Source organism: Pseudomonas sp. REST10 (assembly GCF_029542605.1).
Classification (GTDB): domain Bacteria; phylum Pseudomonadota; class Gammaproteobacteria; order Pseudomonadales; family Pseudomonadaceae; genus Aquipseudomonas; species Aquipseudomonas khazarica.
The window spans coordinates 3,726,032-3,782,012 of sequence record NZ_CP035677.1 but is presented as its reverse complement, the minus strand read 5'-3'; the positions used below and the strand labels follow the sequence as shown (position 1 = coordinate 3,782,012).

Here is a 55,981-nt window from a genome sequence, read left to right as displayed (position 1 = left end):
CGGCAGATACGAAAAACCCGGCCATCGAGGCCGGGTTCTTCGGATTACGGGGCTTGAACTCAGGCCGCGTAGTTCTGGGCAACGAAGTCCCAGTTGACCAGGTTCCAGAACGCCTCGACGTACTTCGGACGCAGGTTGCGGTAGTCGATGTAGTAGGCGTGTTCCCAGACGTCGCAGGTCAGCAGCGGGGTGTCGCCGCTGGTCAGCGGGCAGCCGGCGCCGATGGTGCTGGCCAGGGCCAGGGAGCCGTCGGCCTTCTTCACCAGCCAGCCCCAGCCGGAGCCGAAGGTGCCGATGGAGACCTTGCTGAATTCTTCCTTGAACTTGTCGAAGGAACCGAAGGCGGCGTTGATGGCATCAGCCAGGGCGCCGGTCGGCTGACCACCGCCGTTCGGCGACAGGCAGTTCCAGTAGAAGGTGTGGTTCCAGATCTGCGCGGCGTTGTTGAAGATGCCGCCCGAGGAGGTCTTGACGATTTCTTCCAGGCTCTTGCCTTCGAACTCGGTGCCCGGCACCAGGTTGTTCAGGTTAACCACGTAGGTGTTGTGGTGCTTGCCGTGGTGGAATTCCAGGGTCTCGGCGGAAATGTGCGGCTCGAGAGCATTCTTTTCGTAAGGCAGCGGCGGCAATTCAAAAGCCATGGTCTATCTCCTACTCAGGTCGTGTGCGGTATGCGCAAGGCCGATCACGGGCGGCCCGTAAGCGGCGTGGAGTCTGTACTCCTTGCGCCGCAGACTCGCGATGATAGCACCCGGTCTCGGCCATAACCACGCAACATCTGTGTGGGAAAGCCGATGCCAGGGCCTTTGCGTCAGCGCGTTGGACCGTCCCGGGCGACTAAAGTGCGCCGGCTTTCTTCCAGGCCAGGTAGCTGCTGACCAGCTCCGGACCCAGTTCTCCCGGACGGGCGTCGAGCACCGGCACGTCGTGCGCGGCGAGGCGCTCGTGCAGATCGGCGCGGGCGTTGAGGTAGTCCAGCGTGCCGCAGTAGGCGATGGCCTGGTCGAACTGCTCCACCGGCGTCTGGCGCAGGCGGTCCAGCGCTTCCTCGCGCAGGCTGGCGATCAGCACCCGGTGCTGGCGCGACAGGCGACGCACGGCGGCGAGCAGTTCGTGGTCGTCTTCGTCGCGCAGGTTGGTCACCACCACCACCAGCGAGCGACGACGCTGGCGGGCCAGCAGCAGGTCGGCCGCCGCGCTGAAGTCGGCCGGCAACTGGCTGGTTTCCAGGTCGTAGACGGCGTTGAGCAGCACGTTCAGCTGCGCCGGTCCCTTGACCGGGGCCAGGTAGCGCGGCTGCTGGCTGGCGAAGGTCGCCAGGCCCACGGCGTCACCCTGGCGCAGGGCCACGTAGCTCAGCAGCAGGCAGGCATTGAGGGCATGGTCGAAGTGCGACAGCTCGTCGTCCTGGCTGCGCATGCGGCGGCCGCAGTCGAGTAGGAAGACGATCTGCTGATCACGTTCGTCCTGATACTCGCGGGCGATGGGGGTGCGCTTGCGTGCGGTGGCCTTCCAGTCGATCTGGCGCAGGGTGTCGCCGTCGCGAAACTCGCGCAGCTGATGGAACTCCAGGCCCAGGCCGCGACGGGGACGCTGGCGCACGCCGAGCTGGCTGAGCCAGTCGTCCACCGCCTTGAGTTGCGCGCCGTAGAGGCGGGCGAAGTCGGGGTAGACGCGGCTTTCCCCCTCGAGTTGCAGCACGCGCCTGGCCTGCCACAGGCGCAGCGGGCTGGGCAGCAGCAGCTCGCAGCGGGCGAAGTGGAAGTGACCGCGTACCAGCGGCTTGAGGCGGTAGCTGACGCGCGTCTGCTGGCCGGGATGCAGGCTGATGCGCTGCGGCAGGTGCTCGAATGCCATGCCCTCGGGGACGTGATCGAACACCTCGATCTCCAGCGCCTGGGTGAAGTCGTGGTGAGCAGTCAGCTGCACCTCGCTCCAGCGGCCGAGCGGCAGGTTGCCTGGCAGTTCGCGCTGCAGTCGCGGCGAGGGGCGCTGACGCAGCCAGAAGCCGTCGATGATCGCGATCGCCGACAGCGCCAGCGCCAGGCCCCAGGCCATGGGGAGCAGGCTCTGCGCGAGGTCGACGCCGAGCAGGGGCAAGGCCCCGAGGAGCACCGCGGCGGCGAACAGGCCGGCGAGTAGCCCGAGGAGCAGGCGCGAGGGTTTCATAGGCGAGGAGCCGGCACCTGATCGAGCAGTTGTTGCAGCACCTGGTCCACCGACAGCCCCTCGATGTCCAGCTCCGGGGCCAGGCGCACGCGATGGCGCAGCACGGCCAGCGCACAGCCCTTGATGTCATCGGGCAGGACGAAGTCGCCGCCACGCAGCAGGGCACGGGCGCGGGCGCCGCGTACCAGGGCGATCGACGCGCGTGGTCCGGCGCCCATGGCCAGGCCGGGCCAGCTGCGGGTGGCCCGCGCCAGGCGCACGGCGTAGTCGAGGACCTGATCGTCGAGTGGCAGGTCGCTGGCGATCTTCTGCAGGGCCTGCACGTCCTTGGCCTGCAGCAGCGTACGCAGCGGGCTGACCTCGAGCATGTCGGCCTTGGCCGAGCGGGTCACCTGGCGCACCATGTTCAGCTCTTCGTCCTGCTCCGGATAGTCCATGCGCAGCTTGAGCATGAAGCGGTCGAGCTCGGCTTCCGGCAGCGGGTAGGTGCCTTCCTGCTCGATCGGGTTCATGGTCGCCAGCACCATGAACGGCAGCTGCACGGGCAGGGCGCGCCCTTCGAGGGTCACCTGGCGCTCCTGCATCACTTCGAGCAGGGCGGCCTGGGTCTTGGCCGGTGCCCGGTTGATCTCGTCGGCCAGCAGCAGGTTGGTGAACACCGGGCCCTTGCGCAGCTTGAACTGCTCGCTCTGCATGTCATACACGGCGTGGCCGGTGACGTCGCTGGGCATCAGGTCCGGGGTGAACTGGATGCGCGCGAACTCGCCACCGAAGCAGCGGGCCAGGGCCCGCACCAGCAGGGTCTTGCCCAGGCCGGGGACGCCTTCGACCAGCACGTGACCGCCCGCGATCAGCGCCGTGAGCACGTCATCGATCACCGCGCTCTGGCCGATCACCGCCTTGCGCAACTCGGCGCGCAGGGCCTGGGCCAGCTGGCTGGCACGCTGGCGCTGCTGCACCTGCGGGTTGCCTGGTGCGGCGGCCGGTGCGGCGGGAGCGGCGGCCTGCGGCGGAAGGTTGTCGGTATCGGGCGTCTGTTCACTCATAGGGCATTCCTGAGGGTTTGCAGGTGGGCGACCTGGCGGGTGAAGTCGCTGGCGGAAAGGCGTTGTGGTGGCAGCGGGCGCATGGCCTGGCTGATTTCCCTGGCGGGCAGCCGGGTCAGGCGACCGAGCACCTGCCACTGTTCGGCGACGGCGAGTTTCTCGAAGCCGGGATAGCGGCGTCGGGCTCGGCGATTGATGTCCTGTTGCAGGTGCTTGAGCAGGCTCTGCTGGCCGCCGTGGCGCAGGAGGAAGTCGGCGCTGCCGCGCAGGTGCTCTTCGAGCTGGCGCCGCGCGCGGCTGGCAGGTGCCTGCAGCGGCCCGTGGCGCATGCCCACGTGCCAGAGCCCGGCTGCGATCAGCAGGGCGAGCAGGACCAGGGCCAGGGGGAAGTGGCGCAGCAGGAGCCTGGCCAGGCCGTCGCTGTCGGCGTGGTAGACCAGGGTTACCGCGCTGTCCTGGCTGAGGTACCAGAGCAGCCAGGCGTGGTCGTATTCGTCGATGTTGCGGTTCTGCCAGATCCACGGATCACTGAGCACGGTGATCAGGCCGTCGCCGTGATACAGCTGCAGCAGGTGCGTGGCCGCGTCGCTGTTGGCCCAGGCGTGGGCGCGGTTCTGTGCGTCGTACAGGTGGTAGTCGGTGTCGAAGGCGATGTAGGCCGGCGCCTCTTCGTTCTCCAGGTAGAGCTTGGTCAGCTCGGGATAGGCATCGCTGTCGTCGTGTTCCTCGTCCGCATCGCCGGCTTCTTCCTCTTCCTCGTCCAGCTCGTCGCTCATGTATTGCTGGATGCCGAGCAGGTCGAGCAGCAGGTCGCCGCTCTTGCCTTCCTCTTCGTCCCACAGCTGTTCGGCGATGAACAGCAGGTGACCGCCGTTGGCCGTCCACTGCAGCAGATGCTCGACCTGGCGTGGCGTCATGTCGTTGCGGTCGGTCAGCAGCATCAGGGTCTGGCCTTCGCTGGGCAGTCCGTTGAGCACGTCCAGGCCGTCGGCGCGCACGACCGCGATGCCCCGCCGGCGCAGGAAGTGTTCCGCTGCGAGGTAGGGGCTGCTGGCCACTTCCGGCGCTGGCCCGTGCTCGACCACTTCCTCGTAGGATTCCAGCTTGCCCAGCAGGTAGATGGCCAGCAGGCCGACCACCAGCAGCAGGCTCGCGCCGAGGGCGAAACCGACGCGCCGGCTCATGCGGGTTGCTCCGTGCCGAACAGGTCGCGCCAGCCCTGGCAGAGGTTCGGTCGCAGCGCCTCGGCAGGCGTGCGATGGCCGTAGGCCAGCGCCTGCCAGTGCAGGGTCAGCAGGCGGCTGTAGGCTTCCAGTTCCTGCTGCTGGAGCGCGACGACCAGTTGCAGCACTTCACCCTCGGTATGCGACTGCTTCAAGGGCAGGCGGTGTTGATGCAGCAGGCGGCTGAGCAGGGCGCGGTAGAGCAGGCCGAGGGCAGCTCGTGGCTGCTCGGCCCAGAGGCGTTCGGCCTCGCTGGCGACGTCGTCGGGCAGGCTCTCCGGGGCCAGTTCCAGGCCGAACAGCTGCCTCGGCACCTCCACCTTGCGACGGCTGGGCAGGCCCAGGCGTTCACCGAAGGCCTGCAGCCATTCGCGGTAACGCCACAGGATGTAGGCCAGCAGGCCCGCCAGGGCCGCCCACAGCAGCACTTCGAATACCTGCGCGACGATATCCAGGCTCTTCCACCATTCGCTCAGCTTGAACAGGTTCTCGATCATCTGCAGCAGGGCTTTCGCGTCTTCCGGGTCGGCCTCCTCGGCGGACTTCTCCTCACCCAGGCGCCAGCGGGTGACGGTCTCGCGATGCTGGAACGGCGGTTCGTCGAGCAGCGCTTCGATGTCGTCGCGAGCCGCCTGGCTGGTCAGCGGCTGGTGCAGCAGGCGTGGCGCGTCGGGGCCCTGGGCATCGACCGTTTCGCTGGCGGCGGGCGGCGTGTCGGCCCAGGCGTTGCCCGGCAGTTGCGTCAGCAGCAGCGCGCAACCCAGCAACACGGCATAGGCGCTGCCGGTCAGGCGCTGGCGCAGGCGGCGGAAGGTCAGTTCGATGTCCCAGGCTTCCAGTGCCGTACGGCGATTGAGGTAGAGGGTGAAGCCACAGGCCACGTACACCGGCTCCCAGACGATCAGCAGCAGGACATAGAGCAGGTTGGAAAGGTGTTCGAGCCACAGCCACTCACCGCTGCTGGCGGCGATGACGCTTTCCCAGCTCCAGTTCAGCTCCACCTGCTGCGGCAGCATCATGTAGAACAGCACGATCAGCCCCATCCACAGGGCAAGCTCCAGGTGCATGCCGACCAGGGTCAGCCAGGTGGCCGCGGCGCTGTCGCGCTGGCCAAGAACCACCAGGCGCTGGCCGCGCGCCTTGCCGGACAGCCCTTCGAGTTGCAGTACCGGCAGGTCGAAGCTGCGCGTCGGGCTCAGCCGGCGCCAGGTCAGACTGGCCAGCAGTTGCGGGCGCAGCAGTCCGGGCAGGGCGCGCAGGGCCTGTTTCAGCGAGGGGGTGTTGCCGAACAGGGCGTGCGAGAGGATGTACAGCGGCAGGCGCTCGTAGGCGGGCTTGAGCCACCAGAACAGGAATACCGCCCAGCCCGGGTACTGCCACAGCACGGCGCAGAGCAGGGCGAACAGGGGCAGGGTGACCAGCGCCCAGCTGGCCATCAGCAGGCCGGCGTGGCGACGCGCGAGCAGCACGCCGAGGTCCATGGCCTCCCAGGCGCTGCGTGGGCGAATGGCGACGCTGGCTTCAGTCAGGCGCATGCTGTCTCCGTCCGCCCAGCAGCAGGTAACTCAGCACCAGCAGCCACAGGCCGCTGCCGACGGCGTACTTGATGTCGGGGCTGGCGAAGGTGGTGGACGACCAGAAGGCCTCGATGAAGGCGGCCACCAGGAGAAACAGGATCACCCCGCAGACCAGCTGTATCGCCTTGCCGGCCGCCAGGCGAAGTGCCTCGCCACGGGGCAGGCGCCCGGGGGCCAGCAGGGCCCAGCCGAGCTTGAGGCCGGCGGCTCCGGCCAGGGCGATGGCGGTCAGCTCGAACGCGCCGTGGCCGATGACGAACGACCAGAACGGCTCGCCGTAGCCGATACGGGTCAGATGGCCGGCCACGCCGCCGATCATCAGGCCGTTGAAGAGCAGGAAGAACAGGCTGCCCAGGCCAAGCAGCAGGCCGCTGGCGAAGGTCTGAAAGGCGATGCCGATGTTGTTCATGATGTAGAAGCCGAACATCATCCAGTCGTCGCCGGAGCCTCGCTCGCTGAAGCGGCCGAGGCGACGTGCATCGGGATCGTACATGTGTTCCATGTTGCTGACCTGGTCGGGACTGACCAGGCTGTAGATCAGCTCCGGGTAGAGGTAGGTCAGCAGCCCCATCAGCCCCAGGCTGCCGAAGAACAGCAGGCTGGCCACGCACACGCTGCGCCATTCGCTGCGTACCAGGCGCGGAAAGCCGCCGAACAGGAAGCGGATGATCTGCGCGCCCAGGTGGCTGCGGTGGCGATAGAACTGCTGGTGGCCGCGCATGGCCAGTTGCTGCAACTGATCGATCAGGTGGCTGCTGTAGCCACGCGCCTGGGCCAGGGCCAGGTGCTGGCAGAGCTGCCGGTAGTCGGCGGCGAAGCGGGTGCAGGCCTGGGCGTCGGCCTTGCCACGCTCGAGCGCGTCGAGCTGGCCGGCGAAAGCCTCCCAGTCGCTCTGGTGGCGGTTCTCGAACAGGCTCTGTTTCATGGCGCGCTCCCCAGCAAGCCACGGGCGATGCCATTCAATTGCGGCTCCGCCTGCTCGGCGGGCACCTGCAACGGTTCGGCCAGCAGCGTCGCGAGTTCGGCCCGGCGCGCCGCGGACAACTGCTCACCACGCTCGGCAAAGCCGAGCAGTGCACGTTGCTCGTTGAGCGTCAGCGGGAACGGTGCCGGCAGCGGCTCCACCTCGGGCAGCTGCGGCTTGCTCAGCGGCGCGTCACGGTAGACCACCAGGGTGCCGGCGGCGATGTCGCCGAGACGCTTGAAGGCCGGGTGATTCAGGCAGCTGAGAATGCCCAGGGTGTAGCCGAACGGCAGCAGGTCGACGAAGCGCAGCAGGTTGCGGGTCAGCGAGGCGGCCCAGCCGATCGGCGTGCCGTCATCGTGTACCACGCGCAGACCGAACATCTGCTTGCCGGGCGAGCGGCCCTGGTTGAGCACCTCGAACAGCACCATGTACCACCAGGTGACGAGGAACAGCAGGATGGTGCCCAGGCCCATGCCGAACTGGCCGAGCAGCCCCAGCACGATGAACGTCACGCCCAGGATCAGGCCGCGGATGGCCAGGTCGATGGCGAATGCCAGGGCGCGAGGCACCAGCCCGGCCGGACGCAGATGCAGATCGATGCCTTCCGGCGTTTCGACCTGATAGCGGGTGTCCAGGGGAGGCTGGTCAGTCGGAAGGCTTGCGCTTGAGCGTAAGGGCATCGGCGGAGGGTATCAGGGAAAGCCCGATGCTAGCGAGCAGCGGGCCACGAACGCAACCGGACCCGCGTGGCGGGTCCGGGGCATCGATTTACTGGGCGGCAGGCAGCACGCCGAAAATGGTGCGGTACAGCACGCCCATGGCGACCACCATCAGCGGGATGCTCCAGATCAGGCCGATGCCCAGCGGGATGGCGCTGACCATGACGATCAGGCCGAGCACGAAGAACAGGCCGAAGACCTTGAACCAGTGTTGCGTGATGGCCTTGCGCGAGGTTTCCAGCGCTTGCCACGGGGACAGGCCACGCTCGACCACCAGTGGGATCGCCAGCAGGTAGGCCACCGCCAGGTAGATGCCCGGGATCAGCAGCAGGAACATGCCGAGGTAGACCATCAGCATCATCACCACGGCGGTGATGATCAGCGGCACGGTGCGGCCGAAGTGGCTGAAGATTTCGTTGAAGCTCAGCGGCTGGTCGGCGGCGCGGCGGATGCCGACCATGTTGATGCCGGCCATGAACGGATAGGCCAGCGCCGAGGCCAGCAGCGAGATGAGGATTTCGCCGACGATCAGCACCAGCATGTTCTCGCTCAGGGCGGTGAAGATGCCGACCACGCCACCGAGGATGAAGGTCGCTGCCAGCAGGACCACGTAGAACACCACGAAGCCGCCGATGATGATGCCCTTGGTGCCTTTGACCCGGTTCCAGGATTCGCTCAGCAGGTCGCCGATGCTGAAGTCGTAACCGCGCGCCAGGGCCTCTTCGATGCTTGGCGTACCACCCTGGGTGGATGGCTGCAGGTCACTGGCCGGAGCGGCATAGGGATTGGGGGTGGTTGCTTCACTCATGTCAGCATCCTTGTCGTTGAGTGGGAAGGGGGGCGGTAATCCTAGTGGCAAGGGCGCGCGCCTTACAAGAGGGAGGCGCACGCGGATGCGATGGCTGTGCGCTGGTTCATGCTTCGCCCGGCTCGGTGCGCCCGGACGCGAATGGTAGACTCCCGACACATTTGCCTCGGAGGGAAGCCGCCCATGACTGCCAGCATCTTCTGGTACGACTACGAAACCACCGGGATCAATCCGCGTTGCGACCGCCCGTTGCAGGTGGCGGGCATTCGTACCGATGAAGCGCTCAACGAGATCGGCGAACCGCTGAACATCTACTGTCGGCCCAGCGATGACATCCTGCCGCATCCGGCGGCCTGTCTGGTCACCGGTATCGATCCGCAACGTCTGCAGCAGCTGGGGCTCGACGAGGGCGAGTTCATGACGCGGGTGCATGCCGCACTCGCGGCTCCGGGCACCTGTGGCGCCGGCTACAACAGCCTGCGCTTCGACGACGAGGTGACGCGCTACAGCCTCTACCGCAACTTCTTCGACCCCTATGCGCGGGAGTGGCAGGGAGGCAACAGCCGCTGGGACCTGATCGATCTGGTGCGTACCGCCTATGCGCTGCGCCCCGAGGGGATCGAGTGGCCGGAGGAGGCCGGGCGCGTATCGCTCAAGCTGGAGAGGCTGACCCAGGCCAACGGCATCGACCATGGCCAGGCCCACGACGCGCTCTCCGACGTGCGCGCGACCATCGGCCTGGCGCGTCTGCTGCGCGAGCGCCAGCCACGGCTGTATGACTTCCTGTACCAGTTGCGCAGCAAGCAGCGGGTGCTGGATCAGGTGCGCCTGTTGCAGCCGCTGGTGCATGTCTCCGGGCGTTTTTCCGCCGCGCGTCACTACCTGGCGCCGGTGCTGCCGCTGGCCTGGCACCCGCGCAACCGCAACGCGCTGATCGTCTGCGACCTGCAGGCCGACCCAGCACCCTTGCTCGAGCTGGACGCCGATACGCTGCGCGAGCGCCTGTACACGCGCCGTGAGGACCTGGCAGAGGGTGAGGCGCCGGTGCCCTTGAAGTTGTTGCACATCAACCGCTGTCCGGTGGTGGCGCCACTGTCGGTACTGCGTGAGTCGGACCGGCAGCGGCTGCAGCTGGACTGGTCCGCCTGCGAGCGTAACGTGCAGACATTGAAGGACGCACAGGCTTCCTGGCAGGCGAAACTTGCCGATGTCTATCGCGAAGAAGCCTTTGCCGGCAGTTCCGATCCTGAACAACAGCTGTACGATGGCTTCATTGGCGACCGTGATCGTCGTTTGTGCGAACAGGTGCGTAATGCAGCGCCCGAGGCACTGGCCAGCGATAAATGGCCATTCGACGATATACGCCTGCCGGAACTGCTGTTTCGTTATCGCGCGCGCAACTTCCCCGGCAGCCTGAGTTCCGCCGAACAGCAGCGTTGGCTGGAGTTCTGCAGGCAGCGTCTGAACGATCCACAATTCGGTGCCCCCAATACCCTGGCGCAGTTTTACGCCGCGCTCGAACAGCTGAGTCAAGATTGCAATGCGCAGCAACTGCAACTTCTGCAGCAGTGGCAGGCTCATGCGCAGGCGGTGCAGGCGCGCCTGGCGTGAGGCCATGCAAGTGCCTGAGAGCTGTTGAACCGGGGCGCCAGTTATCGGCTGGCAGCGGGGCGGTTTATTGCGCGGCGGTATACGCGGTGGCTGTGCCGGCGCTCATGTTGCGGGAACTTTTCGCCGGCCGGCGATAATTGCCTAAAGCTGTTTGCCCGGTCAGTTTCTACAAACAGGCGGCAATAAAAAACGCCAGCATGGCTGGCGTTTTGCGCTGCGGGAAAGCATCAACCCAGCAGGGTGGCCCAACCTTCCACGACGTCAGCGCCCCACTTGGCTTTCCACTCTTTCAGGGTCTTGTGGTTGCCGCCTTTGGTTTCGATCACTTCGCCGCTGTGCGGGTTCTTGTACTGCTTGACCTTGCGCGCACGCTTGGTGGCTACAGGTTTGGCCGCACGCGTGCTCTTGCCAACTTTGGCTTCCGGGTCGAGCAGGGCAATGATGTCGCGCAGCGACTTCTGGTATTCGCCCATCAGGGTGCGCAGCTTGCCTTCGAACTCCAGCTCTTTCTTCAGCTTGTCGTCTTGCGACATGTTCTTCAGGCGTTCTTGCAGCTCTTTGATGTTTTCTTCGATGTTGCGGTATTCGTTGATCAGCGACATGGGCATTACCTTGGCGTGAATTATCTGTAAGGGTCAACAGTGAGTGAATAATAGGCGTGCACTTATAGCAAGTAAACAGCGGGGGGTGAAATAACCGAGTTGTGCTGAAACTCCCCGTGTCGTCGCGCTTAGTTCAGTTTGCCTATTTCCGGAGTTTTCCAAGTTTCCCGCTCGGCAGTGCGCCGATTCTTGCGCGCTTGCAGCGCCTGTATTCAATGCGCCGTCAGCCGCGCCGCTACTGCAGTTTTTCAGGCTTGCCGTTAGAATGGCCGCCTTTTGCGCCGTCCTTGGGGTTTTAGTTATGCGTACCTTCAGATTGATCATTTCCTGCCCTGACCGCGTCGGCATCGTTGCCAAAGTCAGTAATTTCCTCGCGACCTACAACGGCTGGATTACCGAAGCGAGCCATCACTCCGATACGCAGAGTGGCTGGTTCTTCATGCGCCACGAGATTCGTGCCGACTCCCTGCCGTTCGACCTGGAGGGTTTCAAGCAGGCCTTCGCGCCCATCGCACGCGAGTTCTCCATGGAGTGGCGTGTCACCGATTCGGCGCAGAAGAAGCGCGTGGTGCTGATGGCCAGCCGCGAATCGCATTGCCTGGCCGACTTGCTGCACCGTTGGCACAGCAACGAACTGGATTGCGACATCCCCTGCGTGATCGCCAACCATGACGACCTGCGCAGCATGGTCGAGTGGCACGGTATTCCCTATTTCCATGTGCCGGTCGATGCCAAGGACAAGGCGCCGGCCTTCGCCGAGGTGGAGCGTCTGGTCAAGGAACATCAGGCCGACGTCATCGTCCTGGCGCGCTACATGCAGATCCTGCCGCCGGCACTGTGCACCGAGTACGCGCAGCGCGTGATCAACATCCACCACAGCTTCCTGCCGTCCTTCGTCGGCGCCAAGCCCTACCACCAGGCCTCGCTGCGTGGCGTGAAGCTGATCGGCGCGACGTCCCACTACGTGACCGAAGAACTGGATGCCGGGCCGATCATCGAGCAGGACGTCGTGCGCGTCAGCCACCGCGACGATATCGAGGAAATGGTGCGTCTGGGCAAGGACGTGGAGAAGATGGTGCTGTCGCGTGGGCTACGCTATCACTTGGAAGACCGAGTGCTGGTTCACGACAACAAGACGGTGGTTTTCGACTGATCTTGTCGCATGGGCCGGCCCGGTGCATGTCAGAGGAGAACGGCCATGCTCAAGTCCATCAAGGTTCGTGACTATATGACTCGGCGGCTGGTGACCTTCAGGTCGGATACCGATCTGTTCACCGCCATCAACCGGCTGCTGGAGCACCGTATTTCCGGGGCGCCGGTGGTCGATTCGCAAGGGCACCTGATCGGGCTGTTGTCGGAGAGCGACTGCCTGCGTGGCATCCTCTCCGGCGCCTATTACGAAGCCATCGGCGGCACCGTCAGCTCGTACATGACCACCCAGGTCGAGACGGTGACCCCCGAGGCGGACATCATCGAGTTGTCGGAGCGTTTCCTGCGCGGGCGGCGTCGGCGCATGCCGGTGATCGAGGACGGTCGCCTGGTCGGACAGATCAGCCGGCACGATGTGCTCAGGGCGGTCAAGGAATTCGCCCAGCATGAACGCGGTGCCGGCGAGGGGAGTGGCAATGAGCGATCCGTTGGATAAGGCCACGTCCAAGGCGCCGCCGACGCTCGGTGAAGGCTGCGTGCGGCGCTACGACCCGGATGCACTCGGCGACGAGGATGGCACCGATTTCCCCGACGCTGCGGAGCTCTGGCGGCAGCTGCAGGAGCAGCAGGAACGAACCCCCGGGCAGGAATGAAGAAAGGGCGCCACGGCGCCCTTTCTCATGAGCCGGATGTGCCTCAGATGCGGAAGCTGTCGACCAGGTGCTTGAGGCGCACAGCCTGCTGCTCCAGGTCGCCGCAGGCACGCAGGGTGGCCTGGAGGTTCTCCACGCCCTCCTGGTTGAGGGTGTTGATTTCGATGATGTCCATGTTCAGCGACTCTATCACCGAGGTCTGTTCTTCCGTGGCGGTGGCCACCGACTGGTTCATGCCATCGATCTCGCCGATGCGCGCGGTGACCGTGCCCAGCCGTTCGCCGGCCTGGTTGGCGATTTCCACGCTGTCTTCGCTGTAGCGCTGGCTCTCGGTCATGGTGGTGACCGATTCGCGTGAGCCGACCTGCAGCTCTTCGATCATCTTCTCGATCTCCTGCGCCGACTCCTGGGTGCGGTGCGCCAGGTTGCGCACCTCGTCCGCCACCACCGCGAAGCCGCGACCGGCCTCGCCTGCGCGCGCGGCCTCGATCGCCGCGTTGAGGGCGAGCAGGTTGGTCTGCTGGGAAATGCTCTTGATCACCTCGAGAATCTGGCCGATGTCCACGGTCTTGCTGTTGAGCATCTCGATCTTGGCGCAGGCATCGCTGATCTTGTCCGACAGCTCGCTCATCGAGCGGATCGCCTGTTGCACCACCTTGCCGCCGTCCTCGGCCTGGTGACGGGCATCGGACGCCTGGTTGGAGGCGTCCGCGGCGTTGCGCGCGATCTCCTGGGCGGCGGCGCCGAGCTGGTTGATCGCCGCCGCGACGCTGTTGGTGCGGCTGGCCTGTTCATCGGAGTTGGCCATCGACGAGTTGGAGGCATTGACCACCAGCTTGGCCACTTCGTTGACCTGCACGGTGGCCGACGACACCTCGCGGATCGACGAATGGATACGTTCGACGAAGCGGTTGAAGGAACTGGCCAGGGCACCGAATTCATCACCGGACTCGATGTCGAGGCGCTTGGTCAGGTCACCCTCGCCCTGGGCGATGTCCTCCATGGCCTTGCCCATGGTGATCAGCGGTCGCATCAGCACGCGAATGAGCAGGCCCAGCAGGCCGATGATCAGCACCACGGCGATGACCGTGACGATGATCGCCGAGGCACGGAACTCGGTGAGCATCGAGTAGGCCTTGGCCTTGTCCACGGACAGGCCGATGTGCCAGCTGACCGAGGGCAGCCCCTTGACCGGCGTGAAGGTCAGGATGCGCTCGCTGCCGTCCAGCGTGGCTTCGCTGAAGGCGTTGCTGATCACGGGGGTGTTCTGTGGATAGACGTCCTTGAGGTTCTTCATCACCAGGCTCTTGTCCGGGTGCACGAGAATCTCGCCGTCGGAGCTGACCAGGAAGGCATAGCCGATGCCGTCGAAGTCCAGCGCGTTGATGATGTCGACCAGGGTCTGCAGGCTCAGGTCGCCGCCCACCACGCCTGCCGACTGCGCTGGCGTGGCGATGGTGATGATCAGCTCGCTGGTCGCGGCATCGACGTAGGGCTCGGTCAGGGTGGTGCCGCCAGCGGCCTTGGCGTCCTTGTACCAGGGGCGCACGCGAGGGTCGTAGTCGGCGGGCATTTCCTCGTCGGGGCGCATGGTGAACTCGCCGTTCTCGGTGCCGAGGTAGGTGAAGGCGAAGGACGAGGTCAGGGCCTTCTGCTCCAGCAGCTTGGTCACGCGCTCGGGCGAGCTGTCGTTGCTGATCGACTGCGCGGCACTTTCCACCAGCAGGATGCGCCCGGACAGCCAGTTCTGGATGTTGCTGGCCGTGACGTCGCCCATCTCATGCAGGTAGTTTTCCAGGTCGTCGCGAATGGCGTTGCGCTGCAGGTAGTCGTTGTAGAGGGTGAACAGGGAAAAGGCGACGATCACCACCAACGACGCGGCGAGCAGGATCTTGTGGCTGAACTGCAGGTTTTTAGTCATATCGTCTTGCTTCCGGAGGCCTCTGGAACCAGTCTTGTATTCCACTGCGGCACAATGCGCTGCGCCGCGTAGCTGCCGTGGCACGTGCGCGCCGCTGTTGCTTTCAAGCCTGTATCGTCATAGTTGCAGTAAAGCTTTAACCCAGGGGATGGCAAGATGCCTTTGAATTCGCAGTTCGTATTGGGGGCGGGTAGCGACGGTCAGGCCGTCGGCCAGCCGTTGCGTCTGGCCAACCGTCACGGCCTGATTGCCGGGGCGACCGGTACCGGCAAGACCGTGACCTTGCAACGCTTGATCGAGACCTTCAGTGATGCCGGGGTGGCGGTGTTCGCCGCGGACGTCAAGGGTGACCTCTGCGGTCTCGGCGCCGCTGGCACGCCGCAGGGCAAGGTCGCCGAACGCATCGCCAGCATGCCGTGGCTGAATCACCAGCCGCAGGCGTACCCCGTGACCCTGTGGGATGTGCATGGTCGCAGCGGTCACCCGTTGCGCACCACGCTCAGCGAGATGGGCCCGCTGTTGCTGAGCGCCCTGCTGGAGCTGACCGACAGTCAGCAGGCCGCCCTGTATGCGGCGTTCAAGGTGGCGGATCGCGAAGGCCTGCTGCTGCTCGACATGAAGGACCTGAAGGCGCTGCTCGGCCATCTCAAGGACAACCCGGCGGTGCTCGGCGAGGATGCCGCGCTGTTCACCAGCACCTCGGCGCAGGCGCTGTTGCGCCGCCTGGCAAGCCTGGAACAGCAGGGCGCCGAAGCCCTGTTCGGCGAGCCGGCGCTGCAACTGGAGGATCTCCTGCATCCGGATCGTGACGGCCGTGGCCGCATCCATCTGCTCGATGCCAGCCGCCTGGTGCACGAGGCGCCGAAGGTCTACGCGACCTTCCTGCTCTGGCTGCTGGCCGAGCTGTTCGAGCAGTTGCCGGAACGGGGCGACGCCGACAAGCCGGTACTGGCGCTGTTCTTCGACGAAGCGCATCTGCTCTTCGAGGGCACGCCGAAGGCGTTGCAGGAGCGTCTGGAGCAGGTGGTGCGACTGATCCGCTCTAAAGGCGTCGGGGTGTATTTCGTCACCCAGTCGCCCAGCGACCTGCCCGATGACGTGCTGGCCCAGCTCGGCCTGCGTATCCAGCATGGTCTGCGGGCGTTCACCACCAAGGAACAGAAGGCGCTGCGCGCGGTTGCCGACGGCTTTCGCCCCAATCCGGCGTTCGACAGCCTGAGCGTGCTCACCGAACTGGGGATCGGCGAGGCGCTGGTCGGCACGCTGGAGGACAAGGGCACTCCGGCCATGGTGCAACGCGTGGCCATCGCGCCGCCGCAGTCACGCATCGGGCCGCTGAGCGAGGCCGAGCGCGCGGCGCTGGTGCGCCAGTCGCCGTTGGCAGGGCGCTACGACAAGCCCATCGACCGCGAGTCGGCCTACGAGCTGCTGACCGCCCGTGCCGAAGCGCGTCAGGAGGCGCCGGCCAAGACCGCGCAGAAGCCGCAGAAGGCCGAGCCCGGACTGGGCGACATGGCCGGCGAGCTGATTGGCAGTGCGATGAAGAGCGCGCTGCGCCAGGCCGCCAACCAGATTGGCCGGCAGCTGGTGCGTGGACTCATGGGGTCGCTGCTCGGCAGCAAGAAGCGCTGAGCGGAAGGGCGCTAGCCGGCGGCTTCGTCGGCGGCGTCCTGCTTGTCCTGGCGTTCCTTCTCGATCTTCTCGATTTCTTTGTCGAAGGCCTGGTCGAGCAGGCTGGGTTTCTTGCGCCAGGGTTTGCGGTCGGGGTCCGGTTGAGCGGCGTAGGTGATGACCTCACCGCCGTATACATCCTTGTAACGCTGCGCCTGGCGCTCTAGTTCTGCGCGCAGTTCGTCTTTCGTCACGGGGTTTACCTGTAGGTTCCTGATCGATCCAGATGACACGCGCAATACCAGGGCGATCAGTTTCGGCCTGGCGTGCATGGAAAGTTCGCGTCGACTGGCGGGGGAGCGTGCAATGCGGCATGACATGCCGGCATCGTTCTCCTGTCTCGGTTGTTACGAGTATCTGTAACTATTCGTCGAGAAAAGTTGCGTGGTGCAACGGAGGCGTATTATCGCCGACGTCCGATGAATGTCCAGTGATCAGTTGGTCAGCGCCTGGTAGTGCAGGGTGACAGTCAACCGGCAAGTTTGCCCGGGTTGCAGCAAGTGCAGCCCCGGACGCCCCGGCAGATGGTGGGCGTTGACCGGGTGGCTGACCGGCTCGAAACAGAAGAAGGGCTGGTCCTGCGGGCAGAACAATAGAAATACTTCCGTGCCCTGTGTTTCGCAGAGAAGTTGGTAGCCGCCATCGTGTTGAATGATTCGCGCGTGACCGGGCCACCCGCTGAAGGCATGGTCGACAACTTGCGCCGGTAATGCAGCGGGGGCGTCGAAGTTCCAGACTTCGGGCAACTCGATCCAGCGACTGGACAACTTGTTTTCATCACTTAACCAGACACCGCTGGCTTGCACCTGCAACTGTGTGTGGGCGTTGCGTGGCAGGTAGGGATGCAGGCCGAGGCCATACCAGGTGGGCTGGCTCCCCGCATGAGTGGCTTGCAGGCTCAGCTGCAGGCGCCCCGCATCGAGCCGCACCTGCAGGTCCGCGTGGTAGGGGAAGGGATGCTGGCTGTGCAGCTGCAGCCGGGCGCTGTCCGATGTCACGTTGACCACCTGCCAGGGCTGCTGCCAGGCACTGCCGTGTATGGGCAGTGCCTCATGCTCGGTATTGGCCACGAGCGCCTGCCAGCCAGCCGGGGTGTCGAAGCCACCGCCGCCGATGCGGTTGGACCATGGCAGCAACGGGTAGCAGGCCAGGCGTCTGGGATTGCCGGCGGCCAGCGCGAGGTCGTCGCTGTGGCGCAGCAGTGGGCGGCCATCGCTGCGCCGACTCCAGTTGACCAGGCTGGCGCCCAGCTCCGGGGCCAGGGTCAGCTGGGTGAGATCGTCGCCTAACGTCAGCAAGGTCGTCGCCATGTGCCGCCCCTGAGCCTGGATTTGTCGGGAATTCATAGTGTCATCGTACAACCGCTGGGCTATCATTGCCGCACAGTATCAAGTCGAGAGCTCATCCATCATGGAAATGCAGAACGCTCAACCTCGTGCTCGTCGCAAGCACCGCAGCCTGGCCCAGGAGCTGGTGGCGGAGCTGTCGCAGCGCATTCGTGACGGCCAGATCAAGCGTGGTGAGAAGTTGCCCACCGAGTCGGCCATCATGGAAGAACAGGGTGTCAGCCGTACCGTGGTACGCGAGGCCCTGTCGCGTCTGCAGGCCGCCGGGCTGGTGGAGACGCGCCACGGGATCGGCACCTTCGTGCTCGATACCCCCAGCGCCAGTGGTTTTCGTATCGACCCGGCGACCATCGTCACGCTGCGTGACGTGCTGGCCATTCTCGAGCTGCGCATCAGCCTCGAAGTGGAGTCCGCCGGGATGGCGGCGCAGCGGCGCAGCGATGCCCAGCTGAAAGCCATTCGCGAGGCGCTGGATGCCATCAACGAGAGCGTGGCACATGCCAGTGACGCGGTCTCCTCGGATTTCCAGTTCCACCTGAGCATCGCCGAGGCCACGGGCAACCGTTACTTCACCGATATCCTCAGCCACCTGGGGACCAGCATCATCCCGCGTACCCGGGTCAATTCCGCCAGCCTGGCGCGTGACGATCAGACCCACTACATGGCGCGCCTGGAGCGGGAGCACGAGCAGATCTTCGAGGCCATCGCCCGCCAGGATGCCGAGGCCGCGCGGGCGGCGATGCGCCTGCACCTGACCAACAGCCGTGAGCGCCTGCGGCAGGCGCACGAGGCGGCCGAGGCCGAAGCGCTGCACGGCTGATTCGGCGGCGATGCGCGTGCTGTCCATGCGCGTCGCCTAGCGGCGGTAGGCCAGGGCGATGATGCCGCCGACCACGATCAGGCCACCGAGCACCTGCAGGGCGCCGAGCAGCTGGCCGAGGATCAGCCAGCCGAACAGCATGCCGGCGACCGGCTCCATGTTCATCACCGGTGCATTACGCGCGATATCCAGGCGCGGCATGAGGATGAACAGCAGCGAGAACGCCGTTCCGTAGAGCGTCACCAGCACGCCCAGGGCGATCCAGCCGGCGAGTGCGTTGGGCAGGCCCACGCCACCGGGCAGGGCGCCGCTGGCGCCGACCATGGCCGAGAGGCTGAACACCACCGCCATGGTCAGCATGCTGCGGACCCGGCCGGGCATGGCCGAGAGGCGGTGCTCGGTGACCCACAGTGCCACGGCGAAGACGCCGGCGGCAGTCAGGCTGAACAGCACACCCTCGACCCAGCGCTCGTCGATGGCCCCCTGGCTGGCCAGGCGCGCCGGTACATCCAGCACCAGCATCAGGCCGATCAGGATCACGCCCATGATCACCGCGGCCCGGCGGGTTGGTGCCGGGCCGCCGAGTATCCAGGTCAGCAGGGCGAGCAGGATCGGCGACAGGTTGACCACCAGCAGGGCCAGGCCGACCGGAATGCGCGCCACCGCCGAATAGATGCAGAAGCTCTGCACCGCAATCAGCGTGCCCAGCAGCAGTTGCCAGCCCCAGGTCTCGCGCTTCAGGCGCAGCGAGTCGCGTTGCCAGAGCACCAGCGCACTGAGCACCAGCAGGGTCACCCCGGAGCGGCAGAGGATCGCCAGCAGCAGGCCGGCTTCATGGTCGAAGGCGATGCGTGCGGCGATGTGGTTGCCGGCGAACGAGCAGGCCAGCGTCGCGAGAATCAGGGCGGCGATGTGCCGGGGGAAGAGGGCGGCAGACATGGCGGAGCGAAATGTCCTCATACAGCAAGGAGCCGCCCGGAAGGCGGCTCGGGATGGATCGACGACCTGCGGCCGATGACTTACAGCACCACGCTGGGCAGCCAGAGGGAGATGGCAGGGATGTAGGTCACGGCCATCAGTACCGCGAACAGCGCGATGTAGAACGGCAGCAGGGCCTTCACGGTGTTCTCGATGCTGACCTTGCCGATGGCGGCACCGACGAAGAGTACCGCACCTACCGGTGGTGTGATCAGGCCGATCCCCAGATTGACCAGCATGATCATGCCGAAGTGCACCGGGTCGACGCCGAACGAGGTGACCACTGGCAGCAGGATCGGGGTGAGGATCAGGATCAGCGGGGCCATGTCCATCAGGGTGCCGAGCACCAGCAGCATGAAGTTCACGCACATCAGGATCACGTAGCGGTTGTCCGACAGGGTCAGGAACGCGGTGGTGATCTTCGACGGAATCTGCATCAGCGTCATGATGTAGCCGAAGCTGGCGGCGAAGGCGATGAGGATCATCACGATCGACAGCGTACGCACCGTGCGGTGCAGCATCTTCGGCAGCTCGCTCCACTTGTAGTCGCGGTAGATGAACATGGTCACGAAGAAGGCCCAGACCACCGCCACGGCTGCTGACTCGGTGGCGGTGAACACGCCGCTGAGAATGCCGCCGAGGATGATTACCATGGTCATCAGGCCCCACAGCGCTTCCACGCAGATCTGCAGCGCCTGGCGCAGCGGAATCACTTCGCCCTTGGGGTAATTGCGCTTTCTGGCGAACAGCAGGCAGAGCGTGGCCATGGTGGCGCTGAGCAGCAGGCCAGGGCCGATGCCGGCGACGAACAGCGCGGCGATCGACACCGTGCCACCGGCGGCCAGCGAGTAGATCACCGAGTTGTGGCTGGGCGGGGTCAGCAGCGCCTGCACCGAACCGGAGACGGTGACGGCGGTGGAGAACTCGCGCGGGTAGCCTTTCTTCTCCATTTCCGGGATCAGCACCGAACCGACCGAGGCGGTATCGGCGAGCGACGAGCCGGAGATGGCGCCGAAGAAAGTCGAGGCGGTGATGTTGACCAGCGACAGGCCGCCGCGGACGAAGCCCACCAGCACCCCGGCGAACGCCACCAGGCGCCGCGCCATGCCGCCTTCGGCCATGATCGCGCCGGCCAGGACGAAGAAGGGGATGGCCAGCAGGGAGAATTTGTTCACGCCGCCGGCGATCTGGATCATCACGGCGTGCAGCGGAATCTCGATCCACCAGGCGCCGATCAGGGTCGCCAGGCCAAGGGCGTAGGCGACCGGGACGCGCAGCAGGATCAGGGCGATGAAGCTGCCCAGCAGGATGGCTGCATCCATTACACGGACTCCTTGGAATCTTCGCAGTTCTCGTAATCGACGACGCGGCGCTTGTGCTGATCGCCGTAGAGCAGTTGTTCGATGACGAACAGCAGGGTGACGAAGCCGCCCAGCGGAATCGGCGCGTAGCTGATGCCGACGCGCATCCAGGTCAGCGTGCTGAGGTACTGATTCCAGGTGGCGACGCACAACTTGTAGCCCCAGATCAGCATGAACAGGCTGATGGCGCCCATGGCCAGGCGCACGAACAGGGTGAGAAAGGGTTGCGCCATGTCCGGCAGGCGATCGCTCAGCACCTGCACCGCCATGTGTGCGCCGGCACGGTAGCTGGCGGCGGCGCCGATGAAGGTGAACAACACCATCAGCAGGATGGCGACAGGCTCGGGCCAGCCGAGGCCCTGGCCGAGTGCGTAGCGGCTGAACACGCCCCAGGGGATGATCAGGGCCATGATCACGATCGCCAGTCCGGCGGTCGCGATACAGGCGCGGTAGATGGCGTCGTTGACGCCCAGAACCAGGTTTTTCATGAGACTTCACCGGTGACGCGACGTGGCCGGGGCGCACGTCGCGTGCTGCGCGTGGATTACTGAACGGCTTCGATGCGCTTGATCAGGTCGGCGAACTGCGCGCCGTACTTCTCACGGACCGGGGCGGTGGCGTCGTAGAACGGCTTGGTGTCGACCTCGATGTACTCGACGCCCTCGGCCTTGAGCTTCTCGTCGCTGGCCTTTTCCTTGGCGACCCACAGCTCGCGCTCTTCCAGCTGCGCTTCCTTGGCCAGCTTCTTGACCAGCGCCTGCTGCTCCGGTGTCAGCTTGTTCCAGGTGGTCTTGGACATCAGCAGCGGCTCGGGGAGGATCAGGTGGTGGGTCTGGGTGTAGTACTTGGCCGCGCGGAAGTGGTTGTGTTCGAGCAGAGTCGGCGAGTTGTTCTCGGCACCGTCGATCACGCCGCTCTGCAGGGCGCTGAAGATTTCCCCGGTGTCCATGGCGATGCCGTTGGCGCCCATGGCGTTGAGGGTGTCGATGAACAGCGGGTTGCCGATCACGCGGATCTTCATGCCCTTGAGGTCTTCCAGCTTGCGCACCGGCTTCTTGGTGTAGAGGCTGCGGCTGCCGGCTTCCATCCACGCCAGGCCGACCATGTTGAAGTCGGAGTTGGTGATGGCATCGAGGATTTCCTGGCCGATTTCGCCGTCGATCACCTTGCGCATGTGCTCGATGTCGCGGAACACGAAGGGCATGTTGAAGACGTTGGTGGCGGGGACGACCGGGCCGACCGAGCCGAGGCTGACGCGGGTCAGCTGCACGGCGCCGATCTGGGTCTGCTCGATCACTTCCTTCTCCGAGCCGAGTACGCCGCCAGCGAACATGCGCGACTTGATCTCGCCCGCGGTCGCTGCATCCAGCTTCTTGCCGAGGTTGTCCATGGCCACCACGGTCGGGTAGCCGGCCGGGTGGATTTCAGCGATCTTCAGGGTCATCTCGGCCTGGGCGAAGGTGGACAGGCCGAGAGCCAGAGGAAGTGTGGCGAGTAGCAACTTGCGTTTGAGGTTCATGCGGAAAGCTCCGTCTTGTTGTTGTTGGTGAACAGCAGCGCGAGACCGGTACCACGAGGTGGCCCGGGGTGAATCGGGTCAGGGGCGCAAGGCCGGTTCGGCCATGCCACGCACGCCAGGGCTCAGGGCGAACACACCGCCGGCCAGCGGCTGCTCGGAAACGTCGCCGGCGGGGCGGATCGAGGTGACGAACAGGGTGTCCAGCTGCGGCCCGCCGAAGGCGCACATGGCGGGTTTCTGCACCGGAACCGCGAGCGAGCGGTCCAGGCGGCTGTCGGGGGTGAAGCGATGGACCAGCCCGGCGTCGTTGCCGCAGATCCAGTAGCAACCGTCGACGTCCACCGCCGCGCCGTCCGGGCGGCCGGGGTGGCGCGTCATGTCGATGAACAGGCGGCGGTTGTGCGGCGTGCCGCTGTCCGTGTCGTAGTCGAAGGCCCAGACCGCCTGCACCGTCGGGTGCGAGTCGGACAGGTACATGATCCGGCCATCGGGGCTGAAGGCCAGGCCATTGGGCACGATGAGGTCGTCGAGCCGCTCCTGCAACTGGCCGTCGTAGCGATACAGCGCGCCGACGCGGGCACCGGCGGCCATGTCCAGCAGCATCGTGCCGGCCCAGAAACGTCCCTGGCGGTCGCAGCGACCGTCGTTGAAGCGCATCTGCGGGCGAGGGTGTTCGACGCGTGCCAGGCACTCGCTGCGGATGCCGCCATCGTCCTGCGGGCGCAGGTGGAAGAGGCCGCTCTGCATGCCGGCGAGCCAGCCACCGGACGGGTGCATGGCCAGGCAGGCGAGCATTTCATCGGCCTGCCAGCTCTGCGTCTGGCCATCGGCCACGGACCAGCGATGCAGCCGGCCTGCGGGAATGTCGACCCAGTACAGTGCCTGTTCCGCGGCGTTCCATACCGGGCTTTCTCCGGTCGCGTTGCGTGCGTCGACAATCAGTTCTGCTGACATGGCCGTGGTGTGCTCTGGTTGTTGTCGGGGCAGGAGCGGGGCGTGCGGGCGTCAGTCGTCGCCGAACGGGCCGGCGGCCACGAAGGCGCCGCCCTGGTAGATGCGCGCGGGGTCGTCGGCGGCTGGCAGCGGTTGCGCCTCGACCTTGTCGCGGAACACTTCGGAGCTGTCCCTGGCCTGGAAACCGAGGTGGGCGGCCAGGTGGTTGTCCCACCAGACGTCGCGATTGTCCGACATGCCGTAGACCACGGTATGGCCGACGTTGGCCGTGTACAGGCAGCGTTCGATCAGCTGGGTGAGGTCGTCATAGCTCAGCCAGGTGCTCATCATGCGGCGATTGGCCGGCTCGGGAAACGACGAGCCGATGCGGATGCTGACGGTCTCGATGCCATAGCGGTCGAAGTAGAAGCTGGCCATGTCCTCGCCATAGGACTTGGAGAGGCCGTAGTAGCCGTCCGGGCGCCGCGCCGAGCGGGCGTCGAGCCGTTCATCCTGCTGGTAGAAACCGATGACGTGGTTGGAGCTGGCGAACACCACGCGCTTCACGCCATGGCGGCGCGCCGCTTCGTAGATGTGGAACACGCCGCAGATGTTGGCGCCGAGAATTTCCTCGAAGGGGCGTTCGACCGAGACACCGCCGAAATGCAGGATGGCATCGACGCCTTCGACCAGGCGCTGGACCTCGGCCTTGTCGGCCAGGTCGCAGTGCACCACTTCTTCGTGCGGGCCGGCGGCGGGGGCCATCTCGCCGATGTCGGACAGGCGCAGGATGTTGGCGTAGGGGCGCAGGCGTTCACGCAGTACCTTGCCCAGTCCGCCAGCGGCGCCGGTCAGGAGAATGCGGTCGAAGGGGCGTAGCTCTGGGGACGTGCTGCTCATGCTGGGGTCTGGACTCTTGTTGTTGTTTTGTTGTCATACGTTGTCGTATGACATGGATCGATTATCAGCAGCACCCGATGCGCTGTCAACGTGATAATCGAGGCTTTTCCTCAGGCTTTGCTCTGCGCACGGGTATGCCTCTATAGTCGGCCTGGAACGGATGAAGCCGCATGCCATCTGCATTGCTGCCGTGTTCTGCGCATTCCAGGCGATGGCGCGAGGCCTGTTCCAGGTGTCGCACGGTGGCGTGGCGGATATCGGCCAGCGCTGGCCGTTCGACTAAAGTTGTATGATGACTTCGGCTCGGGGGAATGACGCGAGCCGGGGGTGAAACCGTGCATGATGGAGCCGTGAGATGAGCCGGAGACCTGCCGGGATACGCAGCAGCACAGCGCCCACGCTGATCGACGTGGCCAGGGTCGCAGGGGTATCGCCGATCACCGTGTCGCGCGCCCTGGGGCGGCCGGAGGTGGTTACCGATGCCACGCGCAAGCGGGTGCTGGAGGCGGTGCGGGCTACCGGCTACGTGCCCAACCTGGCGGCGGGCTCGCTGGCCTCCAGTCGCAGCCGGCTGGTGGCGATCTTCCTGCCGACCATCGCCAACTCGATCTTCGCCGACACCGTGCAGGCACTGACCGACCACCTGGCGGCGGCGGGCTACCAGACCCTGCTGGGGCTGACCGGCTACCGCCCGGAGCAGGAGGAGGCGCTGCTCGAGGCGGTGCTGGGGCGGCGCCCCGACGGCATCGTCCTGACCGGCACCGAGCACACCCAGGCCAGCCGCGAGCGCCTGGCGCGGGTCGGCATTCCGCTGGTCGAGGCATGGGACCTGTGCGAGCGGCCGCTGGACATGCTGGTCGGCTTCTCTCACGAGGCGGTTGGCCAGGCAGTGGCGACCTACCTGCTCGGCAAGGGCTACCGGCGTGTGTCGGTGGTGGGCATCGACGACCCGCGCGGCCTGCGCCGTTATCGCAGCCTGGTGGCGGCCCTGGAGGGACGCCTGGAGGCACCCGTCAGCGCGCAGCTGTTGCCGGCGCCGGCGACCCTGGCGGTCGGTCGCGAAGGCCTGGCGCGACTGCTGCAGGCTGGCGCGGCCGGGGAGGTGGTGGTGTGCAGTTCCGATACCCTGGCGCAGGGGGTGATGGCCGAGGCGGCCAGCCGTGGCTTGCGCGTGCCCGAGGACCTGGCGGTGATGGGCTTTGGTGACCTGTCCAGTGCGGCGCACACCCATCCGCCCCTGTCCACGGTACGGGTGGATGGGGCGCGCATCGGCCGTGCCATCGCCGAGGCCCTGCTGGCGCGCATTGCCGAGCCGGCCAGCGGACGCCAGCCGCTGCGCCTGGACGTGGGCTTCGAGCTCATCGAGCGCAGCAGTGCCTGAGCCTGCTGCGCATTGCCGACCGCTTGCTGCAGCGTCTAGCCCAGGCGCAGGTGGTTGTCCCAGAGCCCGGCCGGCAGGTCCAGGGCCTTGGCCACGATGCGCTCGCCGCGGCAGTCGTACAGGCGGCAGCGGCCCTGGCCCGAGGTCACGACGAAACCGTCGGCGACGGCGCCCACCCCGGCACAGTCCGGCAGCGGCACGTCCAGGCGCACCTCGGCGCTGTCCAGGTCCCAGACGAAGAAGCGATTGCCGCGCGGTGCGGTCATCGCCAGCAGGCGCAGGTCGTCATGGATCGCCAGGCTGGCGGTGTACTGGGTCATCATCGCCCGTTGCGCCTCGCCCAGCGGGAACGCCTGGAAGGCCTGGCCGGGACGCTTGATGGCGAGCAGCGGCACGGCGTCATGCAGGTCGCCCATGTACTGCTGGCCGCTGACCACGGTGCCGTCGCGGGCCACGGCAAGGTGGCGGACGCTGTTCTGCTGGTCGGCCAGCTTCTCCTGGCTGACCAGGCTGCCATCGCGGTGCATCAGCACCAGGCTGGAGTCCATGGCGTCGAGGTTCATCTCCACGCGGCTTTCCGCCTCGGTGCGGATGCCGCCGTTGGCGACCACCAGGGTCTCGCCGTCGGGCATCCACAGCAGCTGGTGAGGGCCCACGCCGTGGGTGCTGTGTTCGCCGCTGCGCTCGAGTCGTTCGCCGTTCAGGCGATAGACGCCCAGCACGCCGCGCCCTGGCTCCGTGGTGTCGTTCTCGGTGGCGTAGAGCCAGTCGCCGTCCTGGTGAAACACCGCGTGGCCGTTGTAGTGGCGGCCTTCGGCAGCGACCAGGGTCTGCAGCAGACGGCCGTCGCGGGTGTTGATCAGGTAGCTCTCGGTGCTCGGCCGGCGGCCGACGAACAGCGCCAGTGGCAGGCTCGGGTGCGGCACCACGTCGTGACAGCGCTCGGTCACGGCGGTGGCGAAGGCTTGCTGCCCATCGAGGTGATAGCCCACGGCATAGTGCTTGCCGTCGGCATCGTCGCGGGCCGACAGCAGCAGAGGCTGGCCGGACGGGCCGAACAGGGTCCAGCTGCCGAAGGCGCCGGCGGCGGCCAGGCTCGCCGCCACGGCGCCCAGGCCGAGGAAGGTTCTGCGTTGCATGCTCAGTCTCCGTCGTGGGCGTTGAAGCCGATCTGCACGCCCAGGGCCTTGGCCAGGTCGCTTTCCTGCAGGCGGTGCAGGCGGTTGAGGCTGTCGTACAGCTCGTTCAGGCTAGCGCGGCCGGCCTCGTCGGCGAGCAGTTCGCCCAGCGGGCGCTCCAGCGCGGCGAGGCGCTGACGGGTCTCCTGGTAGGCCGCGTCGATACGTTGGGCCAGCTCGGCCTGGTCATCGCCGAGCAGCGCCTGGATGCCGTCGCGATTGCCGCCATGCCACAGCAGTTCGGCGCTGGCCAGCGCCGCGCCGAGGTTGGCCAGGCTGGCGGTGCTGCGCCAGGCCTCGGCCTGGTACGGCTGGGGGATGCCCTTGGTCTGGCGGCCGAGCGGGGCGCCGAGCTTCTTCTTCAGGCCATCGATGCCGCTGATCTGCACGCGCAGCAGTTCGGCGATGGCCTCGTTGGCGTCGGCGTAGCGGTCGTTGGGGAAGGTCTTCAGCTGCTCGGCCATGCCCGACTTGCCCTGCCACTCGCCGACGATGTTGCCGGCCAGCTCCTGCTGGTGCACGCCGATCGCCTGCAGCAGCGCGCAGTAGCGGGTTTTCTGCTCGGGCTGAGACAGGTCCAGCTCGGGGTCGAAGAGGATGTACTCGTAGGCGGTCAGGCCCTGTACCACCACGCTGGCGTTCGCCAGGTCGTCCGGAGTCAGCTGCGGCTTGTTCTTCAGCAGGGCTTCGACCTGCCGTTGCACCAGGTTCTTCTTGTCCGGCCAGAACTGGATCTGCCAGGCGCGGTTGCCTTCGGCCAGCGGGCCGATCAGCAGCGGCTGCAAGCCGGCCCAGGCGCTCTGCGCGCCGAGAAAGGCCTGGCGGGCGGCCGTCAGGTCGGCGCTGCCGGCGCAGAACGCGGCGGAGCTGGTGGCCAGCTGGCGATCGGCTTCCTGCCAGCTGGTGTAGGCCGGCAGCAGTACGCCGTCGGCCAGCGCGGCGCTGACCTTGGCTTTGGGGTCCTGCTGGCCGCAGCCGACCAGGGCCAGGCCGAGCAGGGAGGCGATCAGGGTTTTGGGCAACATCGCAGGCTCCTTAGAGGGTGTTCACACGATCGACGAGCGAAGACGGGACGAAGCGGTTCGAGGATGCGCAGTTTACTGCGCCGAACACGCATACCGGGGGCAATTTCAAGGCCGTGTGGTCGAATGCAGGCATGTTGGCGGCGCTCTCCTAGAGGGAGTTGAGGAAGGCGAGCAGCGCGGCCCGCTCATCGCTGTCGAACTGCAGCACGCGCTGCCGGGCCGCCTCGGCCTCGCCGCCATGCCAGAGAATCGCCTCCAGCAGGTTGCGCGCGCGTCCATCATGCAGGAACTGGGTATGGCCGTTGACCGCCTCGGTCAGGCCGATGCCCCACAGCGGCGGGGTACGCCACTCGCGACCGCTGGCGAGAAATTCCTCGCGGCCATCGGCCAGGCCTTCGCCCATGTCGTGCAGCAGCAGGTCGGTATAGGGGCGGATCACCTGGTTGGCCAGCTCCGGCTCGGCGGCTTCGGCCGAGGTGGTGAAGCTCGGGGTATGGCATTTCTGGCAGCCGGCCTGGTGGAACAGGCTCTTGCCCTTGAGTACCTCGGGTGCATCGACATCGCGCCGCGCCGGCACGCCGAGGTTGCGGCTGTAGAACAGGACGCTGGCGAGGATGGTGTCGCTGACCTCCGGCTCACCGCCGTGCGCTGCGGCGAGGCAGTCGGCTTGCGCGGCGGTGCAGTTGTCGTGGGGGATCAGCGAACTGGTCAGGCCCATGTCGTTGGCGAAGGCATCCGCGTTCTGCTGGTTGAGGCTGGGCTGGCCGGCCTTCCAGCCGAAACGGCCCAGTGCGCTGCGCTGCTGCTGGCGATCCCAGACGCGGTTGGCGCGTCCGGAGATGCCATCGCCATCGGCGTCGTCCGGGTCGGCGGCGGCGAGGATGTCGGCTTCGGCGATGGCTTCGAGCAGGCCCAGGCCGATCATCGGCGGGGCGATGCGCACCGAGAACAGGGTATCCGGGTGCATGGCGCCGTAGCCCAGCTGGCTGATTTCCAGGCGCGGCTTGCGCAGTTCCACCTCGGTGCCGTCGGCGAAACTCACCGGCACGCTGCTGTAACTGACGCGCACCTTGCCCTCGGGCGCCACCCCGGGGTTGGCCATGTCCTGCAGCTGGGTGCCATAGGTCGGTTCGGCGATCACCCCCTGTTGCAGCAGGCGCTCGGCATCCTCCGGGCGCGCCGGCAGGGACAGGCGCACCAGCATCGACGCGGCGCTCAGCGCATCCGCCGCCGGGGGATGGCCGCGGCCGTCCTTGATGTGGCAGTTCTGGCAGGCGTTGGTGTTGAACAGCGGGCCCAGGCCGTCACGCGCGGTGGTGGTGGCGGGGGCCGTGACCCAGGGGTTGCGGAAGAAGCTGTTGCCCACCGAGAAGTCCAGGCGCCGGCTCGGCGCCAGGTTCGCCGATGGCAGGGAGAAGGCGTTGTGGTCGAACTTGCGCACGGTGGCCGCACCGGCGGACAGCGCTTCGCCGGGCTCCGCTGCGGTGAAGTTCGCGTGCTGTTCGCAAGCGATCAGGGGCAGGACCAGAAGAGGCAGCAAACAGCGCTGGAGCGGCGACATCGGGAGAGCTATCCGGGCGGGCAGGGGAACGGGGCGCCAAGATTAGCAGGCTAACGGAATTTAAATAAGATCAATTAGCGTTATCTGCCGGGGCAAAAGGTCGCGCGTCAGCGGCATGTGCCCGTTGCGGCGCGAGTGGCGCGCAAACGGGCACAACGCCAACGCCGTGCCCACGCGGGCTCAGCTGACCCGGAAGCGATTGATCTGTTGCTGCAGGTCGCTGCCCAGGCGCGCCAGGTCTACGCTGGCGGTGGAGGTCTCCTCGGTCGCGGCGGCCGATTGCTCGGCGATATCGCGGATATTGGCGATGCTCCGGTTGATCTCCTCGGCGACCGAACTCTGCTCCTCGGAGGCCGTGGCGATCTGCTGGTTCATCTGCTGGATGCGCGACACCGCTTCGTCGATCCGCGTCAGGGCGGTACCGGCGTGGCGCGCCGCCTCCACGGTCTCGCCAGCCATGCTGCGGCTCTGCGCCATGACGCTCACTGCGCTCTCGGCGCCGTTCTGCAGCGCGGCGACCAGTTGTTCGATCTGCTGGGTGGACTCCTGCGTGCGACGCGCCAGGGCGCGCACCTCGTCGGCGACCACGGCGAAGCCACGGCCCGCTTCGCCAGCGCGCGCGGCCTCGATGGCGGCGTTGAGTGCCAGCAGGTTGGTCTGCTCGGCGATGCTCTTGATCACGTCCAGCACCGTGCCGATGTTGGCGCTGTCGCCCTTGAGCCGGCCGATGGCCTCGGCGGAGGCCTCCACGGTGCTGGCCAGCTGTTCGATGCGGGTGATGGCCTGCTGCACCACCTTGTCTCCTTCGCGGGTCTGGTCTTCCGCGTCGCTGGCCGAGCTGGCGGCGTTCTCGGCGTTGTGCGCGACATCCTGCACGGTGGCCGCCATCTGGTTCATTGCGGTGGCGACCTGGTCGGTCTCCATGCGCTGCTGGGTGACGCCGGCGCTGGTCTGCTCGGTCACCGCCGAAAGCTCTTCCGCCGCCGTGGCGAGCTGGGTGATGCCCGCGCCGAGCTGGCCGATCAGGTCCCGCAGGCTCAGGGTCATGGCCTGCATGGCCTGCATCAACTGGCCCAGTTCGTCGCGGCGGTCGCTCTCGATATTGGTGGTCAGGTCGCCGCCGGCGACCTGCCGGGCGATGCCGACCACGCGCTGCAGCGGGGTGACGATGGCCTGGGTGATGAACAGTGCGCAGAGCACGCCGAGCACGAAGGCGATCGCGGCGGCGATCAGCAGGGTCTGCTTGGCGTGGCTGGAGTCGCTCGCCAGCAGCTCGCGCTGCAGCTTGAGCGACTGGCTCGACGCGGCCGTGACCTCGCGCGCGCGGGAGGTCATGTCTTCTTCGCTCTGGTCCAGCTCGCTCAGGTTGTTCTTCAACTGGGCGAAGTGGCTGCGGTAGGCAGCCAGTTGCTGCAGCGCCTCTTCCACCTCGGCGCGCGCGGCGTCGTCCTGCAGCGTATTGAGCAGTTGCCGGCTCTTGTCGTCGAGTGACTGGAAGTGGCCATCGAGGAGCTGTGCGTACTGGTCGTCGCGGCGCAGCAGGAAGTCCTTCTCGCGGCGCCGCGCTTCCAGCAGCTCGCGTGCCAGTTGGCTGGCCTGGTTGGCGCGGTCCAGGGTGTCGATGCTGCTCTGCGCGCCGCTCAGGCGGAACTGTTCGACGGCCAGCTGGCGCAGCTTGGCCTCCAGCTCGGTGAAGCGCTTGAGCGCTGCACGGGCGGACTCTTCCATGGCTTGCTGCGCCTCGCTGCTGGCCTTGCCGGCGGCCTGCAGTTGCGTCAGCTCGTCGCGGTAGCCGCTGGCGTCTTCCTGGATCTGGCGCATCAGCGCCTTGTTTTCCGGGCGTGCCAGCTCCGCTTCCTTCGCGGCGGCCTGCTCCTGTATCTGCTGCGACAGGCTCAGGGCCTGCTGCATGGCGGTTTGATCGTCGCGCAGCAGGTAGTTCTTTTCCTGCTGGCGCGCGCGCATCAGGTTGGCGTCGATCTCGCTGACGCCCAGCAGGCTGTCGATGCGATCGAGGGTGCTGTCCAGGCTGGTGTTGCCGATCCAGGCCGTGGCCAGGGTGATGAACAGGATCAGGCCGAAGCCGCCGAGCAGTTTTTTACGAACACTAAGGTCAAGAAGCATGCGAGTGACAGTTTTCATGACGATTCCCTGTGCTGTGTGGCGGCTGACAACCTCGAACTGGCCTGATGGATCGGCTGTGGCGAACGGGTCGTTGCCGCCGAGGGACGCCGGCAGGGTAAGGCGTGCCCCAGCGTCCATGCGGCTTGCTGCGTGTTCCTGCCAGGAAAGCAGCGCTGCCCTGTTCACAAGGCAGAATAGCAGGCGAAAGGGTGATGACAATTTGATGTCAGTTGCGCGAGGCGGGGGCCGCGCGGCGTTGCAGGCGGCTGCCTGAACGCCGGAGTCAGCGCCGGGGCGAGGCCCCCAGTTCGGCGGCGATCTCGTCGGCGCACTGCTGCAGGCTCTCGCGGTAGCGTTCGCGCGCCACCGGGCTGTCCATCACCGCCTCCGGGCCGGACAGGTTGATCGCCGCGACCACCTCGCCCCGGTGGTTGCGCACGGCGCAGGCGATGGCGGTGGAGTAGTCGGAGCGGTGCATGACCCAGCCACGCTCGCGGTCACGCTCGATCAGCTGCTGCAGTTCGGGCAGGGTCTTCGGCGCGGGCGGCGGGTAGTCGTCGAGGCGCACGTGCTGGTAGAGCTTGTCCAGCTCCATGGGCGTCAGCGCACACAGCAGCATGCGCCCCATGGCCGTGCAGTGGCAGGGGATGCGGGTGCCGATGGGGATGTTCACCGACAGCCGCTGGGCGGCGAAGGCGCGGCCGACGTAGAGGCTGTCGGTGTGCTCGCGGATGGACAGGTGGCAGGACAGCGAGGTGCGATCGCGCAGCGCATTGAGGTGCGGCATGGCGATGTCCACCAGGTCGCGGCTGGCCAGGTAGGCGAAGCCGTCGCAGAGCACCTGCGGGCCCAGCTCGTAGCTGTTCTTGCCGAGCTTGCGCAGGTAGCCCATGTCGGTGAGCGTGATGAGGATGCGGTAGATGGCCGAGACGCTGACGCCCAGGCGCTCGGCGATGGCGTTGCTGCTCAGGCTGCGCACCTCGGCGTTGAACATCTGCAGGATGCTCAGGCCGCGTTGCAGCGCCGGCACGCGGTAGTCCAGCTCGTCTTCGTGGATGCCCATGGCGTTGGCCTCCTGGAGGATGAAGCGCCATCCACCCTGCGCTCGGTCGTGGCCGCGCAGGGTGGATCACGTGGTGTCAGGGCAGGGCGTCGATGCCCACGGGGTGTCCATCGAATTCCTGCATGGCATCGAGCAGCGCGCCCCAGAAGTAATGCGCCGAGGCGCGGTCGCAGAGGATGTGCAGGCCAGGCAGTTCGCCCTGGGGCAGGTTGGCGACGATGACGTTGACCCGTGCCGCCGAGGTCTGCGCCACGCTGCCGGGGGGGAAAGCCTCGGCGCGCAGGTCGACGCCGCACAGCTTGGCCATCACCTCGCTGCCGTGGCGCCCGCTCAGCAGCAACCAGGCATGGCTGTCCTGGCGCGGCAGCAGGTAGTTGGGGCTGCCGTCGAACTGCCAGTCCTGCTCCTGCTGACGCACGCGCGCGCCGGCGTCGAGCAGGCTGCCCAGCAGCAGGTATTCATTTTGCGACAAGCGCAGCACGGCACTCCCGTCGGCCTGGGCGAGCGCCTGGTTGGGCGCGCCCGGCAGGACGAAGCCCTGCGCCTGCAGGCAGGCCGCGCTGGCGACGCCGCGAAACCCGACCCGTGGCAGATTGCTCAGGTCCAGCAGCGCGCAGCGGGCGGCGCTGGCGCGCTCGTCCTGGTCGCCATGCGCGGTGGCGATGCAGCTGTCGCCAATCCGGCCCAGGCGGGCCTCGGCGTGCAACCGGTAGAGCGGGCTGCGCTCGCTGAAGTGTTCGGCTCCGATGCTCATGCTCACAGCTCCTGGCGTTGGTTTTCGGGGTCGTAGAAGGGCAGCTGCACCACCGTGGCCTGGACCATCTCGCCGCCTTCGACGCGGATCGGCAACAGCTGGCCGGGTGTGGCCTGCTCGGGGGCGCAGTAGGCCAGGCCGATGATCTGGCCGAGGGTCTGCGAGTATTCGCAGGAGGTGACGTTGCCGCTGATGTCCGCGCCCTTGAGCACCAGATGGCCTTCCAGCGGCTGGCTGCTGCCCCGGGACAGGGTGAAACCGACCAGTTTGCGGATCGGCGCCTGCGCCTCGAGGATCTCCACGGCGCGCTTGCCGACGAAGAACTGCTTGCTGCGGGCGATGGCCCAGTGCATGTCGATCTCGGCCGGGCTGGTCATGCCGTCGGTGTCCTGGCCGATGATCACGTGGCCCTTTTCCAGGCGCAGCAGGCGCTGGGTCTCGACCCCGAACGGACGAATGTCATGCGCCTTGCCGGCCTCCATCAGCGCGTCCCACAACGCCTCGCCGTAGCGCGCCGGTGCGTGGATCTCGTACCCCAGTTCGCCGACGAAACCCACCCGTAGCAGGCGCACCGGAATACGTGTGCCGCAGAGGGTGAGCAGGCTGCCCTGGCGCACTGCCAGGTAGGGAAAACCCTCGGCGGACAGGTCGACGTCGTGGCACAGCCGGGCCAGCACCTGGCGTGACTCCGGCCCGGCCAGGTTGACGGCGGCCAGGGCGGCGCTGACGTTGGTGATGTCGACGTTCAGGCGCCACTGCGCATTCCACTTGAGCATCTGCTGGTAGACACGGTCGACGCCGCTGGTGGTGGCGCTGACATAGAAGTGCTGCTCTTTGAGGCGCGCGCAGACGCCATCGTCGATCACCACGCCCTGTTCGTTGGTCATCAGCGCGTAGCGCGAACGGCCCACCGGCTGCTTGGCGAAGGCGAAGGTGTAGAGGCGGTTGAGCAGTTCGGCGGCGTCCGGGCCACGCACGTCCAGGCCGCCGAGGGTGGACACGTCGATCAGCCCGACCTTCTCGCGCACGTGGCGCGCCTCGGCCTGCATGCAGGCCTCGCGTTGCTCGGGCGCGCCGTAGTAGGCCGGGCGCTGCCAGATGCCGGCGGGCATCATCTTCGCCCCCAGCTCCAGGTGGCGGGCGTGCATGGCGGTCTGCCGATACGGGTCGAAGCCACGCCCGGCGACCTGCGCCAGGGTTTCCGGGCAGAACGGCGGGCGCGCCGTGGTCACCCCGGTTTCACTGACGCTGCGCCCGGTGGCCTGGGCCACCAGGCGCGCGGTGGGCAGCGCCGAGTGGCGTCCCTGCGAAGGGCCCATGCCGACGGTGGAGAAGCGCTTGACCAGTTGCACGTCGCGGTAGCCGTGGCGGGTGGCGTTGACGATATCGCGCACCTGCAGGTCTTCGTCGAAGTCGACGAACTCCTTGCCCTTGGGGTGGGGGAAGATCGGCCAGGGGAAGTTGACCCGCGCCTCGCCCGCCAGCTCCCGCAGGGGCTGGCCGCTTTCCAGGCCCAGCGCCTGCAGGGCACGCAGGGCGCCATTGCTGGCGTCGGCCAGCAGCGTGTCGAGGGCGTTGCGCCCGTTCACCGAGCCGACCACCTGCAGCCCGGCAGGCAGGCCGGACAGGCTGAAGGCGGCGCTGGCGTCGTCGTAGGCCAGCTTGCCGCCGGCCTGGCATGGCAACTGGTATGCCGGCATGTAACCGGCGGACATGCACAGCAGGTCGCAGTCGATGCGCAGGCCGCTGCTCGCGACCTCGCCCTGGGCGGTGATGCGGCGCACGTCGACGGCGCTCAGGTGGCTGTCGCCGAGTGCCTCGTACACGGTGCTGCCGACATGGCAGGCAACGCCCCGGGTCTGCAGGGCGGTGACCAGGCTGCCGTCGCTGGCGCGCTCGCGCAGGTCCACCAGGGCGGCGACCTCGACCCCGGCATCGAGCAGGTCGAGGGCGGCCAGGTAGCCGTCGTCGTTGCCGGTCAGCAGCACGGCACGGGTCCCCGGCTTGACCGCATAGAGGCGGATCAGGCGCTGGGCGGCGCTGGTCAGCATCACCCCGGGCAGGTCGTTGTTGCGAAACACCACCGGCTGCTCGAACGCGCCGGCGGCGACGATGCACTGGCGGGCGCGCACCTTGTACAGGCGGTTGCCCTGGATCACCGGCAGGTAGTGGTCGGTGAACCAGGCGTTGCAGGTGGCCTGCCTGAGCACGCGGATATTGGCGTGGCTCTCGACGGCGGCGAGCAGTTCGCTGCGCAGCTCGCCCGCGCGCTTGCCCTCGACGTCGAAACGGGCCCAGGCCAGTGCGCCGCCGAGGTAGCTGTGCTGCTCGATCAGCAGCACCTTGGCGCCGGCATTGGCAGCGGTCAGCGCGGCGCTCAGGCCAGCAGGGCCGGCACCGATCACCGCGAGGTCGGTGAACAGGAAGGCCTTGTCGTGGTACTGCGGCTGCAACGCCAGGTTCAGCACGCCGAGGCCGGCTTTCTTGCGCACCAGTGGCTCCCAGACCTTCCACATGCCTTTCGGCTTGTAGAAGGCGCGGTAGTAGAAGCCCACCGGCATGAACCTGGAGAAATGCCCGAGCAGGGCGTCGCGGTCCCTGTCCAGGCTGCCGCTGTAGTTCTGCGCGCTGACCTGGAGGTCGGCGGCCAGCGGCTGCAGGTCGGCCAGCACATTGGGCTCGTCCGGCAGCTGCACCAGGGTATTGGCGTCCTGCCCGGCCATCGACAGCGGGCCGCGTGGGCGGTGGTACTTGAACGAACGCGACAGCAGCCAGCGCCGGTTGGCCAGCAGCGCGCTGGCGATGCTGTCGCCAGCCAGGCCCTGGTAGGTGCGGCCCTCGAAGTCGAAGCTGAGCGGCTGGTTGCGGTCGATCAGCAGGCCCAGCGGGGCCGGCAGGCGGACGTCGGCGCTCATGCGCTCACCTCTTCAGGCTGTTTGGCGGGGAGGGTGAAGTCGACGCGCTGGTCGAACAGTTCCTTCGGGTCGAAGGTGCGCAGGATCTCGTCGCTGACGGTGTGGCGCTCAGCGAGGAACCAGTAGCTGGAGGCGTTGTGCAGCCACCATTCGGTGACGACCCCGGCGCGGTTGTCGCAGTTGAACACGTAGTCGGCCCATTCGGCGTCCGAGCAGGTGCCTGGATCGGGCATGTGCCTGAGTTCGCCGCCGTAGGTGAATTCGTTGATGTTGCGGGGCCCGTTGAGCGGGCAGGGCATGATCTTCATTGCGCGTGACTCCTTGGCGAGCCAGGTTGAGCTGATCGTTGGAGGAACCGCGGGGGCGCCTGGCCTTGCCGGCGATCATCGCGGTCTGCCGAATGGATCGCCCGCAAGCGGGCTCCTGCGGCACATGTCGTGCGTGTCTTCAGTGGCTCGCCGCCGTGGCGCCCATCTCGTTGACCTGGCGGAAGCTGGCGAAGCGTTCCAGGGCGAAGGGCTGGATCAGCGCGGGCGTCCTGCCGCCGCTGGCGACCAGCTCGGCCATGGTCCAGCCGCAGATCGGCGTGGCCTTGAAGCCCCAGGTGCCCCAGCCGGCGTCTAGGTAGTAGTTGTCCAGCGGCGAGCGACCCATGATCGGGCTGTAGTCCGGGGTCATGTCGGTGCTGCCGGTCCACTGGCGCATCAGCTTGGCGCCGGCCATGAAGGGGAACATCTCGATGGCATGGGACAACAGGCTTTCCTTCAGGTCCAGGGTCGAGCGCGTGTTGTACAGCGGGTAGGGGTCGGAGCCGCCGCCGAAGACGATCTCGCCACGGCTGGTCTGCTGCACGTAGCAGTGCAGCGCGCTGGAGCTCACCAGCGGGTCGAGGAACGGCTTGAACGGCTGGGTGACCATGGCCTGCAGCGGGTAGGTGTGGATCGGCGCCCTGATCCCCAGCTTGTTCATCAGCAGCGAGCTGGCGCCAGCCACCGCCTGCACCACGCAGCCGCAGCGCACGTCGCCGCGATTGGTGCGCAGGGTGGTGACCTTGCCGTTCTCGACGATGAAGTCCTGCACCTCGGTGAGCTGGTGGATCTCCACGCCGCGCTTGGCCGCCTGCTTGGCGTAGCCCCAGGCCACGGCGTCGTGGCGCGCCGTGGCGCCGTCGATGTGCCAGAGCCCGGCGAGCACGGGAAGGTGGCCGGGGTCGAGGTTGAGCATCGGCACCAGCTCGCGGATCTGCTGACGGTCGATCATCTCGGTGCGGCCACCGAAGTGCTTGTTCACTTCGGCGCGCTGGCGGAAGGCGCGTACCGTGGCGTCGGTGTGGGCCAGGGTGAGCTGGCCGCGCTCGGAATACATGATGTTGAAGTCGAACTCGTTGGACAGCGCCTTGAACATCCGCACTGACTCGGCGTAGAAGCGCACGCCCTCGCTGGTCAGGTAGTTGGAGCGGATCACCGCCGTGTTGCGCGCGGTGTTGCCGCTCCCCAGGTAGGACTTCTCCAGCACCGCAACGTTGGTCACGCCGTGGTACTTGGCCAGGTAGTAGGCGGTGGCCAGTCCATGGCCGCCACCGCCGATGATGACCACGTCATAGGCCGGCTTGAGGTCCTTTGGCGCAGGCAGGTCGACCTCCACGGGGTACTCCGAGGACAGGCCGTACTTGAGCAGGGCAAGGGGCATGGCGGTTACTCCTGGGCGCTCGGCGCATGTTGCTGGCGGGCAGCGGTGACGGTGTTGTGCATCAGCATGGCGATGGTCATCGGGCCGACTCCGCCGGGCACCGGGGTGATGGCCGAGGCCACCGGCTGCACGGCGTCGAAGTCGACGTCGCCGACCAGACGCGAGCGGCCGTCGTCCTCGATGCGGTTGATGCCGACGTCGATCACCACCGCGCCCGGCTTGATCCAGTCGGCGTCGATCATGCGCGGGCGGCCGACGGCGGCGACCACGATGTCGGCCTGACCGCAGAGGCGTTGCGGCTTGACGCTGCGCGAGTGCAGCACGGTGACGCTGCAGTCGGCGGCCAGCAGCAGCGCCGCCATCGGCTTGCCGACGATGTTCGAGCGCCCGACCACCACGGCGTGCTTGCCGGCCAGGTCGCCCAGGGTGTCGCGCAGCAGGCGCATGCAGCCCGCTGGTGTGCAGGGCGTGAGCACCGGGCGCCCCTGGCTGAGGCCGCCGACGTTCTCGCTGTGAAAGCCATCGACATCCTTGGCCGGGTCGATGGCTTGCAGCACCTGCGTCTCGCTGATGTGCGCCGGCAGCGGCAGCTGCACCAGGATGCCGTGCACCGAGGCATCGGCATTGAGCCCTTCGACCACCTCCAGCACCTCCGCCGCGCTGGCTTCGGCGCCCAGGCGGTATTCCAGCGAACGAATGCCCACCTCACCGGCGCGCAGCACCTTGTTGCGCACGTAGACCTGGCTGGCCGGATCACTGCCGACCAGCACCACCGCCAGCGCCGGCTCGATGCCGCGCGCCTTGAGCGCGGCCACGTCGCCGGCGACTTCGGCGAGCACGCGGGCGGCGGTCGCCTTGCCGTCGATCAGTCGTGCGCTCATCGGAAGATCACCGTCTTGTCGTGGTTGAGGAATACGCGGTGTTCGAGGTGGTACTTGACCGCCTTGGACAGCGCCACCGTCTCGGTATCGCGGCCCACCGCCACCAGGGCATCGGGGGTGTAGTTGTGGTCCACGCGCTGCACTTCCTGCTCGATGATCGGGCCTTCGTCGAGGTCCGAGGTGACGTAGTGCGCGGTGGCGCCGATCAGCTTCACGCCACGGTCGAAGGCCTGGTGGTAGGGCTTGGCCCCCTTGAAACCGGGCAGGAACGAGTGGTGGATGTTGATGGCGCGGCCGGACAGCTGCTGGCACAGGTCATCGGAGAGGATCTGCATGTAGCGCGCCAGCACCACCAGTTCGGTCTGGGTCTCCTCGACGATCCTCAGCAGCTCGGCCTCCTGCTGGGCCTTGGTCTCGCGGGTCACCGGCAGGTAGATGAAGCGGATGCCCTCGCGCTCGGCCATCGGCCGCAGGTCGAGGTGGTTGGAGACGATGGCGGTGATCTTCATCTGCAGCTCGCCCTTCTGGTGGCGATAGAGCAGGTCGGCCAGGCAGTGGTCGTACTTGCTGACCATCAGCAGCACGCGCATCGGCTCGGTGCTGTCGTGCAGCTCCCAGGTCATCTCGAAGCGTTCGGCGACATCGACGAAACCGTCGTGGATCTGCCGGATATCGCCGGCGAAATCACTGTTGAAACGAAACACCGCACGCATGAAGAACGCGCCGCTGATCTCGTCGTCGAACTGCGCCATCTCGCTGATATAGCAACCATGGTCGGCGAGGTAGGAGGTCACGGCGGCGACGATGCCGGACGTGGCCGGGCAACTGATCTTGATCACGTACGGGTGCTTGGCGGGCTGCATGGCGAATCCTCTGCTGGGGGCGGCGGCAGGAAAATCTTCATGAGTGAAAGCGCTGTTCGTCTATGAATAAAATTTACTGTGACGAATCTATTTTTCGTGTTGGTGATTTTTATAAGTGAATGAACGTGCGCTGTCCATGCCTGTTGGGAATTTTTTTATCCCCAGGGGAAACATTGCGACAGAAGGCATCCGGGCGTGATGGGGCGGCATCGGGGGGTAGGGGAGCAGGCCGACACGGCCCGTCGTGAAGCACCTGCGCGCGTCAGCCTGACGGGGCTCACTGGCGGGTGGTGGGCAGCGATTGCCGGTAGGCGCGTGGCGTTCGCGCGAAGACGCGCTTGAAGCAACGGCCGAACACGGTGGCCGGGCGATCTTGTGTCGCTCTCGGCGGTGCTGCGCGCGAAGGGTTGTCCATTTGCGTCGAGAATACGTCCACCGAAGTCGAATTTGGTCGATTTTGCCTTGCTAGAGTGAACTCCACCGGCCCGACCCGGTGCCGCGAGTCATCCACAAAGGCCGCCCAGAGAGGACCGAGCATGGACAGAGCCACCGAGATTCGCCTGATCGCGCAACTGCTGGAACTCCACGCACGCGGCGAAACCCAGTACCACGAGACGACCCGGAGCCACGCCACCGAGCGCTACACCAGCGCGCAGTGGTTTGCCCGCGAGAAAGAGCGGATCTTTCGCAACCAGCCGTTGGCCGTCGGTGCCGCCAACGAGGTGCCCAACCCGGGCGACTACCTGGCTCTGGACTGGCTCGACGGCGTGTCGCTGCTGATGGTGCGTGGCGAGGACTGTCAGGTGCGCGTGTTCGCCAATACCTGCCGGCACCGCAATGCACGGTTGGTGGCCAATGGCGAAAGCGGCTGCAGGAACAGGTTCGTCTGCCCCTACCACGCCTGGACCTACGACAGCCAAGGCCAGCTGGCTGGCGCGCCGGATTTCGAGCGTGGTTTCGTCGGGCTGGATAAGGGCCGGCTGGGCCTGATCGAGTTCCCCTGCCGGGTCATCGGCGGCATCGTCTTCGTCCATCCGGACCGCAACCGGCAGGTACCTGAAGACCTGCTCGGCGCAGAGATGCTGTCCGGCATGCGCTACCTGGATGTCGAGAACCAGCAGGTCTACAAGCGCCGCAGCTATGTGATCAAGGCCAACTGGAAGGTCCTGCTCGAGGGGGGGATCGAGGCCTACCACTTCAACGTGGCGCACAAGCACACCCTGGCGCCGTTCTTCCTGGGCAACCTGTCCACCTGGGAGAGCTGGGGCGGGCTGTACATGCGCATGATCCTGCCGAAGAAGCCGCTGCTCGAAGCGCCCGACCTGCCCGAGACGCAATGGGACATGCGCCGGATGGCCAACATCATCTATACCCTGTCGCCCACCGTGCTGCTGCTCGCCCAGCCGGACAACATCTCGCTGATCCGCATGGTGCCGCTGGCGGTCGGGGAAACCCGCATCGAAGAAGTACTGCTGGTCGATCGCCCACAAGACGGCGGCAGCGAATGGTCGGCTGACGAACTGCGCAGGCATGAGACCAACCACAACCTGGTGAACAAGATCCTCATGGAAGACTGGGTGCTTGGCGAAACCATCCAGGCCAACATGCAGAGCGGGGTGGTCAATGAAGTTCACTTCGGCCGCTTCGAATCGGCCCTGACCTGGCTGCACGACGAATACGAACGCGCGATGGATGTCGAGCAGATGGTCGTCGCCAGGCAGGTCTGAGTAGCGAGGGATACAGTACGGAATGAGCGGTGTTCCCTGGACTTGTGTGCCCGGACGGTGGCTGGGCTACGCTCAGTACCCGAGCGCTCGCTTCTTGGGACCAGGCATTTATCTGCAGTCATCTGGCTTCCTACGGCGTTGTAAAAGTGCGCAATACGATTCGCTATCGGCCTGGACCAGCCTTTTATAGCCGGTCGTTTGCAGCGAGAAGTGCGCAGTCATCCCGATAAATGAACCTGTCTCCCTGTTCGCTCAGCTACACAAAAACCAGGAGGGTTTTCATGAGCAATGATCATCTCAAGTTCTATGACAAGGAAGATCGCGCTTCTGCGTTGCCGAGATTGTTTGCTGGGGCCATTGTTGGCCACACCACGACCAACACCGCTCGTATCTGGGTGCGCGCCCATACACCGGGAGATTACTACCTGATTGTCTCCACCAATCCATTGCCAGAAAGCGGCCAACCCTACGACATACATGGCCAGCAATTACGCGTGGAGGACAGTACAGGTTTGACGACTGTGATTGGTGAGTTGCATGAGATCTCACTGAAATACAGTACCGATGTAACCGGTGTGATAGACCTCGACAACTTGAAGGCCGGGACACGCTATTACTACGGGCTTTTCAGTCTGCTCAAAAAACGCTCTGAGCGTTGGGAGGTTGGCCGGGACGCACAACTATCCTTCTGCACGCAGCCTGCCGACGTCGAGCGCTGTGTTTTTGGCTTCTACAGTTGTCACATGCCCTTTAAGGGTGGCAATGCTTACAACATGGACATGTGGTCCATGTTTGCGGATGTCCTAGAGGACAACGACTCGGACTTTCTGATTGGCGGCGGAGACCAAGTCTATACCGATGGAGACAAGAGCATTGACATCTGGCGCTGGCTCGTCAAGCACCTCAAAGAGGTAGCTCAACTGAGTGACAGCAAACAGCGAGATGTCATGCTCTCCTGGTACCGTGACATCTATCGCTCATATTGGGGCGCTAACTCGACCAAGCAGGTGTATCGCTCCTACCCCAACTACATGATTTGGGATGATCACGAAATCATGGATGGATGGGGCTCTTACACTGATGCTGAGTTAGCAGACAAGCTGGACACGATATTTCAGTGGCAGAACACAGCCACCAATCTGACCCTGGCCCGTAACATGTTTTATTGCGCGCGGCAGGTCTATTACGAGTACCAGCATTCCCACAATCCACACACGCCATTCGGTCCCAAGGCAGAAGACTGCCAGTGGGACTACACGTTTCGTTGGGGGCCGCTGTCTTTCTTTGTCATGGACATGCGCGGGCATCGTCGATACGACCCGGCACAGAAAGCCAATCCTGCCTATAACCCTGTTCTTGGTGATGACCAGTGGGCACGTCTCACGAGTTGGTTAAGCGCACCTGACAATAACGAGGATGCCTTCTTCCTGGTATCACCGGTACCTGTCATTCATGCCAACGACTATATCGTCAATGTCGCTGATATCAACGCCTTGGGCCTGGCTGACGACCTTCGGGACGAGTGGGATCACTACAGCAACCAGCATGAGCGGAACCGCTTGCTGAAAGAGTGCTTCACATTGTCACAGAACACTGGAAAACCAGTAGTCTTTCTCAGTGGTGATGTCCATGTCGGCGCATCGTTCTCGCTTTTCTGTCGACAGTACCCGGGCGCACGTCTCTATCAAATCACATCGAGTGCCATAACTTATGCCAAGACACCTGGGGGGTTACTGAAGCTTATCGTCAAGAATCGCGGAAAACTTTCCAATTCGGATATGGATATTGACTATGAGCGGCTCGGCGACGTATTTCCGGGGCGTAATTTCAGTTTGATGAAATATCAAAAGGTCAACGGAAAATCGCAGCTATTCTGGGACCTCTATGGTAAATCTGGCGAAATTGATAATGCGGTGATCAAGCTGAAGCGAGTGCACATCCTGTATCCGTGAGAGACGGTGGCCGCCGGACCGGAAAAGGGGACAGATTTATTTACTGTGTGGCTGTCCGCTTGTGGCCGAAAGCGGCCTGTCACCAGCGACTGCTATCGGCCAAGAGCGGCCAGTCATATCCAGCCCTGAGAGGTCATCTAGTATCTGCGCAATCAGGGGCGATTCAGGCCATGTAGTTACGCACGCTTATGGTCGTGGCGCTCAGACGGCACTTGAGCTGAAAACACTTATCTGCCCAGTCGAAGATGAGTGTGCCGCCTTCAGTGACCGCACAACTGATGGCACGCGGTTGAGAGAAGTCTGAAGAACCATTCAGTCTGAATGGTTGGCGAGCTCACTGAGCCACTGGTTGACCTGCATACTGCTCTGCTCCATGTCCTGTACTGCGCGTAGGACCTTGTTCCAGTCCTGGCTTTGGGCGGCATGCAGGGCCTCATGGGCGGCATCGTGTACCAGTCGGTGCGGTTGCTCCAGTTGTTGGTAGCTGCGTAGACGGCCATAGATAGCCTGGGTATCGCTGTTTTTGTACCACTGCCCGAGTCGGCAAGTGTGGTGGTCACTCAGTTGAGTGTTGCTGTCGTACTGGAACAGGCGCTGATAGACGGACAGCTTGAACAGCAGGTGGTCGAGTTTGACGGCTTCACAGAAGGAGCCGAGGGCAATACCCTCAATCAGTTGGCTCATGTGCTCGCCGAGCACCACCATTTCATCAAGAGTCTGAGCTGAGCTGGAGACATCGCCGGCCAGGCGAGAGGCTTCCTCGGAGAGGGTGCCGATGGAGCGGCTGGCGGTTTCGGTTTCCTGATTGATCGAGCCGACAAGCTGGCTGATTTCCTGGGTGGCCTGGGAAGTGCGTTGAGCCAGGGCGCGCACCTCGTCGGCAACCACGGCGAAACCGCGACCTTGTTCACCGGCCCTGGCAGCCTCAATGGCAGCGTTAAGAGCCAGCAGGTTGGTCTGGTCGGAAATTGCTTTGATCAGCTCGACGATGCGGCTGATCTCGCTGACCCGCTGACGCAGAAGTTCTACGCTCTGCACGCTGCTGATCCCCTGCTCGGCCATGGTGCCGAGAGAGCTTGAGAAGCCGCCGAGCAGCGCCGAGGTTTGCTCGAAGACACCGCTGTTTTGGCGCAGCTTGTCAACTTCGCCACGCAGTCGGTTGGCTTGAATCACAACACCATCACGGGTTTGCGACAGCGAGTCCTCGAACTGCTCCAGTTTGCTATGCAACTGGTTTTGGTATCGACTCTGTACATTCAGGTCGGTCAATTCTTGTTGATTCGACTGCTGCAGGCTACGCAAGGCCTCAAGCTCTTGCTGCATTGCGTGCTTTTCCTGCTCAAGCTGACTTACTTGTTGTTGCAGTGCTTCACTGCGCAGGCGCCACTTGCGGTCGAACATGGTTTGACTCCGAGAATTCGATAGGCCGTTTCTGCTTATCGCCTGTGACCTGTAGAACTTAAGGCTTAGTCTGCCACACGTGGCTGTTCTTGGTTTGCTGAACACTACAGAGTAAATAGAAGCGGTTTTGTGAGGGGTGAGTCGCCTCTGGCTTTCTAGACTCATTCGAATGGCTGCTTCTGGCCGAAAGCAGCCAACCTCCTCACCACTGCAGCTACCTGAAATCCCGGCTCCGTATATCCAGTCCGGTCAGCAGCTGGGTCAGGTCGATCAGGCGGCCGGCGATGAGGTGGCGTACGCCGTCCACCGTTTCCAGGTGGCCGTCGATGCGCAGCAGTTGCGACTGCACGAGCACGCGGCGTTGGCGTTCGGCTAGGTCGTGCCAGACGACCACGTTGATCATGCCGAACTCGTCTTCGAGGGTGACGAAGATGACGCCGCTGGCGGTTTGCGGTCGTTGCCGGCCGATCACCAGGCCGGCGACGCTGACGGCGCGGCCGTGTTCGACCGCCTGCAGGTCGTGCGAGCTTTTGCAGCGCTCGGCGCGCAGCGTCTCGCGCAGCAGGGCCAGGGGATGTGGGCCGAGGGTGGTGCCGAGGGTGTCGTAGTCGGTGAGCAGGTTCTCGCCCACCGTGGGTTCGGGCAGGCTCAGCGCGCTTTCCTGAGGGGCGGTGATGCCGGCGAACAGCGGTAGTTGTTCCTCGACGCCGGCGACGGCCCAGCGGGCCTGGTAGCGGTGCCCGACCAGGCCGCTCAGGGCGCCGGCATCGGCCAGGCGTTCGCTGGCGCTGGCATCCAGGCGGGCACGGCGGCAGAGGTCTTCCACGCCGCCGAACGCGGCGGCCTGGCGGGCCGTTTCGATCCGTCGGGCTTCCTCTTCACGCATGCCGCGAATCATCCGCAGCCCCAGGCGGATGGCCGGCTGCGTGCCGTCGCTGGCTTCGAGGCTGCAGTCCCAGTCGCTGTGGCGGACGTCGACCGGGCGCACCTGAATACCGTGGCGCCGAGCATCCTGCAGTATCTGGTCGGGGCTGTAGAAGCCCATGGGCCAGCTGTTGACCAGAGCGCAGGCGTAGGCGGCGGGTTCGTGGCATTTCAGCCAGCAGCTGGCGTAGGCGAGGAGGGCGAAGCTGGCAGCGTGGGATTCGGGAAAGCCATAGCTGCCGAAGCCTTCGATCTGTCTGAAGATGCGCTCGGTGAACTCCACCGTGTAGCCCTTTTCCAGCATGCGCGAGGTCAGCCGCTGGCGGTGTGGTTCGAGCCCGCCATGGCGCTTCCAGGCGGCCATGCTGCGGCGCAGTTCGTCGGCCTCGCCGGGCGTGTAGTCGGCGGCGACGATGGCCAGTTCCATCACCTGTTCCTGAAACAGCGGCACGCCCAGGGTGCGCTCGAACACCGGCTTCAATTCCGCCGAGGGGAAGTCGACGGGCTCTTCGCCATTCCGGCGGCGCAGGTAGGGATGCACCATGTCGCCCTGGATCGGCCCGGGGCGGACGATGGCGACCTGGATCACCAGGTCGTAGAAGGTCTGCGGGCGCAGGCGCGGGAGCATGGCCATCTGCGCGCGGGATTCGATCTGGAAGGCGCCGATGGTGTCCGCACGGCTGATCATGGCGTAGGTGGCCGGGTCGTTGGCGGGCAGGGTGGCCAGGGTCCAGAGCGTGCCACGGTAGCGCTCGATCAGGGCGAAGCAGCGGCGCAGGGCGCTGAGCATGCCGAGGGCGAGCACGTCGACCTTGAGCAGGCCGACCAGGTCCAGGTCGGCCTTGTCCCACTGGATGACGGTGCGCTCGGCCATGCTGGCGTTCTCCACCGGCACCAGGGTGTCGAGGGCGTGTTCGGAGACCACGAAACCGCCGGGGTGCTGCGACAGGTGGCGAGGAAAGCCGATCAGCTCACCGGTCAGCACCAGCACCCGGCGCAGCAGCGGGTTGTGCGGGTCGAATCCGGCCTCCTGCAGGCGCTCGGCCGAGGGTGGTTCGTTGCTCCAGCGACCGCAGCAGTCGGCCAGCGCGTTGACCTGGTCGGGCGGTAGGCCGAGCGCCTTGGCGACGTCGCGCACCGCGCCGGCGCCGTGGTAGGTGTTGACCACGGCGGTCAGCGCTGCGCGGGTGCGGCCGTAGCGGCGGAACACGTACTGGATGACTTCCTCGCGGCGCTCGTGCTCGAAGTCCACGTCGATGTCCGGCGGCTCGTTGCGCTCCCGCGAGAGAAAGCGCTCGAACAGCAGCCGGTTGCAGGTGGGGTCGAGTTCGGTGATGCCGAGCACGAAGCACACCGCCGAGTTGGCCGCCGAGCCGCGCCCCTGGCAGAGGATGCTCTGCTCGCGGGCGAACTGGACGATGTCGTGGACGGTGAGGAAGTAGCTCTCGTACTGCAGCTCGGCGATCAGGCTCAGTTCGTGTTCCAGCTGGGCGCGCGCCCGTTCGGGCACGGCCTGGGGCCAGCGCCAGCAGGCACCGCGTTCGACCAGATGGCGCAGCCAGGAGGTGGCGTCATGGCCCGCAGGTACCAGTTCGCGGGGGTAGCGATACTGCAGTTGGCCGAGGTCGAAGCGGCAGCGTTCGGCGATGCGCAGGGTTTCCTCGAGCAGGGCGCCCGGGTACAGCTCGGCCAGTTCCTCGTACCGGCGCAGGTGGCGTTCTCCGTTGGCGAACAGGTAGGCGCCGGCGTCGGCCACGGGCAGGTGCTGGCGGATGGCGCTCATGCAGTCCTGCAGGGCACGGCGGCCACGGGCGTGCATGTGCACGTCGCTGCAGGCCACGGCAGGCAGGGCGCAGGCCTGGGCCAGGTCGAGCAGTCGCTGCAGGCGAGCGTTGTCGTCCGCGCCCCGGTGCAGTTCGACGCCGAGCCAAAGACGTTCGCGGAAGCGGCTGCGCAGCCAGGGCAGGGGCTGGGCATCCTGGGCTTCCAGCCAGATTGCCAGCAGCCCATCGAGCGGGGCCTCGAAGTCTTCGCGCAACAGGCGGTAGGTGCCTTTCGCGGCCCGCCGTCGGGCGCGGGTGATCAAGCCGCAGAGGGCCTGGTAGCCCGCCAGGTTCTCGGCCAGCAGCACCAGCTTGGGGCCGCCCTCGATCAGCACTTCACTGCCGACGATCAAGGCCACGTCCTGTTTTTTGGCCGCCTGCCAGGCGCGCACGATGCCGGCCAGGGTGCATTCGTCGGTGATCGCCAGGGCTCGGTAGCCGAGGCGGGCAGCACGCTCGAACAGCTCCTGGGCGCTGGAGGCGCCGCGCTGGAAACTGAAGTTCGACAGGCAATGCAGTTCGGCGTAGCCGTTCATGCGAACCAGCCGTGCAGTTGCAGGGGGCCACTGCTGCCGACCGGGCGGAAGGCCCAGCCGCGCTGGCCGCTGCGGGTCTCCACGACGTAGTAGTCGCGGCGTATGTCGTCGCCGTCCCACCAGCCGGATTCGATGCGCTCCGGGCCGCAGAGGATGCGCAGCGATGCCTCCTGCAGTGCCTGTGGTTCGGCGAGCAGCCAGCCGGGGCGCGGCGCACTGGCGGGCAGCGCTGCGGCGATTGGTTCCTGCGTCCAGGCGCGTTCGGGACGGTGATCGGCACGCGCGCCGAGGCCATGTACGGCCTCGTCACCGAGGCGGGCACGCAGGCGTTCACGCAGCTGTTCCCAGGGTTGGTTCTGCTGTGGACGTTCAGTGAACAGCTGATGATGCTGCGGGGCGAAGGCGGGCAGTTCGCGTGCGACCAGGCGCACCGCCAGGACCGGCGCGGGCAGTTGCTGGTGTTCCAGCCGGCCACGGGTCAGTTCGAAGAGCATGCCGGCGTCGCGCTCGGCGCTGAGCAGGCCGATCTGCACCCGGGTTTCGTTGCCGGTGCGGTGTTCCAGGTGCAGGGCGAAGCGTTGCACGCCACTGTCGCGGCCCGCCAGGTAGGCGGCGAGGTCAGCGGTCAGGCGGCGTAACGGGAAGAGCAGGGCCTGGTGCGACGCCACTTCGAAGTTCAGTTCGATGCGGGTGTCGAAGACATCCGGCGGTGTGTAGAACTCCAGGGCCAGGGGGCGCTGTCCGAGCAGGGTGTCGAGCTGCGCTAGCACCTCGGCCGGGAAGCGTCTGGCCACGCTGGCGCGCGGCAGTTCCCAGAGTTGCCGCAGCTGTCTCAGGCCCATGCGGTTGAAGGCGCTGCTCGCGGTGGCGCTCAGGCCGAGGCGATCCACCGGCAGCGGGGCAAGCAGCTGCTGCAGGCCATGCGCATCACTGGCCAGCAGGCCGTCGCCGACGTTGACCAGCACGCGTGCCGCCGCCGGGTTGGGAGCGGCGGCGATGCGGTGCTGAAAACCCAGGGCGGCGAGCTCCGTGCGCAGGCGCGCCTCGAAGGATGGCCAGGGGCCGAACAGACCCAGGCTGGATTGCACCTCCAGCAGCAGGCAGCGTGGGTAGTGCAGGCTGACCTGGGCGCTGAAACCATAGGCCCAGGCCGCCAGGAAGCGGTGCCAGCGTTCGATCTGCCCGGCGTCGTATTCGCAGGTGGCGAAGTCGTGCGTCAGGGCCTGCGCGGCGGTCAGCGACAGGCCCGGTTTCAGGCCGAGCGCACGTGCGGCCGGGTTGACGGCCTGCAGCACGCGGCGCTGAGGCGAACCGCTGAGCAGCGCCAGTGGCGTCTCGCTGTCGCTGCGCTGGCGCAGCACGCCGTCCATGGCCAGTTGCGGCAGCAGGATGCAGGCCCAGAGCATGTGCGCCTCAGTGCCAGGGGGCGGCGATGGGGCGTGCAGGGGCGAGGCCGCCACGGCACTTGAGCACGCGAATGCGCGCCGGCTGGCTCTCCACGGCCAGGCGCAGCGCCGCTGGCGAAGGGTTTGCGGCTTCCTCGAGCGGGCGATAGGCAAAGGCCAGGGTCTGCCCGGTCGCGGCGGCCACCTGCAGGCGGCGCAGCGCGCGGTCGTCGGCCTGACGCAGCCAGCACAGCACGGCGCCGCAACTGCCCGAGCGCAGGCACTGCTCGGCGGCCCAGAGGGCATCGCGTGCCTGGGCGCGGATGATGCTCAGGTGACGCAGGTCGATGCCGGCATCCTGCCAGGCCTGGGGATAGGGCAGGTGGGGCGGAGCCACCAGCACCACGCGCTCATTCGCCTGGGTGAGGCGCGCCAGGGTCGGCCACAGCAGGCGCAGTTCGCCGATGCCGGTGGCGGCCGTCAGCACTTCGCTGAGCGCCGCAGCCGGCCAGCCGCCACCCGGGAGTGCGGCATCCAGCACGGCATGACCCGTCGGCGGATTGGACGGTGAAGGGGCGGAGACGACCTGCCCGCGCCAGACACGGCGGGCATCGAGCAGGCGATCGAGAGCGACCACGGATGACATGCGGGTAATGCACCAAGAATACTGTATGGATGAACAGTATTTGCTGCCGACTGGCCAGGGTCAAGTCGCGGGCGATGAAGCGTGCAGCTCGCTGCCCGGGGGCGCCGCTCGCGGACTCAGGAGGGCGCCCGTTCGACCCGGTTGCGTCCGGCCGATTTGCCTTCGTAGAGCGCGGCATCCGCGCGGGCGATGCTGTGGCTGAGCGATTGCCCGGCGTGGTGCTGGCTGATGCCGATCGACAGGGTCACGCCGATGTGGCTGCCGTTGCCGTCGATCCGCAGCGCCTGGACGGCCTCGCGAATGCGCTCGGCGCTGGCCGCTGCCTGGTCCAGGTCGGTGTGCGGCAGCAGCGCGAGAAATTCCTCGCCTCCCCAGCGACCGATGAAGTCCTGCTCGCGCATCGAGTCCTTGAGCACGCGGCTCACGGCCTTGAGCACCTGGTCGCCCATGTCGTGCCCGTAGGCGTCGTTGATCGCCTTGAAGTGGTCGATGTCCATCAGCATCAGGGTCATCTCGGCCGGCTGCTGCACCTTCTCGGCCAGGCTGATCAGGTGGCGGCGGTTGAACAGTCCGGTCAGCGGGTCGGTGGTGGCCATGCGTGCCAGCTTCTTGTGCGCGCGGGTCACGGTGACCACGTAGAACAGCGCCAGGTAGCTGAACATGCAGAACACCACCGTCAGGTTGAAGACATGCACGGCCAGCAGGGCGTTCGACGAAATCGGTTGCAGCGGTGGCAGGTACCACATCAGGACGTCCAGCCCCACGTAGTAGGCCCACAGGCAGATGGCGAGTATCCAGGCGCTGCGCGCCCGCATGCTGACGAACAGCGCCGGGATGAACATCAGCAGGTAGTAGTGAAAGCCACTCTCCCAGCCGACCATCAGCGTGCCCAGCCCCGCATGTACCAGCACTTCGATGCGGATCAGCATCACCGCCAGGCGGTTGCGCCGCTGCTTGAAGGCGCGATAGGCGTAGACGTACATGGCCACGCTGATCACGTTCACCCAGCCGAGGATCGGGGAGCCGAGGCCGAGGAAGATGAACAGGAAGGCGACGTCCACGCAGGCGGCCAACTGGCAGCAGCGCATGGACAGTTGCCAGAACTCGGGGCGGGCCTCGCGTTTATGAGGGTTGTCTGAGGGCATCGCTGAAGGCTTCCTGGCCGTTGCTGGAGCGCCCGGCGCACAGGCGTCGGGTCAGCGCGGCGACGCCGTCGCCGTGCCGGGCCACATTACGAGGCCGCTCGTCGTACGTCCAGTGGCATTCGGCCATGTGCGCGATGTGGCGTTCAGGCACTGACCCAGCGCTGGCGTGCCCAGCCGCTCAGCGCATCGACCGCCAGCACCAGCAGCAGCATGGCGAGAATCACCGTGGCCGCCTGGGCCTCCTGGAACAGGCTGAGGGACATGTAGAGCATCTGCCCCAGGCCACCGGCGCCGACGAAGCCGAGCACGCTGGCCATGCGGATGTTGTTCTCCCAGCGGTACAGGCTGTAGGCCACCAGTTGCGGCCAGACCCCCGGCAGGGTGCCGTAGCAGAAGGCGAGCAGGCGGCCGCCGCCGTTCTCGCGGATGGCGTCGGCGGGCTCGCGCGGGGTGTTTTCCAGCGCTTCGGCGAACAGCCGGCCAAGCACGCCGGCGGTGTGCAGGGCCAGGGCCAGGGTGCCGGCATTGGGGCCGAGGCCGGCGGCCAGCACCATCAGCGCCGCCCACACCAGCTCGGGAATGGCGCGCAGGGCGTTGAGCAGCAGGCGCGTGGCGTGCAGGGCAAGGCCACCGAAGCGCCCGGCGGCCGGCAGGGCCAGGGCCAGGCCGAGCAGGGCGGCGAGCAGGGTGCCGATGGCGGACATGGCCAGGGTTTCCAGCGCGCCACGGCCAATGGCCTGCAGGTGCGCGGCGGAGAAGTCCGGATGCAGGAAGCCACTGGCGTACTGGCCCATCTGCGCCAGGCTGTCACCGGCCACCAGCGCGCCGAGGTCGATGCCCAGGTAGACGAATGAGGCAATCACCGCGCCGAGAAGGGCGAGTAGCAGGATCAGGTTGCCGCTTCTCATGTCAGCCTCGCGCGCAGCAGGCGGCTGAGCTGGTCGGCGAGCAGCACCAGCAGCAGGAAGGTGAGCAGCATGCTGGCCACTTCGCCGCCCGCGAACATGCGCAGCGACAGGTCGATCTGCTGGCCCAGGCCGCCGGCGCCGACGAAGCCCATCACCACCGAGGCGCGAATCGCGCACTCCCAGCGGTACACGGTGTAGGAGAGCATCTCGCCAGCGGCATTGGGCAGCACGCCATAGGCGAAGGCCGCCAGGCGGCTGCTGCCGGCGCCGAGCAGGGCGCGGGCGGGGCGGGCATCGACCGACTCGAAGATTTCCGCGTAGACCTTGCCGAGCATGCCGGCGTAGGTGATGGCGATGGCCAGCACCCCGGCGGTGGGGCCGAGGCCGACGGCGCGCACGAACAGCAGCGCCCAGACGATCTCCGGCACGCTGCGCAGGAAGATCAGCAAACCGCGCACCGGCCAGCGCGCCAGGCGGGCCCACCAGGCCGGGCGGCCGCCTCGGTGCAGCGCCGACAGCGACAGCGCGCGGCTGGCCAGCAGCGAGGCGGGAATGGCGATCAGCAGCGCCAGGCTCATGCCGGCGGTGGCGATGGCCAGGGTTTCCAGGGTGGCGCGGCCGAGCAGGGCGAGGAACTCGGCATCATGCGCGGGCGGCCAGAAGCCGGCGAGGAAGTTGCCCATGGCGCGGGTGTTGTCGCCCTCCACCAGCACGGCCAGGTTCAGCTCGCTGAGGTTGATGCCCGGCCACAGCAGGAGCAGCGCCAGTAGCGTGATCAGCAGCCGTGGCAGGGCGGCGGGGTCGCGTGGGGCGGTTGTCAGCATCGCGGGATGTGCACCGGCTGCGCCTGCACGGGCAGGCTGGGCGAGGCCTGCAGCTGCTCGTTGGCGTACAGCGCCTGCAGCTGTGCGGGCTGCACGTCGGCGGCCGGCAGGTCGAAGGCGATGCGTCCGTCGCGAATGCCGATCACCCGTGGGAAGTGCGCCAGGGCCAGGTCGACGGCATGCAGGCTGGCGAGCAGGGTCATGCCGCGCTCGGCAGCCTCGCGGTTGAGCACGGCCAGGGTGTGCCCGGCCAGCACCGGGTCCATGGCCGAGACAGGTTCGTCGGCGAGGATCAGCTCCGGCGCCTGGTACAGCACGCGGGCGATGCCGACGCGCTGCAGCTGGCCACCGGAGAGCTGGTCGCAGCGTTGGTAGAGCTTGTCGGCGATGTCCAGGCGCGCCAGGGCCGCCTGGGCGCCGGAGGCATCCAGCGGGTAGAGCAGGTTGAGCAGGCCCTTGGCCAGGGGCCACTGGCCGAGCTTGCCGGCCAGTACGGCGGTGACCACGCGCTGGCGCGGTGGCAACGGCGGCGCCTGATGGATCAGGCCGATGCGCGCGCGCAGGCGCTGGCGCTGGCCGGCAGCCAGGCGCCAGGGATCGTGTTGCAGCAGGTCGAGCGTGCCGCGCGTGGGTTGCAGGCTGGTGGCCAGCAGGCGCAGCAGGGTGGTCTTGCCGGCCCCGGAGGGACCGATGATGGCCACCCGTTCGCCGGGGGCGATGTGCAGATCGATGGCCTCGAGCGCGACCTTGCCGTTGGCGTGGGCCAGGCCCACGCCACGCAGCGTGACACTCACTTCAACAGGCCGGCGGCGCGAGCGGCCTCTTCGATGCCTTCGTAGTTGGCGGGCTGGGTCTCGATGAAGCGGCTGGCGGCCTGCAGGTCGAGAATCGCCTTCTGCTCCGGCTTGGCCGGGTCGAGGGCGAGGAAGGCAGCCTTGATCTTCGCCTGCAGGTCGGCGTCGAGGTTGCCGCGCACGGTCCAGTTGTAGTCGTAGTAGGTCGGGGTGGTGGCGAAGACCTTGACCTTGTCGGTGTCGACCTTGCCGGCGTCGACCAGCTTCTGCCACACCGAGGCGTTGAGCACGCCCGCGTCGGCCTTGCCGGCCTGGACCCAGGCAGCGGTGGCGTCGTGGGCGCCGGAGTAGGCCACGCGGCTGAAGAAGTCTTCCGGCTTGATGCCGTCCTGCAGCATGAAGTAGCGCGGCATCAGGCTGCCGGAGGTGGAGGACACGGAACCGAAGGCGAAGGTCTTGCCCTTGAGGTCCTGCAGCGACTTCACCGCCGGGTCGGAGGTGATGAACTTGCTGGTGAACTCGGCATCCTGTTCACGCTGTACCAGCGGCACAGCGTTCCCGGTTTTCAGGCGCGCCTGGACGAAGGTGAAGCCACCCAGCCAGGCCATGTCGATGCGGTCGGCCGCCAGCGCTTCGACCACGGCGGCGTAGTCGGCCACCGGCACGAACTCCACCTTCATGCCCAGCTCCTGCTCCAGATAGGCACCCAGCGGCTTGAACTTGCGCAGCAGCTCGGTGGGGGCTTCGTCGGGGATGGCCGAGACCTTGAGGACGTCGGCGGCGTGCGCGAATACTGCAGATACGGACAGGGCGATGCCGGCGGCGAGCGCCAGGGTTTGCTTGAACATGACGGATTCTCCGGTTCAATAGCGGGGAAGGCGTGCGCAGTATAGTGGCCGAACGACGCGCGTGCAGCACGCGCGCGCTGACTGCGGGGTTAAGATGCGCGCTGGATACGAACTGCCTGGAGTTGATCGATGACTGCAACGCTGCCCGCCCTGGCTTTTGCCGGCATTGGCCTGATGGGCCTGCCGATGACCCGCCGCCTGCTCGCTGCCGGCTACCCGCTGACCCTGTGGAACCGCTCGCCGGACAAATGCGCGCCGCTGCTGGAGCTGGGGGCGCATCGCGTGGAGAACCCGGCGGAGCTGTGCCGCGATGCCAGCGTGGTGATGCTCTGCCTGGCCAATACCGAGGTGGTGCGCGAGGTGGTGTTCGGCCCTGGCGGGATAGTCGAGGGCGCGCGCCCGGGCCAGCTGCTGGTGGACTTCTCCAGCCTGGACCCGGCCGCCACGCGGGAGATGGCCGCCGAGCTGGAGGCGCGCAGCGGCATGCGCTGGGTCGACGCGCCGGTGTCCGGCGGCACGCCTGGCGCCGAGGCCGGTAGCCTGGCGATCATGGCCGGCGGTCGCGACGAGGACGTGGAGCGGGTGCGGCCGATCCTGGCGCACCTGGGCCAGCGCCTGACGCGCATGGGCGACGTCGGTGCCGGGCAGGTGACCAAGGTGTGCAACCAGATGATCGTGGCCTGCAACGCGCTGGTGATCGCCGAGGTGGTGGCGCTGGCCGAACGCTCCGGGGTCGATGCCAGCCAGATCGCGCCGGCCCTGGCGGGCGGTTTCGCCGATTCCAAGCCGCTGCAGATCCTGGCGCCGCAGATGGCGGCCAGCCAGTTCGAACCGATCAAGTGGCACGTGCGCACGCTGCTCAAGGATCTCGACACGGCGGTGAAGCTGTCGCGCGAGCAGGGCGGCGCCACGCCCATGAGCGGCCTGGCGGCGCAGCTGATGCGCCTGCACGGCAGCCAGGGCTTTCTCGAGCGCGACCCGGCCACGCTGGTGGAGCTGCTGCGGGAGCAATGCCCATGAAGATCGCCGCCAACCTGTCCATGCTGTTCACCGAGTTGCCGCTGCGCGAGCGTGTGCTGGCGGCGATGCGTGAAGGGTTCGACGGCGTGGAAATCCAGTTTCCCTACGAACTGCCGGCCATCGCCCTGAAAGAGGTGCTGGCGCTCAGCGGCTTGCCGCTGCTGCTGATCAACGTTCCGGCAGGCGACCTGATGTGCGGCGGCCCGGGCCTGGCCGGCGTGCCTGCGCGCCAGGCCGAGTTCGATACTGCCCTGCAGGAGGCGCTGAGCTACGCGGCCATGGTCCGCCCGGCGTGCGTCAACGTGCTGCCGGGGCGCCTGGCCGAGGGCGTGAGCCGCGAGCAGGCGCTGGACTGCCTGGCCGCCAACCTGCGCAAGAGTGCCGAGGCATTCGCCGTGCTGGGCATCCGGGTGCTGGTGGAGGCGATCAACCCCATCGACATGCCGGGCTTCCTGATCAACACGCCGGAGCACCTGGACGAGCTGCTGCGCGCGGTGGATCACCCCAATCTGGCGGCGCAGTACGACCTCTACCACATGGCCCGGCAGGGGCTGGACGTCGCCGCCGGCGTGCGCCTGCTGGCCGGGCGTATCGGCCATGTGCAGTTCGCCGATGTGCCGGGGCGGGGGGCGCCGGGGACC

At 66.4% G+C, this 55,981-nt stretch carries 50 protein-coding genes; 12 read left to right on the top strand and 38 right to left on the bottom strand.

Annotated elements, in window-relative coordinates:
• Positions 1 to 59: 59 nt before the first annotated feature.
• The 8 genes from sodB to EWH21_RS17770 form a co-directional block, all read right to left on the bottom strand.
• A complete protein-coding gene (gene sodB / locus EWH21_RS17805; RefSeq protein ID WP_037049239.1) occupies positions 60 to 641 on the bottom strand; it encodes a superoxide dismutase [Fe] in 582 nt (193 codons plus the stop codon).
• Positions 642 to 837: 196 nt separating this feature from the next.
• Positions 838 to 2,169 carry a DUF58 domain-containing protein gene (locus EWH21_RS17800; protein ID WP_037049237.1) on the bottom strand — a complete coding sequence of 444 codons (1,332 nt, stop codon included), beginning with the start codon at positions 2,167 to 2,169 and terminating at the stop codon, positions 838 to 840.
• Complete coding sequence (locus EWH21_RS17795; protein WP_037049236.1) at positions 2,166 to 3,215, bottom strand: MoxR family ATPase; 1,050 nt, start codon at positions 3,213 to 3,215, stop codon at positions 2,166 to 2,168. Before EWH21_RS17795 ends, EWH21_RS17800 begins: the two co-directional genes overlap by 4 nt.
• On the bottom strand, positions 3,212 to 4,399 hold the full coding sequence (locus EWH21_RS17790) for a DUF4350 domain-containing protein (protein ID WP_047585766.1): 1,188 nt from the start codon (positions 4,397 to 4,399) through the stop codon (positions 3,212 to 3,214). Before EWH21_RS17790 ends, EWH21_RS17795 begins: the two co-directional genes overlap by 4 nt.
• Entirely contained in the window at positions 4,396 to 5,973 is a 1,578-nt protein-coding gene (locus EWH21_RS17785) for a DUF4129 domain-containing protein (protein ID WP_152489364.1), read from the bottom strand. The genes EWH21_RS17790 and EWH21_RS17785 overlap by 4 nt, the downstream gene beginning before the upstream one ends.
• Positions 5,960 to 6,940 (bottom strand): stage II sporulation protein M, encoded by a 981-nt coding sequence (locus EWH21_RS17780; protein WP_277698961.1) that lies wholly within the window; start codon positions 6,938 to 6,940, stop codon positions 5,960 to 5,962. Before EWH21_RS17780 ends, EWH21_RS17785 begins: the two co-directional genes overlap by 14 nt.
• On the bottom strand, positions 6,937 to 7,662 hold the full coding sequence (locus tag EWH21_RS17775; RefSeq protein WP_152489363.1) for an RDD family protein: 726 nt from the start codon (positions 7,660 to 7,662) through the stop codon (positions 6,937 to 6,939). The genes EWH21_RS17780 and EWH21_RS17775 overlap by 4 nt, the downstream gene beginning before the upstream one ends.
• Before the next feature lie 88 nt (positions 7,663 to 7,750).
• A complete protein-coding gene (locus EWH21_RS17770) occupies positions 7,751 to 8,509 on the bottom strand; it encodes a hypothetical protein (RefSeq protein WP_277698960.1) in 759 nt (252 codons plus the stop codon).
• A gap of 183 nt (positions 8,510 to 8,692) precedes the next feature.
• Here EWH21_RS17770 and sbcB point away from each other — a divergent pair, with 183 nt between their 5' ends.
• Positions 8,693 to 10,120 (top strand): exodeoxyribonuclease I, encoded by a 1,428-nt coding sequence (sbcB, locus tag EWH21_RS17765; RefSeq protein ID WP_277698959.1) that lies wholly within the window; start codon positions 8,693 to 8,695, stop codon positions 10,118 to 10,120.
• A 227-nt stretch (positions 10,121 to 10,347) separates the two neighbouring features.
• On the opposite strand, the gene mvaT is transcribed toward sbcB, so the two are convergent.
• Positions 10,348 to 10,722 (bottom strand): histone-like nucleoid-structuring protein MvaT, encoded by a 375-nt coding sequence (gene mvaT / locus EWH21_RS17760; RefSeq protein WP_037049221.1) that lies wholly within the window; start codon positions 10,720 to 10,722, stop codon positions 10,348 to 10,350.
• Between the two features lie 301 nt (positions 10,723 to 11,023).
• On the opposite strand from mvaT, the gene purU (EWH21_RS17755) reads away from it, so the two are divergent.
• Genes purU (EWH21_RS17755) through EWH21_RS17745 form a run of 3 tightly spaced genes read left to right on the top strand, consistent with a single transcriptional unit; the run spans position 11,024 to position 12,524 of the window.
• Complete coding sequence (gene purU, locus EWH21_RS17755) at positions 11,024 to 11,875, top strand: formyltetrahydrofolate deformylase (protein ID WP_037049214.1); 852 nt, start codon at positions 11,024 to 11,026, stop codon at positions 11,873 to 11,875.
• Positions 11,876 to 11,920: 45 nt separating this feature from the next.
• Positions 11,921 to 12,367, top strand: a complete 447-nt coding sequence (locus tag EWH21_RS17750) for a CBS domain-containing protein (RefSeq protein WP_037049210.1) — start codon at positions 11,921 to 11,923, stop codon at positions 12,365 to 12,367.
• Positions 12,348 to 12,524 carry a hypothetical protein gene (locus tag EWH21_RS17745; protein WP_167494362.1) on the top strand — a complete coding sequence of 59 codons (177 nt, stop codon included), beginning with the start codon at positions 12,348 to 12,350 and terminating at the stop codon, positions 12,522 to 12,524. Before EWH21_RS17750 ends, EWH21_RS17745 begins: the two co-directional genes overlap by 20 nt.
• 43 nt (positions 12,525 to 12,567) lie before the next feature.
• Here EWH21_RS17745 and EWH21_RS17740 read toward each other — a convergent pair whose 3' ends face one another.
• Positions 12,568 to 14,445, bottom strand: a complete 1,878-nt coding sequence (locus EWH21_RS17740) for a methyl-accepting chemotaxis protein (protein WP_277698958.1) — start codon at positions 14,443 to 14,445, stop codon at positions 12,568 to 12,570.
• A 156-nt stretch (positions 14,446 to 14,601) separates the two neighbouring features.
• On the opposite strand from EWH21_RS17740, the gene EWH21_RS17735 reads away from it, so the two are divergent.
• On the top strand, positions 14,602 to 16,077 hold the full coding sequence (locus tag EWH21_RS17735; RefSeq protein WP_277698957.1) for a helicase HerA-like domain-containing protein: 1,476 nt from the start codon (positions 14,602 to 14,604) through the stop codon (positions 16,075 to 16,077).
• Positions 16,078 to 16,088: 11 nt separating this feature from the next.
• Here EWH21_RS17735 and EWH21_RS17730 read toward each other — a convergent pair whose 3' ends face one another.
• Both EWH21_RS17730 and EWH21_RS17725 read right to left on the bottom strand, forming a co-directional pair.
• A complete protein-coding gene (locus tag EWH21_RS17730) occupies positions 16,089 to 16,310 on the bottom strand; it encodes a hypothetical protein (protein WP_037049204.1) in 222 nt (73 codons plus the stop codon).
• Positions 16,311 to 16,550: 240 nt separating this feature from the next.
• Entirely contained in the window at positions 16,551 to 17,426 is an 876-nt protein-coding gene (locus EWH21_RS17725; RefSeq protein WP_277698956.1) for an aldose 1-epimerase, read from the bottom strand.
• Between the two features lie 100 nt (positions 17,427 to 17,526).
• Between EWH21_RS17725 and EWH21_RS17720 the strand changes: the two genes are divergently transcribed.
• On the top strand, positions 17,527 to 18,282 hold the full coding sequence (locus EWH21_RS17720) for a FadR/GntR family transcriptional regulator (RefSeq protein ID WP_037049198.1): 756 nt from the start codon (positions 17,527 to 17,529) through the stop codon (positions 18,280 to 18,282).
• 36 nt (positions 18,283 to 18,318) lie between these two features.
• On the opposite strand, the gene EWH21_RS17715 is transcribed toward EWH21_RS17720, so the two are convergent.
• From EWH21_RS17715 to EWH21_RS17690, 6 genes are all read right to left on the bottom strand, one after another.
• On the bottom strand, positions 18,319 to 19,221 hold the full coding sequence (locus EWH21_RS17715) for a DMT family transporter (RefSeq protein WP_037049197.1): 903 nt from the start codon (positions 19,219 to 19,221) through the stop codon (positions 18,319 to 18,321).
• Between the two features lie 80 nt (positions 19,222 to 19,301).
• A complete protein-coding gene (locus EWH21_RS17710; RefSeq protein ID WP_037049195.1) occupies positions 19,302 to 20,582 on the bottom strand; it encodes a TRAP transporter large permease in 1,281 nt (426 codons plus the stop codon).
• A complete protein-coding gene (locus EWH21_RS17705; protein WP_037049193.1) occupies positions 20,582 to 21,109 on the bottom strand; it encodes a TRAP transporter small permease in 528 nt (175 codons plus the stop codon). The genes EWH21_RS17710 and EWH21_RS17705 overlap by 1 nt, the downstream gene beginning before the upstream one ends.
• Before the next feature lie 56 nt (positions 21,110 to 21,165).
• Positions 21,166 to 22,140, bottom strand: coding sequence for a TRAP transporter substrate-binding protein (locus EWH21_RS17700; protein ID WP_152489356.1), 975 nt, complete (start codon positions 22,138 to 22,140; stop codon positions 21,166 to 21,168).
• A 78-nt stretch (positions 22,141 to 22,218) separates the two neighbouring features.
• Complete coding sequence (locus EWH21_RS17695) at positions 22,219 to 23,094, bottom strand: SMP-30/gluconolactonase/LRE family protein (protein ID WP_277698955.1); 876 nt, start codon at positions 23,092 to 23,094, stop codon at positions 22,219 to 22,221.
• Between the two features lie 51 nt (positions 23,095 to 23,145).
• The gene (locus tag EWH21_RS17690) at positions 23,146 to 23,973 is read right to left on the bottom strand and encodes an NAD(P)-dependent oxidoreductase (protein WP_150606027.1); all 828 of its coding nucleotides are present in this window, start codon (positions 23,971 to 23,973) and stop codon (positions 23,146 to 23,148) included.
• A 160-nt stretch (positions 23,974 to 24,133) separates the two neighbouring features.
• Between EWH21_RS17690 and EWH21_RS17685 the strand changes: the two genes are divergently transcribed.
• Positions 24,134 to 24,256 (top strand): hypothetical protein, encoded by a 123-nt coding sequence (locus EWH21_RS17685; RefSeq protein ID WP_277698954.1) that lies wholly within the window; start codon positions 24,134 to 24,136, stop codon positions 24,254 to 24,256.
• 72 nt (positions 24,257 to 24,328) lie between these two features.
• Complete coding sequence (locus EWH21_RS17680; RefSeq protein ID WP_134677106.1) at positions 24,329 to 25,354, top strand: LacI family DNA-binding transcriptional regulator; 1,026 nt, start codon at positions 24,329 to 24,331, stop codon at positions 25,352 to 25,354.
• Positions 25,355 to 25,389: 35 nt separating this feature from the next.
• Here EWH21_RS17680 and EWH21_RS17675 read toward each other — a convergent pair whose 3' ends face one another.
• The 11 genes from EWH21_RS17675 to purU (EWH21_RS17625) form a co-directional block, all read right to left on the bottom strand.
• Positions 25,390 to 26,493, bottom strand: coding sequence for a DUF1513 domain-containing protein (locus EWH21_RS17675; protein WP_277698953.1), 1,104 nt, complete (start codon positions 26,491 to 26,493; stop codon positions 25,390 to 25,392).
• Between the two features lie 2 nt (positions 26,494 to 26,495).
• Positions 26,496 to 27,557: an imelysin family protein gene (locus EWH21_RS17670; RefSeq protein WP_037049179.1), complete on the bottom strand. Its 1,062-nt coding sequence runs from the start codon at positions 27,555 to 27,557 to the stop codon at positions 26,496 to 26,498.
• Between the two features lie 148 nt (positions 27,558 to 27,705).
• Positions 27,706 to 29,118, bottom strand: a complete 1,413-nt coding sequence (locus tag EWH21_RS17665) for a di-heme oxidoredictase family protein (RefSeq protein WP_277698952.1) — start codon at positions 29,116 to 29,118, stop codon at positions 27,706 to 27,708.
• A gap of 180 nt (positions 29,119 to 29,298) precedes the next feature.
• The gene (locus tag EWH21_RS17660) at positions 29,299 to 31,260 is read right to left on the bottom strand and encodes a methyl-accepting chemotaxis protein (protein ID WP_277698951.1); all 1,962 of its coding nucleotides are present in this window, start codon (positions 31,258 to 31,260) and stop codon (positions 29,299 to 29,301) included.
• 265 nt (positions 31,261 to 31,525) lie between these two features.
• Positions 31,526 to 32,305, bottom strand: coding sequence for an IclR family transcriptional regulator (locus EWH21_RS17655; protein WP_037049171.1), 780 nt, complete (start codon positions 32,303 to 32,305; stop codon positions 31,526 to 31,528).
• A 76-nt stretch (positions 32,306 to 32,381) separates the two neighbouring features.
• Positions 32,382 to 33,059, bottom strand: coding sequence for a sarcosine oxidase (locus EWH21_RS17650; protein ID WP_152490137.1), 678 nt, complete (start codon positions 33,057 to 33,059; stop codon positions 32,382 to 32,384).
• 2 nt (positions 33,060 to 33,061) lie between these two features.
• On the bottom strand, positions 33,062 to 35,974 hold the full coding sequence (locus EWH21_RS17645; RefSeq protein WP_277698950.1) for a 2Fe-2S iron-sulfur cluster-binding protein: 2,913 nt from the start codon (positions 35,972 to 35,974) through the stop codon (positions 33,062 to 33,064).
• Complete coding sequence (locus tag EWH21_RS17640) at positions 35,971 to 36,282, bottom strand: sarcosine oxidase subunit delta (protein ID WP_152489348.1); 312 nt, start codon at positions 36,280 to 36,282, stop codon at positions 35,971 to 35,973. Before EWH21_RS17640 ends, EWH21_RS17645 begins: the two co-directional genes overlap by 4 nt.
• Before the next feature lie 139 nt (positions 36,283 to 36,421).
• Positions 36,422 to 37,663, bottom strand: coding sequence for an FAD-dependent oxidoreductase (locus EWH21_RS17635; protein WP_277698949.1), 1,242 nt, complete (start codon positions 37,661 to 37,663; stop codon positions 36,422 to 36,424).
• Between the two features lie 5 nt (positions 37,664 to 37,668).
• Positions 37,669 to 38,544: a bifunctional methylenetetrahydrofolate dehydrogenase/methenyltetrahydrofolate cyclohydrolase FolD gene (gene folD, locus EWH21_RS17630; RefSeq protein ID WP_037049163.1), complete on the bottom strand. Its 876-nt coding sequence runs from the start codon at positions 38,542 to 38,544 to the stop codon at positions 37,669 to 37,671.
• On the bottom strand, positions 38,541 to 39,407 hold the full coding sequence (gene purU / locus EWH21_RS17625; RefSeq protein ID WP_037049161.1) for a formyltetrahydrofolate deformylase: 867 nt from the start codon (positions 39,405 to 39,407) through the stop codon (positions 38,541 to 38,543). The genes folD and purU (EWH21_RS17625) overlap by 4 nt, the downstream gene beginning before the upstream one ends.
• Before the next feature lie 536 nt (positions 39,408 to 39,943).
• Here purU (EWH21_RS17625) and EWH21_RS17620 point away from each other — a divergent pair.
• Both EWH21_RS17620 and EWH21_RS17615 read left to right on the top strand, forming a co-directional pair.
• Positions 39,944 to 41,134, top strand: coding sequence for an SRPBCC family protein (locus EWH21_RS17620; RefSeq protein ID WP_277698948.1), 1,191 nt, complete (start codon positions 39,944 to 39,946; stop codon positions 41,132 to 41,134).
• A 281-nt stretch (positions 41,135 to 41,415) separates the two neighbouring features.
• Complete coding sequence (locus EWH21_RS17615; RefSeq protein ID WP_152489345.1) at positions 41,416 to 43,086, top strand: alkaline phosphatase D family protein; 1,671 nt, start codon at positions 41,416 to 41,418, stop codon at positions 43,084 to 43,086.
• A gap of 312 nt (positions 43,087 to 43,398) precedes the next feature.
• Here EWH21_RS17615 and EWH21_RS17610 read toward each other — a convergent pair whose 3' ends face one another.
• The 9 genes from EWH21_RS17610 to EWH21_RS17570 all read right to left on the bottom strand — a co-directional run bounded on the left by EWH21_RS17610 (position 43,399) and on the right by EWH21_RS17570 (position 54,320).
• A complete protein-coding gene (locus EWH21_RS17610) occupies positions 43,399 to 44,487 on the bottom strand; it encodes a methyl-accepting chemotaxis protein (protein WP_277698947.1) in 1,089 nt (362 codons plus the stop codon).
• A gap of 214 nt (positions 44,488 to 44,701) precedes the next feature.
• On the bottom strand, positions 44,702 to 47,770 hold the full coding sequence (locus tag EWH21_RS17605) for an error-prone DNA polymerase (RefSeq protein ID WP_277698946.1): 3,069 nt from the start codon (positions 47,768 to 47,770) through the stop codon (positions 44,702 to 44,704).
• Positions 47,767 to 49,176, bottom strand: a complete 1,410-nt coding sequence (locus tag EWH21_RS17600) for a DNA polymerase Y family protein (RefSeq protein ID WP_277698945.1) — start codon at positions 49,174 to 49,176, stop codon at positions 47,767 to 47,769. Before EWH21_RS17600 ends, EWH21_RS17605 begins: the two co-directional genes overlap by 4 nt.
• A gap of 7 nt (positions 49,177 to 49,183) precedes the next feature.
• Entirely contained in the window at positions 49,184 to 49,801 is a 618-nt protein-coding gene (gene imuA / locus EWH21_RS17595; protein ID WP_179554714.1) for a translesion DNA synthesis-associated protein ImuA, read from the bottom strand.
• A gap of 116 nt (positions 49,802 to 49,917) precedes the next feature.
• Complete coding sequence (locus tag EWH21_RS17590; RefSeq protein ID WP_152489340.1) at positions 49,918 to 50,946, bottom strand: diguanylate cyclase; 1,029 nt, start codon at positions 50,944 to 50,946, stop codon at positions 49,918 to 49,920.
• Positions 50,947 to 51,089: 143 nt separating this feature from the next.
• A complete protein-coding gene (gene phnE, locus EWH21_RS17585; RefSeq protein WP_277698944.1) occupies positions 51,090 to 51,854 on the bottom strand; it encodes a phosphonate ABC transporter, permease protein PhnE in 765 nt (254 codons plus the stop codon).
• Complete coding sequence (locus EWH21_RS17580; protein ID WP_277698943.1) at positions 51,851 to 52,678, bottom strand: ABC transporter permease; 828 nt, start codon at positions 52,676 to 52,678, stop codon at positions 51,851 to 51,853. The genes phnE and EWH21_RS17580 overlap by 4 nt, the downstream gene beginning before the upstream one ends.
• On the bottom strand, positions 52,672 to 53,472 hold the full coding sequence (locus EWH21_RS17575) for a phosphonate ABC transporter ATP-binding protein (protein WP_037056115.1): 801 nt from the start codon (positions 53,470 to 53,472) through the stop codon (positions 52,672 to 52,674). Before EWH21_RS17575 ends, EWH21_RS17580 begins: the two co-directional genes overlap by 7 nt.
• On the bottom strand, positions 53,469 to 54,320 hold the full coding sequence (locus tag EWH21_RS17570) for a putative selenate ABC transporter substrate-binding protein (protein ID WP_047586185.1): 852 nt from the start codon (positions 54,318 to 54,320) through the stop codon (positions 53,469 to 53,471). Before EWH21_RS17570 ends, EWH21_RS17575 begins: the two co-directional genes overlap by 4 nt.
• Positions 54,321 to 54,449: 129 nt before the next feature.
• Between EWH21_RS17570 and EWH21_RS17565 the strand changes: the two genes are divergently transcribed.
• Positions 54,450 to 55,340, top strand: a complete 891-nt coding sequence (locus EWH21_RS17565; RefSeq protein ID WP_047586187.1) for an NAD(P)-dependent oxidoreductase — start codon at positions 54,450 to 54,452, stop codon at positions 55,338 to 55,340.
• The coding region (locus EWH21_RS17560; protein WP_277698942.1) for a TIM barrel protein at positions 55,337 to 55,981 on the top strand (645 nt) is incomplete at its 3' end. The genes EWH21_RS17565 and EWH21_RS17560, both read left to right, overlap by 4 nt.

Excerpts from the sequence above, each read along its gene's own strand:
- sodB (WP_037049239.1), bottom strand. The coding sequence starts at position 641 with ATGGCTTTTGAATTGCCGCCGCTGCCTTACGAAAAGAATGCTCTCGAG.
- folD (WP_037049163.1), bottom strand. The coding sequence starts at position 38,544 with ATGAGCGCACGACTGATCGACGGCAAGGCGACCGCCGCCCGCGTGCTC.
- EWH21_RS17660 (WP_277698951.1), bottom strand. The coding sequence starts at position 31,260 with ATGAAAACTGTCACTCGCATGCTTCTTGACCTTAGTGTTCGTAAAAAA.
- EWH21_RS17710 (WP_037049195.1), bottom strand. The coding sequence starts at position 20,582 with ATGGATGCAGCCATCCTGCTGGGCAGCTTCATCGCCCTGATCCTGCTG.
- sbcB (WP_277698959.1), top strand. The coding sequence starts at position 8,693 with ATGACTGCCAGCATCTTCTGGTACGACTACGAAACCACCGGGATCAAT.
- EWH21_RS17680 (WP_134677106.1), top strand. The coding sequence starts at position 24,329 with ATGAGCCGGAGACCTGCCGGGATACGCAGCAGCACAGCGCCCACGCTG.
- EWH21_RS17745 (WP_167494362.1), top strand. The coding sequence starts at position 12,348 with ATGAGCGATCCGTTGGATAAGGCCACGTCCAAGGCGCCGCCGACGCTC.
- EWH21_RS17790 (WP_047585766.1), bottom strand. The coding sequence starts at position 4,399 with ATGAGCCGGCGCGTCGGTTTCGCCCTCGGCGCGAGCCTGCTGCTGGTG.
- EWH21_RS17695 (WP_277698955.1), bottom strand. The coding sequence starts at position 23,094 with ATGTCAGCAGAACTGATTGTCGACGCACGCAACGCGACCGGAGAAAGC.
- phnE (WP_277698944.1), bottom strand. The coding sequence starts at position 51,854 with ATGAGAAGCGGCAACCTGATCCTGCTACTCGCCCTTCTCGGCGCGGTG.
- EWH21_RS17580 (WP_277698943.1), bottom strand. The coding sequence starts at position 52,678 with ATGCTGACAACCGCCCCACGCGACCCCGCCGCCCTGCCACGGCTGCTG.
- EWH21_RS17655 (WP_037049171.1), bottom strand. The coding sequence starts at position 32,305 with ATGGGCATCCACGAAGACGAGCTGGACTACCGCGTGCCGGCGCTGCAA.
- EWH21_RS17645 (WP_277698950.1), bottom strand. The coding sequence starts at position 35,974 with ATGAGCGCCGACGTCCGCCTGCCGGCCCCGCTGGGCCTGCTGATCGAC.
- purU (WP_037049161.1), bottom strand. The coding sequence starts at position 39,407 with ATGCAGCCCGCCAAGCACCCGTACGTGATCAAGATCAGTTGCCCGGCC.
- EWH21_RS17720 (WP_037049198.1), top strand. The coding sequence starts at position 17,527 with ATGGAAATGCAGAACGCTCAACCTCGTGCTCGTCGCAAGCACCGCAGC.
- EWH21_RS17795 (WP_037049236.1), bottom strand. The coding sequence starts at position 3,215 with ATGAGTGAACAGACGCCCGATACCGACAACCTTCCGCCGCAGGCCGCC.
- EWH21_RS17620 (WP_277698948.1), top strand. The coding sequence starts at position 39,944 with ATGGACAGAGCCACCGAGATTCGCCTGATCGCGCAACTGCTGGAACTC.
- purU (WP_037049214.1), top strand. The coding sequence starts at position 11,024 with ATGCGTACCTTCAGATTGATCATTTCCTGCCCTGACCGCGTCGGCATC.
- EWH21_RS17775 (WP_152489363.1), bottom strand. The coding sequence starts at position 7,662 with ATGCCCTTACGCTCAAGCGCAAGCCTTCCGACTGACCAGCCTCCCCTG.
- EWH21_RS17600 (WP_277698945.1), bottom strand. The coding sequence starts at position 49,176 with ATGCTCTGGGCCTGCATCCTGCTGCCGCAACTGGCCATGGACGGCGTG.
- EWH21_RS17615 (WP_152489345.1), top strand. The coding sequence starts at position 41,416 with ATGAGCAATGATCATCTCAAGTTCTATGACAAGGAAGATCGCGCTTCT.
- EWH21_RS17565 (WP_047586187.1), top strand. The coding sequence starts at position 54,450 with ATGACTGCAACGCTGCCCGCCCTGGCTTTTGCCGGCATTGGCCTGATG.
- EWH21_RS17785 (WP_152489364.1), bottom strand. The coding sequence starts at position 5,973 with ATGCGCCTGACTGAAGCCAGCGTCGCCATTCGCCCACGCAGCGCCTGG.
- EWH21_RS17670 (WP_037049179.1), bottom strand. The coding sequence starts at position 27,557 with ATGTTGCCCAAAACCCTGATCGCCTCCCTGCTCGGCCTGGCCCTGGTC.
- EWH21_RS17740 (WP_277698958.1), bottom strand. The coding sequence starts at position 14,445 with ATGACTAAAAACCTGCAGTTCAGCCACAAGATCCTGCTCGCCGCGTCG.
- EWH21_RS17635 (WP_277698949.1), bottom strand. The coding sequence starts at position 37,663 with ATGCCCCTTGCCCTGCTCAAGTACGGCCTGTCCTCGGAGTACCCCGTG.
- EWH21_RS17750 (WP_037049210.1), top strand. The coding sequence starts at position 11,921 with ATGCTCAAGTCCATCAAGGTTCGTGACTATATGACTCGGCGGCTGGTG.
- EWH21_RS17610 (WP_277698947.1), bottom strand. The coding sequence starts at position 44,487 with ATGTTCGACCGCAAGTGGCGCCTGCGCAGTGAAGCACTGCAACAACAA.
- EWH21_RS17715 (WP_037049197.1), bottom strand. The coding sequence starts at position 19,221 with ATGTCTGCCGCCCTCTTCCCCCGGCACATCGCCGCCCTGATTCTCGCG.
- EWH21_RS17690 (WP_150606027.1), bottom strand. The coding sequence starts at position 23,973 with ATGAGCAGCACGTCCCCAGAGCTACGCCCCTTCGACCGCATTCTCCTG.
- EWH21_RS17735 (WP_277698957.1), top strand. The coding sequence starts at position 14,602 with ATGCCTTTGAATTCGCAGTTCGTATTGGGGGCGGGTAGCGACGGTCAG.
- EWH21_RS17590 (WP_152489340.1), bottom strand. The coding sequence starts at position 50,946 with ATGCCCTCAGACAACCCTCATAAACGCGAGGCCCGCCCCGAGTTCTGG.
- EWH21_RS17700 (WP_152489356.1), bottom strand. The coding sequence starts at position 22,140 with ATGAACCTCAAACGCAAGTTGCTACTCGCCACACTTCCTCTGGCTCTC.
- EWH21_RS17665 (WP_277698952.1), bottom strand. The coding sequence starts at position 29,118 with ATGTCGCCGCTCCAGCGCTGTTTGCTGCCTCTTCTGGTCCTGCCCCTG.
- EWH21_RS17570 (WP_047586185.1), bottom strand. The coding sequence starts at position 54,320 with ATGTTCAAGCAAACCCTGGCGCTCGCCGCCGGCATCGCCCTGTCCGTA.
- EWH21_RS17780 (WP_277698961.1), bottom strand. The coding sequence starts at position 6,940 with ATGAAACAGAGCCTGTTCGAGAACCGCCACCAGAGCGACTGGGAGGCT.
- imuA (WP_179554714.1), bottom strand. The coding sequence starts at position 49,801 with ATGTCATCCGTGGTCGCTCTCGATCGCCTGCTCGATGCCCGCCGTGTC.
- EWH21_RS17705 (WP_037049193.1), bottom strand. The coding sequence starts at position 21,109 with ATGAAAAACCTGGTTCTGGGCGTCAACGACGCCATCTACCGCGCCTGT.
- EWH21_RS17650 (WP_152490137.1), bottom strand. The coding sequence starts at position 33,059 with ATGAGCATCGGAGCCGAACACTTCAGCGAGCGCAGCCCGCTCTACCGG.
- EWH21_RS17675 (WP_277698953.1), bottom strand. The coding sequence starts at position 26,493 with ATGCAACGCAGAACCTTCCTCGGCCTGGGCGCCGTGGCGGCGAGCCTG.
- EWH21_RS17725 (WP_277698956.1), bottom strand. The coding sequence starts at position 17,426 with ATGGCGACGACCTTGCTGACGTTAGGCGACGATCTCACCCAGCTGACC.
- EWH21_RS17770 (WP_277698960.1), bottom strand. The coding sequence starts at position 8,509 with ATGAGTGAAGCAACCACCCCCAATCCCTATGCCGCTCCGGCCAGTGAC.
- EWH21_RS17640 (WP_152489348.1), bottom strand. The coding sequence starts at position 36,282 with ATGAAGATCATGCCCTGCCCGCTCAACGGGCCCCGCAACATCAACGAA.
- EWH21_RS17685 (WP_277698954.1), top strand. The coding sequence starts at position 24,134 with ATGAAGCCGCATGCCATCTGCATTGCTGCCGTGTTCTGCGCATTCCAG.
- EWH21_RS17800 (WP_037049237.1), bottom strand. The coding sequence starts at position 2,169 with ATGAAACCCTCGCGCCTGCTCCTCGGGCTACTCGCCGGCCTGTTCGCC.
- mvaT (WP_037049221.1), bottom strand. The coding sequence starts at position 10,722 with ATGTCGCTGATCAACGAATACCGCAACATCGAAGAAAACATCAAAGAG.
- EWH21_RS17605 (WP_277698946.1), bottom strand. The coding sequence starts at position 47,770 with ATGAACGGCTACGCCGAACTGCATTGCCTGTCGAACTTCAGTTTCCAG.